The 56513-nt window shown below is 72.5% G+C and carries 50 protein-coding genes (2 of these 50 cut by a window edge); 26 read left to right on the top strand and 24 right to left on the bottom strand.

Annotated features, from left to right (window positions below):
• Positions 1 to 873 carry the 5' portion of a helix-turn-helix domain-containing protein gene (locus ABZ642_RS20170; RefSeq protein ID WP_360485476.1) on the bottom strand. Its footprint begins 156 nt before the window's first position, so only the first 873 of its 1029 coding nucleotides appear in the window; the start codon lies at positions 871 to 873; its stop codon lies off the left edge, out of view.
• 71 nt (positions 874 to 944) lie between these two features.
• Here ABZ642_RS20170 and ABZ642_RS20165 point away from each other — a divergent pair, with 71 nt between their 5' ends.
• A complete protein-coding gene (locus ABZ642_RS20165) occupies positions 945 to 2258 on the top strand; it encodes an MFS transporter (RefSeq protein ID WP_360485473.1) in 1314 nt (437 codons plus the stop codon).
• Positions 2259 to 2268: 10 nt separating this feature from the next.
• On the opposite strand, the gene ABZ642_RS20160 is transcribed toward ABZ642_RS20165, so the two are convergent.
• The 5 genes from ABZ642_RS20160 to ABZ642_RS20140 form a co-directional block, all read right to left on the bottom strand.
• Positions 2269 to 2883: a flavin reductase family protein gene (locus tag ABZ642_RS20160; RefSeq protein ID WP_360485470.1), complete on the bottom strand. Its 615-nt coding sequence runs from the start codon at positions 2881 to 2883 to the stop codon at positions 2269 to 2271.
• 84 nt (positions 2884 to 2967) lie between these two features.
• Positions 2968 to 3804 carry an enoyl-CoA hydratase-related protein gene (locus ABZ642_RS20155; protein ID WP_360485467.1) on the bottom strand — a complete coding sequence of 279 codons (837 nt, stop codon included), beginning with the start codon at positions 3802 to 3804 and terminating at the stop codon, positions 2968 to 2970.
• Positions 3805 to 3811: 7 nt separating this feature from the next.
• Positions 3812 to 6040: an acetate--CoA ligase family protein gene (locus tag ABZ642_RS20150; protein WP_360485464.1), complete on the bottom strand. Its 2229-nt coding sequence runs from the start codon at positions 6038 to 6040 to the stop codon at positions 3812 to 3814.
• A gap of 298 nt (positions 6041 to 6338) precedes the next feature.
• Positions 6339 to 7496 carry an NAD(P)/FAD-dependent oxidoreductase gene (locus tag ABZ642_RS20145; protein ID WP_360485461.1) on the bottom strand — a complete coding sequence of 386 codons (1158 nt, stop codon included), beginning with the start codon at positions 7494 to 7496 and terminating at the stop codon, positions 6339 to 6341.
• 313 nt (positions 7497 to 7809) lie between these two features.
• Positions 7810 to 9426, bottom strand: a complete 1617-nt coding sequence (locus ABZ642_RS20140) for a subtype B tannase (protein WP_360485966.1) — start codon at positions 9424 to 9426, stop codon at positions 7810 to 7812.
• Positions 9427 to 9639: 213 nt separating this feature from the next.
• Between ABZ642_RS20140 and ABZ642_RS20135 the strand changes: the two genes are divergently transcribed.
• The 3 genes from ABZ642_RS20135 (at position 9640) to ABZ642_RS20125 (ending at position 11762) form a co-directional block, all read left to right on the top strand.
• A complete protein-coding gene (locus ABZ642_RS20135) occupies positions 9640 to 10116 on the top strand; it encodes an OB-fold domain-containing protein (RefSeq protein WP_360485458.1) in 477 nt (158 codons plus the stop codon).
• 64 nt (positions 10117 to 10180) lie between these two features.
• Positions 10181 to 10786: a GNAT family protein gene (locus tag ABZ642_RS20130; RefSeq protein WP_360485455.1), complete on the top strand. Its 606-nt coding sequence runs from the start codon at positions 10181 to 10183 to the stop codon at positions 10784 to 10786.
• Positions 10787 to 10826: 40 nt separating this feature from the next.
• On the top strand, positions 10827 to 11762 hold the full coding sequence (locus ABZ642_RS20125) for a GNAT family N-acetyltransferase (RefSeq protein WP_360485452.1): 936 nt from the start codon (positions 10827 to 10829) through the stop codon (positions 11760 to 11762).
• 12 nt (positions 11763 to 11774) lie between these two features.
• Here ABZ642_RS20125 and ABZ642_RS20120 read toward each other — a convergent pair whose 3' ends face one another.
• A complete protein-coding gene (locus tag ABZ642_RS20120) occupies positions 11775 to 12446 on the bottom strand; it encodes a pyridoxal 5'-phosphate synthase (protein WP_360485449.1) in 672 nt (223 codons plus the stop codon).
• Between the two features lie 152 nt (positions 12447 to 12598).
• On the opposite strand from ABZ642_RS20120, the gene ABZ642_RS20115 reads away from it, so the two are divergent.
• Complete coding sequence (locus tag ABZ642_RS20115; RefSeq protein WP_360485446.1) at positions 12599 to 13066, top strand: hypothetical protein; 468 nt, start codon at positions 12599 to 12601, stop codon at positions 13064 to 13066.
• An 8-nt stretch (positions 13067 to 13074) separates the two neighbouring features.
• Here ABZ642_RS20115 and ABZ642_RS20110 read toward each other — a convergent pair whose 3' ends face one another.
• Positions 13075 to 14094 (bottom strand): expansin EXLX1 family cellulose-binding protein, encoded by a 1020-nt coding sequence (locus tag ABZ642_RS20110; RefSeq protein ID WP_360485443.1) that lies wholly within the window; start codon positions 14092 to 14094, stop codon positions 13075 to 13077.
• 145 nt (positions 14095 to 14239) lie between these two features.
• The gene (locus ABZ642_RS20105; RefSeq protein ID WP_360485441.1) at positions 14240 to 15409 is read right to left on the bottom strand and encodes an acetyl-CoA acetyltransferase; all 1170 of its coding nucleotides are present in this window, start codon (positions 15407 to 15409) and stop codon (positions 14240 to 14242) included.
• Between the two features lie 99 nt (positions 15410 to 15508).
• Here ABZ642_RS20105 and ABZ642_RS20100 point away from each other — a divergent pair, with 99 nt between their 5' ends.
• Positions 15509 to 16693, top strand: coding sequence for an acyl-CoA dehydrogenase family protein (locus ABZ642_RS20100; protein ID WP_360485438.1), 1185 nt, complete (start codon positions 15509 to 15511; stop codon positions 16691 to 16693).
• Entirely contained in the window at positions 16690 to 17154 is a 465-nt protein-coding gene (locus ABZ642_RS20095; RefSeq protein ID WP_360485435.1) for a nitroreductase family deazaflavin-dependent oxidoreductase, read from the top strand. The genes ABZ642_RS20100 and ABZ642_RS20095 overlap by 4 nt, the downstream gene beginning before the upstream one ends.
• A gap of 108 nt (positions 17155 to 17262) precedes the next feature.
• Here ABZ642_RS20095 and ABZ642_RS20090 read toward each other — a convergent pair whose 3' ends face one another.
• Positions 17263 to 17871 carry a LysE family translocator gene (locus tag ABZ642_RS20090; RefSeq protein ID WP_360485432.1) on the bottom strand — a complete coding sequence of 203 codons (609 nt, stop codon included), beginning with the start codon at positions 17869 to 17871 and terminating at the stop codon, positions 17263 to 17265.
• 82 nt (positions 17872 to 17953) lie between these two features.
• Here ABZ642_RS20090 and ABZ642_RS20085 point away from each other — a divergent pair, with 82 nt between their 5' ends.
• Complete coding sequence (locus ABZ642_RS20085; RefSeq protein WP_351957098.1) at positions 17954 to 18406, top strand: Lrp/AsnC family transcriptional regulator; 453 nt, start codon at positions 17954 to 17956, stop codon at positions 18404 to 18406.
• Positions 18407 to 18469: 63 nt separating this feature from the next.
• Here the strand turns inward: ABZ642_RS20085 and ABZ642_RS20080 are convergent, their stop codons facing one another.
• Positions 18470 to 19117, bottom strand: a complete 648-nt coding sequence (locus tag ABZ642_RS20080) for a TetR family transcriptional regulator (protein ID WP_360485429.1) — start codon at positions 19115 to 19117, stop codon at positions 18470 to 18472.
• Positions 19118 to 19262: 145 nt separating this feature from the next.
• On the opposite strand from ABZ642_RS20080, the gene ABZ642_RS20075 reads away from it, so the two are divergent.
• Positions 19263 to 19985 carry a VOC family protein gene (locus ABZ642_RS20075; protein ID WP_360485426.1) on the top strand — a complete coding sequence of 241 codons (723 nt, stop codon included), beginning with the start codon at positions 19263 to 19265 and terminating at the stop codon, positions 19983 to 19985.
• 199 nt (positions 19986 to 20184) lie between these two features.
• Positions 20185 to 22533 (top strand): serine/threonine-protein kinase, encoded by a 2349-nt coding sequence (locus ABZ642_RS20070; protein WP_360485423.1) that lies wholly within the window; start codon positions 20185 to 20187, stop codon positions 22531 to 22533.
• Between the two features lie 244 nt (positions 22534 to 22777).
• Here ABZ642_RS20070 and ABZ642_RS20065 read toward each other — a convergent pair whose 3' ends face one another.
• From ABZ642_RS20065 to ABZ642_RS20055, 3 genes are read right to left on the bottom strand one after another with little or no spacing between them, the layout of a single operon-like run.
• Positions 22778 to 23551, bottom strand: coding sequence for an enoyl-CoA hydratase/isomerase family protein (locus ABZ642_RS20065; protein WP_360485420.1), 774 nt, complete (start codon positions 23549 to 23551; stop codon positions 22778 to 22780).
• Positions 23548 to 23961 (bottom strand): OB-fold domain-containing protein, encoded by a 414-nt coding sequence (locus ABZ642_RS20060; protein WP_360485417.1) that lies wholly within the window; start codon positions 23959 to 23961, stop codon positions 23548 to 23550. The genes ABZ642_RS20065 and ABZ642_RS20060 overlap by 4 nt, the downstream gene beginning before the upstream one ends.
• A 1-nt stretch (position 23962) precedes the next feature.
• On the bottom strand, positions 23963 to 25117 hold the full coding sequence (locus ABZ642_RS20055; protein WP_360485414.1) for a lipid-transfer protein: 1155 nt from the start codon (positions 25115 to 25117) through the stop codon (positions 23963 to 23965).
• 108 nt (positions 25118 to 25225) lie between these two features.
• On the opposite strand from ABZ642_RS20055, the gene ABZ642_RS20050 reads away from it, so the two are divergent.
• Positions 25226 to 26803, top strand: coding sequence for a FadD3 family acyl-CoA ligase (locus ABZ642_RS20050; RefSeq protein ID WP_360485411.1), 1578 nt, complete (start codon positions 25226 to 25228; stop codon positions 26801 to 26803).
• Positions 26804 to 26938: 135 nt separating this feature from the next.
• Here the strand turns inward: ABZ642_RS20050 and ABZ642_RS20045 are convergent, their stop codons facing one another.
• Both ABZ642_RS20045 and ABZ642_RS20040 read right to left on the bottom strand, forming a co-directional pair.
• Positions 26939 to 27199, bottom strand: a complete 261-nt coding sequence (locus tag ABZ642_RS20045) for a hypothetical protein (RefSeq protein ID WP_360485408.1) — start codon at positions 27197 to 27199, stop codon at positions 26939 to 26941.
• A 222-nt stretch (positions 27200 to 27421) separates the two neighbouring features.
• Positions 27422 to 30376, bottom strand: a complete 2955-nt coding sequence (locus ABZ642_RS20040; RefSeq protein ID WP_360485405.1) for a BTAD domain-containing putative transcriptional regulator — start codon at positions 30374 to 30376, stop codon at positions 27422 to 27424.
• 300 nt (positions 30377 to 30676) lie between these two features.
• Between ABZ642_RS20040 and ABZ642_RS20035 the strand changes: the two genes are divergently transcribed.
• From ABZ642_RS20035 to ABZ642_RS20005, 7 genes are all read left to right on the top strand, one after another.
• Positions 30677 to 31912: an amidohydrolase family protein gene (locus ABZ642_RS20035; protein ID WP_360485402.1), complete on the top strand. Its 1236-nt coding sequence runs from the start codon at positions 30677 to 30679 to the stop codon at positions 31910 to 31912.
• On the top strand, positions 31909 to 32829 hold the full coding sequence (locus ABZ642_RS20030) for an LLM class F420-dependent oxidoreductase (RefSeq protein ID WP_360485399.1): 921 nt from the start codon (positions 31909 to 31911) through the stop codon (positions 32827 to 32829). Before ABZ642_RS20035 ends, ABZ642_RS20030 begins: the two co-directional genes overlap by 4 nt.
• Positions 32830 to 32842: 13 nt before the next feature.
• Entirely contained in the window at positions 32843 to 33613 is a 771-nt protein-coding gene (locus tag ABZ642_RS20025) for a glucose 1-dehydrogenase (RefSeq protein WP_360485396.1), read from the top strand.
• A 98-nt stretch (positions 33614 to 33711) separates the two neighbouring features.
• The gene (locus tag ABZ642_RS20020) at positions 33712 to 34830 is read left to right on the top strand and encodes an LLM class flavin-dependent oxidoreductase (RefSeq protein WP_360485393.1); all 1119 of its coding nucleotides are present in this window, start codon (positions 33712 to 33714) and stop codon (positions 34828 to 34830) included.
• A gap of 96 nt (positions 34831 to 34926) precedes the next feature.
• Positions 34927 to 36648 (top strand): D-aminoacylase, encoded by a 1722-nt coding sequence (locus ABZ642_RS20015; protein WP_360485390.1) that lies wholly within the window; start codon positions 34927 to 34929, stop codon positions 36646 to 36648.
• Positions 36645 to 38105: an aldehyde dehydrogenase family protein gene (locus tag ABZ642_RS20010; protein WP_360485388.1), complete on the top strand. Its 1461-nt coding sequence runs from the start codon at positions 36645 to 36647 to the stop codon at positions 38103 to 38105. The genes ABZ642_RS20015 and ABZ642_RS20010 overlap by 4 nt, the downstream gene beginning before the upstream one ends.
• 119 nt (positions 38106 to 38224) lie before the next feature.
• Complete coding sequence (locus ABZ642_RS20005) at positions 38225 to 39151, top strand: NAD(P)H-binding protein (protein WP_360485385.1); 927 nt, start codon at positions 38225 to 38227, stop codon at positions 39149 to 39151.
• 48 nt (positions 39152 to 39199) lie between these two features.
• Here ABZ642_RS20005 and ABZ642_RS20000 read toward each other — a convergent pair whose 3' ends face one another.
• Positions 39200 to 39595: a nitroreductase/quinone reductase family protein gene (locus ABZ642_RS20000; RefSeq protein ID WP_360485382.1), complete on the bottom strand. Its 396-nt coding sequence runs from the start codon at positions 39593 to 39595 to the stop codon at positions 39200 to 39202.
• A 141-nt stretch (positions 39596 to 39736) separates the two neighbouring features.
• Here ABZ642_RS20000 and ABZ642_RS19995 point away from each other — a divergent pair, with 141 nt between their 5' ends.
• The gene (locus tag ABZ642_RS19995) at positions 39737 to 40255 is read left to right on the top strand and encodes a hypothetical protein (protein ID WP_360485379.1); all 519 of its coding nucleotides are present in this window, start codon (positions 39737 to 39739) and stop codon (positions 40253 to 40255) included.
• A gap of 326 nt (positions 40256 to 40581) precedes the next feature.
• Here the strand turns inward: ABZ642_RS19995 and ABZ642_RS19990 are convergent, their stop codons facing one another.
• The 3 genes from ABZ642_RS19990 to ABZ642_RS19980 all read right to left on the bottom strand — a co-directional run bounded on the left by ABZ642_RS19990 (position 40582) and on the right by ABZ642_RS19980 (position 43825).
• On the bottom strand, positions 40582 to 41406 hold the full coding sequence (locus ABZ642_RS19990) for a hypothetical protein (protein WP_360485376.1): 825 nt from the start codon (positions 41404 to 41406) through the stop codon (positions 40582 to 40584).
• A 77-nt stretch (positions 41407 to 41483) separates the two neighbouring features.
• Entirely contained in the window at positions 41484 to 42131 is a 648-nt protein-coding gene (locus ABZ642_RS19985) for an RNA polymerase sigma factor (protein ID WP_360485373.1), read from the bottom strand.
• Between the two features lie 167 nt (positions 42132 to 42298).
• Entirely contained in the window at positions 42299 to 43825 is a 1527-nt protein-coding gene (locus ABZ642_RS19980) for a CehA/McbA family metallohydrolase (RefSeq protein ID WP_360485370.1), read from the bottom strand.
• Between the two features lie 178 nt (positions 43826 to 44003).
• Between ABZ642_RS19980 and ABZ642_RS19975 the strand changes: the two genes are divergently transcribed.
• The 3 genes from ABZ642_RS19975 to ABZ642_RS19965 all read left to right on the top strand — a co-directional run bounded on the left by ABZ642_RS19975 (position 44004) and on the right by ABZ642_RS19965 (position 48376).
• Entirely contained in the window at positions 44004 to 44849 is an 846-nt protein-coding gene (locus ABZ642_RS19975; protein WP_360485367.1) for an LLM class F420-dependent oxidoreductase, read from the top strand.
• 248 nt (positions 44850 to 45097) lie between these two features.
• On the top strand, positions 45098 to 47686 hold the full coding sequence (locus ABZ642_RS19970; RefSeq protein ID WP_360485364.1) for a bifunctional FO biosynthesis protein CofGH: 2589 nt from the start codon (positions 45098 to 45100) through the stop codon (positions 47684 to 47686).
• Between the two features lie 120 nt (positions 47687 to 47806).
• On the top strand, positions 47807 to 48376 hold the full coding sequence (locus ABZ642_RS19965; RefSeq protein ID WP_360485361.1) for a hypothetical protein: 570 nt from the start codon (positions 47807 to 47809) through the stop codon (positions 48374 to 48376).
• Between the two features lie 3 nt (positions 48377 to 48379).
• Here ABZ642_RS19965 and ABZ642_RS19960 read toward each other — a convergent pair whose 3' ends face one another.
• Complete coding sequence (locus ABZ642_RS19960) at positions 48380 to 49210, bottom strand: helix-turn-helix transcriptional regulator (RefSeq protein WP_360485358.1); 831 nt, start codon at positions 49208 to 49210, stop codon at positions 48380 to 48382.
• Positions 49211 to 49313: 103 nt separating this feature from the next.
• On the opposite strand from ABZ642_RS19960, the gene ABZ642_RS19955 reads away from it, so the two are divergent.
• A complete protein-coding gene (locus tag ABZ642_RS19955) occupies positions 49314 to 49910 on the top strand; it encodes an NAD(P)H-dependent oxidoreductase (protein ID WP_360485355.1) in 597 nt (198 codons plus the stop codon).
• On the opposite strand, the gene ABZ642_RS19950 is transcribed toward ABZ642_RS19955, so the two are convergent.
• Together ABZ642_RS19950 and ABZ642_RS19945 are read right to left on the bottom strand one after the other, a co-directional pair.
• Positions 49898 to 50398 (bottom strand): DUF2165 domain-containing protein, encoded by a 501-nt coding sequence (locus ABZ642_RS19950; protein WP_360485352.1) that lies wholly within the window; start codon positions 50396 to 50398, stop codon positions 49898 to 49900. The two genes, ABZ642_RS19955 and ABZ642_RS19950, sit on opposite strands and share 13 nt — an antisense overlap.
• Positions 50399 to 50538: 140 nt before the next feature.
• The gene (locus ABZ642_RS19945) at positions 50539 to 50973 is read right to left on the bottom strand and encodes a VOC family protein (RefSeq protein WP_360485349.1); all 435 of its coding nucleotides are present in this window, start codon (positions 50971 to 50973) and stop codon (positions 50539 to 50541) included.
• A 196-nt stretch (positions 50974 to 51169) separates the two neighbouring features.
• Here ABZ642_RS19945 and ABZ642_RS19940 point away from each other — a divergent pair, with 196 nt between their 5' ends.
• The 3 genes from ABZ642_RS19940 to ABZ642_RS19930 all read left to right on the top strand — a co-directional run bounded on the left by ABZ642_RS19940 (position 51170) and on the right by ABZ642_RS19930 (position 55063).
• A complete protein-coding gene (locus ABZ642_RS19940; RefSeq protein WP_360485346.1) occupies positions 51170 to 53572 on the top strand; it encodes a tetratricopeptide repeat protein in 2403 nt (800 codons plus the stop codon).
• Between the two features lie 78 nt (positions 53573 to 53650).
• Positions 53651 to 53800 carry a hypothetical protein gene (locus ABZ642_RS19935; RefSeq protein ID WP_360485344.1) on the top strand — a complete coding sequence of 50 codons (150 nt, stop codon included), beginning with the start codon at positions 53651 to 53653 and terminating at the stop codon, positions 53798 to 53800.
• Between the two features lie 144 nt (positions 53801 to 53944).
• A complete protein-coding gene (locus tag ABZ642_RS19930; protein ID WP_360485963.1) occupies positions 53945 to 55063 on the top strand; it encodes an ADP-ribosylglycohydrolase family protein in 1119 nt (372 codons plus the stop codon).
• A gap of 66 nt (positions 55064 to 55129) precedes the next feature.
• Here the strand turns inward: ABZ642_RS19930 and ABZ642_RS19925 are convergent, their stop codons facing one another.
• Positions 55130 to 56513, bottom strand: the 3' portion of a protein-coding gene (locus ABZ642_RS19925; protein WP_360485341.1) for a sodium:solute symporter family protein. It continues 191 nt past the right edge of the window; only the last 1384 of its 1575 coding nucleotides appear in the window; its start codon lies beyond the right edge, outside the window — the gene reads right to left on this strand; its stop codon occupies positions 55130 to 55132.

Genomic DNA, 56513 nt, shown 5'->3' with positions numbered 1-56513 from the left:
CATCGAGAGCTCGGTGGACTCCAGGAGGTGCCGGGCGCGTTCGACGCGCTGCTGGGTGAGCCACTGGCCGGGGCTGATGCCGGTCTCCTCGCGGAAGCGGCGCGTGAAGGTCCGTACCGACATGGCCTCCTGCTCGGCCATGTCCCGCAGCTGGAGGGGCTCGTGCAGCCGGGCGAGGGCCCAGGCGCGGGCGGCCGTGGTGCCGGCGACCTGCGGGTCGGGGACCGGGCGGTGGATGTACTGGGCCTGGCCGCCGTCCCGGTGCGGGGGCACGACCGTACGGCGGGCCACCTCGTTGGCGACGGCGGTGCCGTGGTCGCGGCGGACCATGTGCAGGCACAGGTCGATGCCGGCCGCCACTCCGGCGGAGGTCAGCACGTCCCCGTCGTCGATGAACAGGACGTCCGCGTCCACCTTGACCCGCGGGAACAGCCGCTGGAGATGGTCGGCTTCGGCCCAGTGCGTGGTCGCCGGGCGGCCGTCCAGGTAACCGGCGGCGGCCAGCACGTAGACGCCGGTGCAGATGGAGGCGAGCCGGGTGCCGGGGCGGACGCGGGCGAGGGCCGCGGCCAGTTCGGGGGTGAGGACGCCTTGCTCGAAGACCGGGCCCAGCTCGTACGATGCCGGGATGACCACCGTGTCCGCGGTGGCCAGCGCCTCCGGGCCGTTCGGCACGTGGACCGCGAAGTCGGCGTCGGTCTCGACCGGCCCCGGCGGCCGGACCGAGCAGGTCACGACCTCGTACAGGTGCCGTCCCCGCGCGTCCTTGGGCCGGCCGAAGATGCGGTGCGGGATGCCCAGCTCGAAGGGGAGCAGACCGTCCAGGGCGAGGACGACGACTCGGTGCGGGCGGAACCCGGGGCCACTGCTCATGGCCCGATCCTAGCGAATACTGTCCTCCGGGCCACTCGATGGAGTGAATCCGCTGGCCGAAGCTTTATGGCGTGACCCAGACAAGCGAAGCCGCATCCGCCCTCGCCGAGGACTCGAAGCCGACCCGCTCGCCGCGTATCAACCGTGCCTGGTTCGTCGCCGCCGTCACCTTCGTCACGATCATCGGCGCGGCGGCCTTCCGCTCCCTGCCCGGTCTGCTCATCGACCCCCTGCACCAGGAGTTCGGCTGGTCGCGCGGCACGATCGGCGCGGCCGTCTCCGTCAACCTCGCGCTGTACGGGCTCACCGCGCCGTTCGCGGCCGCTCTGATGGATCGTTTCGGCATCCGCCGGGTGGTGGCCGTGGCCTTGACCGTGATCGCGGTCGGCTCGGGCCTGACCGTGTGGATGACGGCGGCCTGGCAACTGCTGCTGTGCTGGGGTCTGCTGGTCGGCCTGGGCTCCGGCTCGATGGCCCTCGCCTTCGCCGCCACGGTCACCAACCGCTGGTTCACCACGCGGCGCGGCCTGGTCAGCGGCATCCTCACCGCCGGCTCCGCCTCCGGCCAGCTGATCTTCCTGCCGCTGCTGTCCTGGATGGTCGAGCGGTACGACTGGCGCCCGGCCGCCGTCACCGTCGCCCTCGCCGCCCTCGCGGTCGTGCCCTTCGTCTGGCTGCTGCTGCGCGACCACCCGGCCGACGTGGGCCTGAAGCCGTACGGCGCGGTGGACTTCGTACCGAAGCCGGCGCCGGTCACCGGAGCCGCGCGCCGGACGGTCGGGGTGCTGCTCTCCGCCGTCCGCACCGGGCCCTTCTGGCTGCTCGCCGGCACCTTCGCGATCTGCGGGGCCTCCACCAACGGCCTGGTCCAGACCCACTTCGTGCCCGCCGCCCACGACCACGGCCTGCCGGTCACCACCGCGGCCTCGCTGCTCGCGGTCATCGGCGTCTTCGACGTCGTCGGCACGATCGCCTCCGGCTGGTTCACCGACCGCTTCGAACCCCGCCGGCTGCTCGCCGTCTACTACGCCCTGCGCGGCCTCTCCTTGCTCTTCCTGCCGATGCTGCTGGGCCCCGCCATCCACCCCCCGATGATCTTCTTCATCGTCTTCTACGGCCTCGACTGGGTGGCCACCGTCCCGCCCACCCTGGCCCTGTGCCGGGAGTACTACGGCGAGGACAGCGCCATCGTCTTCGGCTGGGTCCTCGCCTCCCACCAGATCGGCGCGGCCCTCGTCGCCTTCCTCGGCGGTGTCGCCCGCGACGCCTTCGGCACCTACGACATGGTCTGGTACGCCTCCGGAGCGCTGTGCGCGGCGGCGGCCCTGATGGCCCTGGTGATCCGGCGCCGGCCGGCGGCCGTGGTGCCCGCCCTGGCCGTCTAGCGGGAGACCTCTAGCCGTCCGCTCCGAGCCCGGTGAACCGCCCCCGGTGGAACACCAGCGGTCCGTCGGGGGACTCGGCCGCGCCCAGCGCGTTCACCCGCCCCACCACGATCAGGTGGTCGCCGCCCGTGTGGACGGCGTGGATCGCGCAGTCGATCCAGGCGGCGGCGCCGGTCAGGCGGGGCGCGCCCGACACCGGGGCCGTGTCGTGGGCGACCCCCGCGAACTTGTCCGCGCCGCTCACCGCGAAGGCGCGGCACAGCTCGCCCTGGCCCGCGCCGAGGACGTTGACGCAGAAGACGCCCGCGCGGGCGATGCGCGGCCAGGTGGCCGACGTGCGGCCGACCATGAAACAGACCAGGGGCGGGTCGAGGGAGAGGGAGGAGAAGGACTGGCAGGCGAAACCGGCGGGGGCGGGTTCGCCCTCGGCTGCCGGTGCGGTGACAACGGTCACCCCGGTCGCGAAGTTACCCAGCACGCGCCGGAACTCCGCCGGGTCGACCGGCGCCCGCTCGTCGGCCCGCACGCACCGCAACTCCGGGCGCGGCAAGGCTTCCAGGGGCCCCGGCGCGGGGGCCGACCTGAGGTAGCGGACGGCGGCCGCGGCCGCCCCTGCGTGTCCCATCACACCTTCATTGAAGCTGACGGAGCGTCAGATGGGAAGTCCGGTGCCGGATGCCGTACGACCGCTTCGTGCCGGAGGCCGGCCTCACCGGCCCCGGAACTCCGGGCTTCTGCGCTCCACGAAGGCCCGCAGCCCCTCCTGGGCGTCCCGCGTCGTCATGTTGATCTCCTGGGCGGCGGACTCGGCCGCGAAGGCCGCTGCCCGGTCGCTGTCCAGGGACGCGTTGACCAGCTGCTTGGTCAGGGCGAGGGTGCGGGTCGGACCGGCGGCGAGCCGGGCGGCCCAGTCCCGCGCCGTCTTGGCCAACTCCTCGTCCGGCACCACCCGGTTGACCAGGCCGAGGCGCTCGGCCTCCGGGGCGGAGAGGGCGTCGCCGAAGAACATCAGCTCCTTGGCGCGGTGCGGGCCGACCAGGCGGGGCAGGAGATAGGCGCCGCCGCCGTCGGGGACCAGGGCGCGGCGGACGAACACCTCGATGAACCGGGCGGATTCGGCGGCCAGGACCAGGTCGCAGGCGAGCGCGAGATGGGCGCCCAGACCCGCGGCGGTGCCGTTGACCGCCGCGATCACCGGCTTCTCGCAGTCGAGGACGGCGGCGACCAGACGCTGGGCGCCGAGCCGGATGGTGCGGGCCACGTCGCCGGGGAGGCGCTCGGCCGGGGCGCCGCCGCGCAGGTCGGCGCCCGCGCAGAATCCCCGGCCGGTTCCGGTGATGACCACGGCCCGTACCGAGGGGTCCGCGGAGGCTTCGGAAAGCAGGTGGATGATGCGTTCCCGCTGGTCAGGGGTGATGGCGTTGAGGGCCTCGGGGCGGTTGAGGGTGATCTGTGCGACCTGATTGTCAGTGGCGTGCAGTACCAATGACTCAACGGAAATTTCCGGTTCGTCGCTCTTTGCGGTCTCACGGGGGGAATGGGGCATGTTCATTTCAGCGACACACCGCCAGCGCGTCCAGTGCCACCGCGCCCTGGCCCTCGGGCAGCACCATCAGCGGGTTGATGTCGAGCTCGGCGAGCTGGTCGCCGAGTTCCAGGGCCATCCGCTGGACCCGCAGGATCACCTCGACGAGCGCTTCGACGTCGGCCGGCGGCCGCCCCCGGACCCCGTCCAGCAGGGCCCGCCCGCGCAGTCCGGCGAGCATGTCCCGGGCCTGCTCCTCACCGAACGGCGGCACGCGTACGGCGGCGTCGTGCAGGACCTCGACCAGGACCCCGCCCAGCCCGACGGTCACCGTCGGCCCGAACAGGGCGTCGTGCGTGACCCCGACCACCATCTCCACGCCCCGCTCGACCATCTGGCAGACCAGCACCCCGTCGAGGGTGACGCCCTCGTAGCGGGCGATGTCGGTCAGCTCCCGGTAGGCGTCCCGGACCTGGCTGGCGGAGGTCAGCCCGACCTTCACCAGGCCCAGCTCGGTCTTGTGGGCGATCTGCGCGCCGGACGCCTTCATCACCACCGGGTATCCGACCAGCCCCGCCGCGCGCACGGCGGCGGCCGCGCTGGTCACCAGCTGCTCGCGCGGCACCCGTATGCCGTACGCGCGCAGCAGCTGCTTCGCCGCGTGCTCGCTCAGCTGCTGCCCCGGCTGCATCAGCGCGAGCGCCTTGCGGTACGAGGGCGAGGGCGTGCGCGGGGCCTCGTCGAAGGGGGAGTGGTAGGCGCGGACGAAGCGGTGGTGGTCGAGGTAGGCGCGGACGGCGGTGAGACAGTTGCCGGCCGTGCGGAAGGTGGCCACCCGGGAGGAGCCCAACAGGACCTCGCGGTAGGCGGGTTCGGTGCCGACCGGCGAGCCCCACACCACGCACACCAGCTTGTCGGTCGCCTCGGCCGCGTCGACCAGGTCCCGCACCAGCCGGTCGCTGAGCGGCGGGAAGGGGCCGGTGATCGGGCAGATCAGCACCCCGACCTCGGGGTCGGCGAGGATCGCGTCGATGATCTTCCGGCCGCGCCAGTCGCCCACCGGATGACCGCCGTTGTCGACCGGGTTGGCCACGCTCAGGTACTCCGGTATCCACTGGTGCAGCTCGGCCTGCCGTGCCTCGGACAGCACCGGCAGCTTCAGCCCCAGGCCGGAGGCCAGGTCGGCGACGTGCGCACCCGTGCCGCCCGAGATCGAGTAGACGACCACCCCGTCGGCGCGCGGCGCCCGCGCCCGCGCCAGCAGGGCGGCGGTGTCCTGGAGTTCGTCGAGGCCGTCGACGCGGATCACCCCGTACTGGCGCAGCGCCGCGTCGATCACGTCGTCCGCGCCGGTCAGCTTGCCGGTGTGGGAGGCCGCCGTGCGGGCGCCGGCCTCGGTGCGGCCGACCTTCACGGCGACCACCGGCACCTTACGGCGGGCCGCGCGGTCGGCGGCCAGCAGGAAGGCGCGGCCGTCCTTGAGGCCCTCGACATAGCAGGCGATGGCGCCGACCTCGGGGCGTTCGGCGAAGTAGGAGATGAAGTCGGCGGTCTCCAGGTCGGCCTCGTTGCCGGTGGGCGCCCAGTGCGAGAGGCGGATGCCGAGTTCCTGGGCGGCGAAGACGGGCCGGCCCTGGTGCCCCGACTGGGTGATCAGCGCGATCGCCGGTCCGTCCAGGTCGTCCCGGAACCGCTCGAAGGCGTTCAGGTTGGTGTTCGGGCCGAGCAGCCGCAGCCCGGAGCGGCGTACGGCGGCCGCGAGCCGGACCTGGGCCGCCGCTCCCTCCTCGCCGGTCTCGGCGAACCCGGAGGCGAAGGCGACGGCGAACTTCACCTTGGTCTCGGCCAGTTCCTCGATCACCGGAAGGGGGTCGGCGACCAGGAGTACGGCGAGGTCGACCTGCTCGGGCAGGTCGGCGACGGAAGAAGCGCAGGTGATGCCGAAGACCGACGGCCGGGTCGGATGCACCGGGTGCACCCGGGCCCCGACCCGCCGGGCCCAGTCGAGGATCTGCCGGGTGATACCGGTGTTGGGCCGTCCCTCGGTGTCCGAGGCGCCGATCACGGCGACGGACTCGGGCCGGAAGAACCTGTCCAGATCCGGTACGTCCGCGTACAGCGGCCGTCCGCTGACGTCCTGCTCGTCCGCGTCGGCCGTCCGGCCGTGGACGGCGGGCCCGGGTCGCTGCTCACCGCAGGCGAGGACCCGGGCCCGGCGGGAGTCGGTGGTGAGGGTGCCGTGGGTTGATCCAAGCATCGTTCCGCCCGCTCCTGTGTGACAGCACAATTAACTGACGCTGTGTCAGATTACTGAACTGACGCTGCGTCAGGAACTGGTCTGCACGCAAAGTTGAGGCCGAAAGGGCTCCTCGCCTCTCCCGTCACCGCCGGCCGGGGGCGGCCGCCACCCCCCTGTGGCACCCGCTCGCCCGGCCACACCGCAGCGCACCGCCGCGCGGGGAACCCCCATTGTCCCAGCGCCGCGGCGCGCGGGAGGCGGGAGATCCGGCCTTGTCCCCGAGGTGGACGGCGCAGGGCCTGTCCGGGGCGGCGGCCTATGCCGTCCGCTGTCGCTTGGCGACCGCCTTCGCGATCTTCTCCGCGTCGATGGCCATCTCCCGGAACATGCCGCTGATGGGGTTGGTGTAGCCGGTGAAGTAGAGGCCGGGGGCGTTCTTCGGGGCGCGGGGGCCGTGGGTGACCGGGTGGCCGCGGTCGTCGAGGACATCGAGGTGGCCGACCAGGTCCTCCAGGGCGCGCACGTATCCGGTCGCGGCGATCACCGTGTCGGGCGAGACGAGGGTGCCGTCGGCGAGGGTGACCTTGCCGTCCTCGAAGCCGGCCACGGCGGCCACGACCTCGACCCTGCCCTCCCGCACCGCGTCGACGAGACCGACGTCCAGGACCGGGATGGCGCCCTGCCCGACCCGGCTGTAGAGGCCGGTGTCGGGGCGGGGCAGGCCCTGGGCGGCCAGGTCGGGCACGCTGACCTTGGTCATCGTGCGGGCCAGCCGGTCGACGAGGGACACCGGGAGGCGCCGTACCAGGATCGAGTTGTACTGGGCGGCCCAGCCGGCGGTGGAGCGGCGCACGATGTGCGGGACCGTGCGGACGGCGAGCCGTACCCGGGAGGCGCCGCCCTCCACCAGGTCGACGGCGATCTCGGCGCCGGTGTTGCCGACGCCGACGACCAGTACGTCCTGGCCGGCGAAGGGTTCGGCGTTCCGGTACTCGCCGGCGTGCAGGAACCGGCCGCCGTAGGAGTCCAGGCCGGGCCAGTCGGGGATGCGCGGGGTGTGGTTGAAGCCGGTGGCGACCACCACCGCGGAGCCGGTCAGCTCCCGGCCGCCGGAGGCGTGCAGCAGCCAGCCGTCACCCTCGGGCGAGCGTTCCACCCGGGAGACATCGACACCGGTGACGATCTCCAGTTCGTGGTGCTCGGCGTACTTCTCCAGATAGCGCACCACGTCGTCGCGGGAGACCCAGCGGCCGAAGCGGCGCGGCACGGGCAGCCCGGGCAGCGCGGAGAGGCGGCGGGTGGTGTGCAGCCGGAGACGGTCGTAGTGCCGGCGCCAGGACGCGCCGACATCGTCGGACTTCTCCAGGACGACGGCGCGGACGCCCCGGGCTCGCAGCGCGTACGCGGCGGCGAGCCCTCCGGGGCCTGCGCCGATGACGTAGACGGGCGAAACGGTGGGGGGAAACACGGCCATGGGCGGGAGCGTAATCATGCGTCAGGTTGATGGGTCTCGGTCAAGACCGGAATTGGTTGCGGATTGATCACACCCGTAGGGGAAGTGGGTGGAACTTGTGACGTAGCCCACTTCATCTGAACGGAAACGAAAGAGAAGGGGCGCGAAAAGGCCCGCGCCGTCGGGCTCCGGTGCGCGGGAGCCCGACGGCGCGGGTGGGCGGTGTCCTTGGACAGACGGGAAAGAACACCGCGTTCGGGGAGGCTATCGCGGCCGCGAGGGACCTATCTCGATTGTGAGAGGTTCTTACTTCCGCGGTGGTTTTTCAGCCCCGCTAGCCCTTCTTGGCGTTGCTGTTTCCCTTGCCCTTGCTGAAACCCGTCACCTCGGCGATCCAGGTGATGAAGTCGCCCGGGTCGGTGTTGGCGCCATGGCCTTGGTCCCAGTAGTAGAGGTGGTTCACGTCGTCGCCGAGATTGTCCAGGCGGGCCGCCAGGTTCGCGGAGATGACGTGCGAGGTGTCGGTGTCATTGGTGCCGAGACGGATCCACCAGTGCTTCGAGCGCCTCTCGTTGACCTTTTCCACCAGGTGGAACATCGGGTTCATCAGGTTCAGCTTCTCGGGGACGTCGCTCGCGACCCGCTTGGTGCTGAGACCGGTGGAGTCATTCTTCGCGCCGTACGCCGTGAAGTGACGGCTTTCGGTCGTACCCGCTCCGAACTCATTGTTTTCGCCGGCCGACAGGTCGAAGGCGTCGAAGGCGGGGGTGGTCTTCTTGCGGGCGCCGACGTGCGTGAGGTAGCCGTCCCAGTCGAAGGTGGCCCTGCCGCCGGACCAGGTGATGAAGGTGTTGGCGGCCAGATAGGTCTCGCGGTCCGAGTCCGACAGGGCGGCGAGGTAGGTGGTGGCGGACGGCTCCAGGTACTGCTTGAGCAGGTACTCGTCGTAGTTGCGGGCGGTCAGCGGGCCGAAGCGGTCCAGACCGCGCAGCTTGAGGGCCGCCTGGTACTCGGCGAACTGGGACTGCAGTGCCTTCGAGACCGTCTGGTCGACGACCTTGCCGGTGGACTGGGTGGCGTTGGAGCCCCAGTTCCACTCGTAGGCGCCGTCGGCGTGCTCCAGGTCGGTGATCGGGCACCAGGCGGCGGTCGCGAAGATCGCGTCCGAGGCGTCGGCCGCGCCGATCTCCTTCAGGTACTTGTCGTAGATCGGGCTGTCGCCGGACGCGCCGAGCAGCGAGGACAGGGCGCCGCCGGCACTGGTGCCGGCCGACACGATCCGGTCGACGTCGCCGGGGACGAGGCCGCGGTTCGCCTTCACGTACCGGACGGCCGCCTTGAGGTCGACGATCGCGGCGGGAGCCGTCCCGTAGTACTCGCCGGCGGAGTTCTTGAGGGTACGGCCGCGGGCGCCGGGCTCCACGACGACGTAACCGGCGAGCAGCGCCAGCAGCTGGTTGGAGGCGGTGGCGCCGCCGGTGGCGTTGGTGTTGCCGTTCGCGTTGGAGGTGGTGGAGGCCGACGCGCTGGGCGCGGCACCGCCGGTGGGGGCGCCGCTCGGGGCGCCGCCGCCGGCGCTCATGCCGCCGGCGCCGACACCGGTGGCGTCCGCCACGGAGGAGGGCAGGTACCCGCCGACGGAGTTGGCGAACAGGATCGGCGCGTTCGTCGGGTCGACCGTCTCGCCGTCGATCTCGACCGGGGCGCTGACGACGAGCGACTGGTAGGTCTCGTCCACCGGGTTGGCGACATAGGTGATCGCCTTCCAGAAGTGGTAGGTCACCGAGTGGTCGTCGCCGTCCGTGTCCGTGACGGTCGTCGTCAGCTTCGTGTACGCGTCCGGGTCGAACTTCAGGGAGCCTGAGGAGCCCGACGAGGAGTCGCTCGACGCCTGTGCGCTGAGGGCGATGCCGCCGACTGCCGCGACACCGGCCGTGGCGCCGATGCCCATGACCACGGTCCTGCGCTTCACTGCCCTGTGCTTCACCTTGCTGCCTCTCGTGTGCCGGCTCCTTGACCTTGCGGATGCGAACGTAATTCGACGCCGACAAAATCGTCAACAATCTGCCGGGATTCATGGCGGACCCACAGCGCCATGGGAATCGCACAGCTTTTGCCCAGCGCGCTCTGGGCTCCCGCAGTCATCTGACATAACGTCAGATTCATGGATGCGACGAGTGCGACGAGTGCGACGAGTGCGACGAGTGCGCCGACTGCGCCGACCGAGACGACCGCCGACCGGGCCCGCCCGGCCGCCCGGCGGTACGACCTCCCCGAACCGGACGCCTTCACCCGCCCCTATTGGGAGGCGGCGGCCGAGGGCCGGCTCCTGCTCCGCCGCTGCCGCTCCTGCGGCCGGGCCCACCACTACCCCCGGGAGTTCTGCCCGCACTGCTGGAGCGAGGACGTCACCTGGGAGCCCGCGACCGGCCGCGCGGTCCTCTACACCTGGTCCGTCGTGCACCGCAACGACCTCCCGCCCTTCGGCGACCGCGTCCCCTACGTCGCCGCCGTGGTCGACCTGGCAGAGGGCCCGCGCATGATGACCGAGCTGGTGGACACGCCCGACCCGCGCGCCGGACTGGAGCTGGCGGTCGCCTTCCGGGCGGGCGTGCCGGTGTTCCGCGCCGCGACACGCTGAAACGGCGGCACACCGCACGGGTGGGGGCTGGGCCACCACCCGGCACAGAGGCTTCAATGACCCCATGGCCCAGATCGACGAACAGCCCGCCGCCCGCCGCCCCGACATCCCCCCGCACGGTCACGACCTGCGTCTCGACCACTGGAACCCGGACTCGCCGGCCCACACCGAGGCCTGGCTGCGCGGCCGTACCGACCTGGACTTCCTGCGCTGGAACACCCCCCTCCAGCCGGACATCGACCTCGCCGGGGCCCGTGCCGCCCTGCTGAGGCAGCGGGAGCAGGCGGCCGGCGGCGGCTGCGTGCCGTTCCGGATCGCGGACGCGCGGAGCGGTACGACCCTCGGACACATCGGCATCAACATGATCGACCGGGTGTCCCGCTCGGCCCGGGTCGGCTACTGGGTGCTTCCCGAGGCACGGGGCCGCCGGGTCGCCACCCACGCCCTGGCCCTGGCCGCCCGCTGGACCTTCACCGAACTGGGCCTCTACCGCCTGGAACTGGGGCACGCCCTCGGCCACGAGGCGTCCTGCCGGATAGCGCAGACGTGCGGCTTCCCCTACGAGGGGACCCTGCGGGGCGCGATGTTCGAGGCGGGCAGGCCGCACGCGTTCCGGGACGCCCACCTGCACGCCCGCCTCGCCTCGGACCCGGAGCCGTCCCTGGATTAATTCACGTGCGGGGTGCGGCGGCCGACCGCGACCATCGAGCATGGCCCCCGAGACACCCGCATCCGAAGCGTCCCTCGCGTCCGAAGCCTCCCCCGCGTCCGAAGCGCCCGGTGCGTCCGACTGGCACTTCACCTCCGACGTGGACGAATTCCTCGCCCACGCCGAGGACTTCCTCGCCTCCCGCCCGGACCTGCACACCGTCCATCTGACGGTGACCCAGCAGCTGCGGGGCAGCGGCCCGTCGGCGTACGGCGAACGGTCCCCGTTCCTCGGCTTCCTGACCCGCGGCGACGGCAGCGTGGGCGCGGCGCTGCTGCACACCCCGCCGTACGCCCTGCGCACCACCCGTCTCACGGCCGGGGAGTGCGAGGCGCTGGCCTCCCGGCTCCTCGCCCTCGGCCACCCGGTCACCGGATTCGGCGCCGAACGCGCCACGGCGGAGGCGTTCGTGGCGGCCTGGGAACGGCGGACCGGGACGCCCGGGAAGCTCCAGGATCTCGAACGGCTCTACCGGCTGGACGAGTTGATGGTTCCCACCCCGGTGCCGGAGGGCCGGGCGAGGGTGGCCGGGCCGTCGGACCGGGAGCTGCTGATCCGCTGGTTCGGCGGCTTCGTCGCCGACGCGGGCCTGCCGGGCGGCCGGGACGCCGGGGACTGGGCCGACTTCCGGCTCTCCTACGGAGGCATCACGCTCTGGGAGACCCCCGACGGCACCCCGGTGTCCATGGCCGGTGTGACCCCGACGGTCGCCGGGCAGGCCCGGATCGCGCCCGTCTACACCCCGCGCGAGCTGCGCGGCCGCGGCTACGCCGGCGCGGTGACGGCGGAGGTCAGCCGGGCGGCCCTGACCCGGGGAGTCGGCGAGGTGCTCCTCTTCACCGACCTGGCGAACCCGACGAGCAACGCGCTCTACCAGCGCATCGGCTACCGGCAGGTGGCCGACTGGGCGGTGTACGGCTTCGGGGAGCGGGCGTAGCGGGCCGGGCGCCTACGGCCACAGCAGTTGCCTGCGCCAAGTCCCGTCCTCCTCCTCGACGTAGCGGAGCCGGACGTGCCGCCGTTCCGGGTCGCCCTGGAAGAACTCGGCCTCCTCCGGGCGCAGTCGGTAGAGGGTCCAGGTGGGGGAGGGGGCGGCCGGGTCGGCGCGGGCCCGTTCCCAGGCGGCCTCCGACTCCTCGCGCAGCTCCTCCAGCGAGGACAGGATGCCGCTCTGCCTGCCGGTGAGCGCCGCCGCCAGGGCGCCCGTCGAGCGGGCGTGCAGGTCCGCCTGACCCTCCTCCGACGGGGCCGCGGTGACCGGCCCGCGGAGCCGGACCTGACGGCCCAGCACCGGCCAGTAGAAGGCCAGCGCCGCGTACGGGCGGGCGTCCAGCTGATGCCCCTTGCGGCTGATCAGGTGTGACGCGAAGGACCAGCCGTCCGCGTCCGCGCCGTGCAGCATCACGATCCGTACGTCCGCCCGACCCTCCTCGTCCGCCGTCGCCAGCGACATGGTGTGCGGCTCCGGCTGCCCGGCCGCCACCGCCTCCGCGAACCACGTCGTGAAGAGGGGGAGCGGGGCGTCGGGTGCCGACGCCGGGTCGAACGGCCGTAGCTGCGTGGTCTCGGGGGACCAGACCCGGAGCGACTTCAGGAGCGTGTGAAGATCCGTTGCTGCCATGTGCCGAGTATCACTCGGGGACCCCGGACAGCCGCACCAGCAGGACGTCGTACGGCGGCCCGGCGTGCCCGGAGGTGCTGAGGTGCCGGACTTCCGGGCACAACCGAGCAAATCCCTGCGAACACCTGTGCCCCGGCCCCACACTGTCCGGCATGAGGGGACCCAGGACCGTGCGAGTGGCCGTACGCCACGTACTCGGCGACGCCGGACGGCCCAGGGCGCGGACCGCCACCTGGGCCGCGCGTGACTTCCGGCTGGTCCGGCCGGCCGCGGGCCGGGACCGCGTCGAGCTGGAGTGCCCGGTCTGCTCGGCCGCGCTCCTCGCCGAGGTCCGCGACCACGCCCGTACCCGGCGCGTCCGCCTGACCTGGGGCGCGGTCTCCCTGGTGGCCCTGGCCCTGTTCGCCGTCTCGCTGGCCTGCGCCGTCCACGAGGGCGGCCGGAGCCTTCCGGCCGGGCAGTCGCCGCCGCTGCTCCTCCCGGTCAGCGTGGCCGCGGCCGTCGTGACCCTGATCGTCACGCCCGCCGCCTGGGCGATCGCCCGCAACCACGTGGGCGTCGCCCTCGTCGACGCCCCCGGTCCGCGCCGCGGCCACCGCATCGTGCCGGTGCGCGGCTGAGGCACCCCTCAGTGCCGGGCGAACTGGACGCCGGTCCGCTGGACCGTGTCCGGGCGTACGGGGAGCGCGGGCACGGTGAGCTGTTCCCCGTAGATGTCGGTGAGACGGAGCTCGCCGCCGCAGCCGGTGCCCTGTTCGGAGAGGAAGTAGTTGTACCCGGTGCGGGTCAGTGCCAGCCAGCCGCCGCCGGTGCGGACCTCCAGGCGGGCCAGCGGGTTGCGGTGGCCGATCGCCTGGATGCCGCACCAGTACTGGGTGGAGCCGGTCTTGTAGCGGATCGACACCGTGTCCGAGGTGGCCGGGCTCAGCAGGGTCCAGGTGATCGCGATCCGGCCCGCCGAGAGCGGCGCGAGCTTCGCGAACGCCTGGCGGCTGAGGTCGAGTTGGCCCACTGCGCAGGGCGCCGGGCACTCGTTGGTGATGCGTACGGTGAGGGACGTGCCGCTCGCCGTGCGGACCGAGACGTACGCCCCGCACGCCTTCGCCGTCTCGTAGTCCGCGGTGTTCATCGCCGCGGTCATGACGTCGTCGGTCGGGCCGTACGAGCAGGCGCCGTCGCCGTTGCCGACGTCGTAGGAGGTGGCGACCCCCTGGTAGGAGGCGCCGGGGCGGATCCGGCCGGCCGCGGGGGCCGTGGTGGTGGACGGGGTGCGGGCGGTGCCGGCCGCCGTGCGCCGGGCCGGGGTGGCCGACGGAGCCGCGGACGCCGTCGGCGTGGCCCGGGCGCCCGCGGTGGGCTTCGACGACGCGGAGGACCTCTTCGAGGGCGTCGACGAGGCCGTCCCCCTCGCCGCCGCACCTCCCTCGGCCTGCGGCGAGGAGGACGACGAGGCCGAGGCCGCGGACACCGCCCGGTCAGCGGTCCCCTGCCCGGCGCCGGCCGCGTCACCGGGACGGAAGGCCACGACCAGGGTCACGACCAGGGCGACGGCGGCCACGGCGGCCACCGCGAGCAGGGGGCCGCGGACCGGGCGCCACTCGAAGTTCTGGTCCGGACGCGGGCGTCTGCGATGTGAGGAGGAGGCCACGGAGCGATCCTTACGCGGTTCGGCGGTGCACGTCCTTCGAACGTCTGCTGCTGAACGTCGAAGCTTCCGGTACGCAGTCGCCGCTGGGGCCCGGAAGGTTGCCGCGGTCCGAAAGGACGCCGCTGTCCTCCCTCGCCCCCGGACGTCACCCCCGCCCCAGCACCACCGTTCCCGAGGAGCAGAACCAGCCTCCCGTCCCCGACGCCACCGCCAGCTCCGGCAGCTCCCCGGCCGCGCGGCGCACCTGCCGGGCACCGGCCTCGCCGCGCAGCTGCCGTACCGCCTCCACCAGCAGGAACAGCCCTCGCATGCCGGGGTGTTGGGCCGACAGTCCGCCGCCGTCCGTGTTCACCGGAAGCTCGCCGCCCTCGACCCGCAGCCGCCCCTTCTCCACGAACGCCCCGCCCTCGCCCTTCGCGCAGAAGCCCAGGTCCTCCAGGGTCACCAGCGTCATGTAGGTGAAGGCGTCGTAGATCTCCGCGAAGTCCACCTCCGAGGGCCGGACGCCCGCCCGCCGGAAGGCCAGTTCGCCGCTGACGGCCGCCGGGGACACCGTGAAGTCCGCCCACTCCGACATGGTCGCGTGCGAGACGCACTCGCCCGTGCCCAGCACCCAGACCGGCGCGGTACGGCAGTCCCGTACGTACTCCTCGGCCGCCAGCAGCACCGCCGCGCCGCCGTCGGAGCGGATGCAGCAGTGCAGCTTGGTGAAGGGGTCGGCGATCATGGGGCCGGACAGGACCTCGTCGACCGTGACCGGGGTGCGGAACATCGCCTCCGGGTTGAGTGCCGCGTTCGCCCGCGCCTGGACCGCCACCTGCGCCAACTGCTCGATCGTCGTGCCGTGTTCGATCATGTGCCGGCGGGCCGCCATCGCGTACTTGGCGATGAGCGTGTGGCCGTAGGGGACCTCGAACTGGAGCGGGCCCCCGGCGCCGAAGGAGAGGTTGCCGGTCCTGCGGCCCGCCTTGATGTCGGCGCGGGCCGTCGAGCCGTAGACCAGCAGGACCGCGTTGGCGTGGCCGGCCGCGATCGCGTCCGCCGCGTGCGCCGCCATGACCTCCCAGGTGGCGCCGCCGACCGAGGTGGAGTCGGCCCAGGTGGGGCGCAGGCCCAGGTACTCGGCCACCTCCACCGGGGCCAAGGTGCCGAGCCCCGCGGAGGCGAAGCCGTCGACCACCTCCCGGCCGAGGCCCGCGTCGACGAGCGCGCGGCGGGCCGCCTGGGCGTGCAGGGCGTAGGCGGTGGCGTCGTCCACGCGACCGCAGTCGGACAGGGCCACGCCGACCACGGCGACCTTGCGGAGTCCGGTCATGAATCTGACGGTACATCAGATCCGCTCGACTCCGCCCCTGTGCATCTGCATCCAGTACCCCTAGCATGACGGGCTGTCAGATCGTCAGGAGGTCCGGCCATGGACGCCCGCTTCACCGACGAGCAGGACGAGATCCGGCGCGCCCTGCGTGAACTGCTCCACAAGCGCTGCGGGACGGAGGACGTACGGACCGCCGTCGACCGGCCGCAGGGGCACGACCCCGCCCTGTGGACCGCCCTCGGCGAACAACTCGGCCTGCCCGGACTCGCCCTGCCCGAGGCGTACGGCGGCGCCGGCTGCTCCGTCACGGAAGTCGCCCTCGCGGCGGAGGAGCTGGGCCGCGCCCTCGCCCCCTCCCCGTTCCTCGCCACCGCCGTCCTCGCCGCCCCGCTGCTGCTCGCCCTCGGCACCGACGCCCAACGCGCCGAGCTGCTCCCGGGGATCGCCGACGGCCGGCTCACCGCCGCCCTCGCCGTCCCCGGCGCCCATCTGGGCACCGCCCTCGCGCTCACCGGACCCGGCGGCGGCGACTGGGCCGGCGGCGGACGGGCCGGCGGTGTCCAGGCGCGGTACCGGGGGAACCGGTGGCAGCTGTACGGGGAGGCCGACCAGGTGCTGGACGGACACAGTGCCGGACTGCTGCTGGTCCCGGCACACGCCGGCGGGTACGCCCGCTCGCGCGTCCTGCTCTTCCTGGTGTCGGGGGACGCCGACGGCGTCGTACGGACCCGGCGCACCACCCTCGACCCGACCCGCCCCCAGGCCAGGGTCCAGCTGCGCCAGGTGGCCGCGGAACCGCTGGGCGACGAGGACACCGACGTCCGGCCCGCCCTCGCCGCCCACGGCGACTTCGTGGCCGCCGTGCTCGCGAGCGAGGCGGTGGGGGCCGCGGACCGGGCGCTGGAGCGGACCGTGGAGTACGTCCGGCAGCGGGAGCAGTTCGGGCGGGCGATCGGGTCGTTCCAGGCCGTCAAGCACCGGCTGGCCGATGTGCACGTGGCGGTGCGGGCGGCCCGGTCGGCGGCCTACTACGCGGCCTGGGCGACGGCCCACGGGGAGCCGGCGGGCCAACTGGCCCTCGCCCAGGCGCTGGAGGCGCTGCGGACGGCCGCCGCGGAGGGGATCCAGCTGCACGGCGGGATCGGCTTCACCTGGGAGCACGAGGCGCACCTGTCCTTCAAACGGGCCGCCGGGGACGAGCTGCTCTTCGGGCCCGTGCACCGGCTGCGCGCGCGGGCCGCCGACGCGGCGGGGCTGTTCGGGGGACGGGGGGTGGCGGTGTGATCGGCGAACGCCTGGTGCGGAGGGCGGCGGCCAGCCGGGGGTTCCTGAAGGTCGCCCCGTATGTGGTCCCGGCCCTGGACCGGACCGTGCACCGGCTCAGCGGGGGCCGGGTACTGCTCAGCGCGCGGATGCTGCCGGGGGCGATCCTGACGTCCACCGGCGCGCGCAGCGGGCTGCCCCGGCGTACGCCGCTCGCGTGCATGCCCCAGGAGGACGGCTGGCTGCTCGTCGGCTCCAACTACGGCCGGACCGACCACCCCGCCTGGACCTACAACCTCCTCAAGCACCCCGACGTCGAGATCAGCTGGAAGGGCCGGGACGTACCGGTCACCGCCCGGCTGCTGACCGGAGCGGAACGGGCCGCCGCCTGGCGGCAACTCCTGGAGTTCTGGCCGCCGTACGCGACCTACCAGGAGCGGGTGGACAGGGAGCTACGGGTTTTCCGGCTCACCCCGTCGTAGCGGGCGCCGCGAGGCCGGCCAGGGCATGGCTCTCACGGCGGGTGCCGGACGGGATCGCCGGGGGGGCCTCTCACGGCGGGTGCCGTGTGGGATCGCCGGGAGCGGCTCTCACAGCGCGTGCTGTGCCAGCAGCAGGGCGCCGATGCCCAGCATCGCCGCCCCCGAGGTGCGGGTGACCGCCCGGGCCGCCCGCGGACGGGCCGACAGCAGGCGGCCGGCCAGGGTGCCGACGGCTAGGTAGACGGCGGCGCAGGCCGCCATGTGGAGGGCGCCGAGCACGGCCGTCTGGACGGCCACGGGGGCGTGTTCGCCCTTCGTCACCAGGAACTGGGGAAGCACCGAGAGGTAGAGCAGCAGGCCCTTGGGGTTGAGGCCGCTGATCGCCGCACCCCGCCAGAAGCTCAGCCCGGCCGTCGCCTCCTCCTTCTCCACCGGTACCGCCGGGCGCCGCAGCACGCTCCACCCCAGCCACACCAGGTACCCGGCTCCGGCCACCGTCAGCGCGGTGAGCAGCGTGGGCGAGCCCGCCACCAGCACCGCCAGCCCCGCGACCGCGAGCGCCGTGTGCAGCGCGTACCCGGCGACCAGGCCCGCCACCGCGCGCGGTACCGAGCGACCGCGCACCCCGGCGGCGATCACGAACGCCCAGTCGGCGCCCGGCACGCACACCAGCAGCAGGTCCACGGCGAGAAAGGAAATGAGGGGTCCGGTGTCCATGGCAGGGACATTAGGCGCGAACAGCCCGAAAGTGTTGTCGAAATTTGCTCGATACCAGCTGTTCCGGGGGAGAATCTTCCCCATGGACGACGTGGACCGGAAAATTCTTGCCGAGCTTCAGCAGGACGGGCGGCTGACCGTGACCGAGCTGGCCGGGCGGGTGCGGCTGAGTGTCTCGCCGTGCCACCGGCGGTTGCGCGAGCTGGAGCGGGCGGGGGCGATCAGCGGGTACCGGGCGGTGGTGGATCCGGCCGCCGTGGGGCTGACCTTCGAGGCGCTGGTCTTCGTGTCCATGCGGCAGGAGGACCGGGACACGGTCGCCGACTTCGAGCGGGCGCTCGCGGAGATCCCTCATGTGCTGGACGCGCAGCGGCTGTTCGGCGAGCCCGACTACCTGCTGCGGGTGGCCACCGCCGACCTCGCCGCCTTCCAGCGGCTCTACGACGAACGGCTCGCGACCCTCCCGGGCGTGCAGCGTCTCACCTCGACCCTGGTGATGAAGCACGTGGTCCGGGACCGGCCCCTCCCGGCATAGCGCGACAGGCGGTGGCCCACCTCCGGTGAACCACCGCCTGCCAGACAGGAACCAGGGCGCGGATTACTTCGTGGGCTTCTTACCGGTCACGCCCAGATGCACCAACAGGGCGAGGTTCGGCTTGAGTTCGGCCTGCTTCACGCCCCAGGACTGGAAGCCCTTCTGGTGCGAGGCGACCGCCGCGAGCATCGCGACCAGCGAACCGGCCACGGCCGCCGGGTTCACGTCCTTGTCGACCTTGCCCTTGGACTGCAACTCCGCGATGGAGTCGGTCAGGGAGTTGTTCACCGAGTTCAGGATCTTCATACGGATCTTGTAGAACCGTTTGTCCCCTTCGGCCGCGCCGAGGTCGACCACGCGCAGGATCGCGTCGTTCTTGCGCCAGAACTCCAGGAAACCGTCCACGAGTTCCTGCGCGGTCGCCCAGCCGGCCTTGCCGACCCAGGAGCGCCCCGCCAGCAGCTCGGTCAACTGGCCGCCCTCGGTGGCCATTTGCTCGGCGATCTCCAGGACGGCGCCCTCGACGTCCGGGAAGTACTGGTAGAAGGTCGCGGGCGAAGTACCCGCCTTCCGGGCGACATCGATGACCTTGACGTCCCGGTAAGGGGAGGAGCTGAGCATCTCGCTTAGGCAGTCGAGCAGCTTCTGCCGGGTCGCCTGCCCACGCCGACCGGCCACGCGGCCGTCGACGGTACGCACTTGTCCTGTCATGCCGTCAGCTTACCGAGGGGTGATCGGAGCGCGATTCGGCCGACTGCAAATGGGGTGCACGGGTGTATGGGGGGTGCGTGGGGGGTGCCACCCCAGGTGGTGCGGCTGGTCTGCGAGGTGCGGGCCGGGCGGTTACTTTGACGACATGGCCGAAAACAGGGCATCCGGATACACAGAGGGCGTTCCGTGCTGGGTGGACGTGCAGCTTCCCGACGTCGAGGCGGGCAAGCGGTTCTACGGCGGGCTCTTCGGATGGACCTTCGAGGACGCCGGACCGGGAGCCGTGTGGGCCCGGCTGGACGGCGCGGCCGTCGCCAGGCTGGCGCGGAAGCGGGACGGCCGGATGCCCACCGTCTGGACGGTGTACTTCGCGACCCCGGACGCCCGGAACCTCGCCCGGCGGATCGTGGCCGCCGGCGGCCAGATCGTGAACGACCCGGTCCCCGTCCGTGACCTCGGCACCGCCGCCCTGGTCGCCGACCCCCAGGGTGCCGTCTTCGGCCTCTGGCAGGCGGCGAGCCACCCCGGCTTCGGTGTCCGGCACGCCCCTGGCACCTTCGTCTGGGCGCAGCTCTACACCAGCGACACCGACGCGGCCAACGCCTTCTACGGCCACCTCTTCGCCGACGCCCTGTTCGGTGCCGACGTCGCCCCGGACTTCGGCCGTGCCCCGCTCTCCGACGTCTTCTATGCCGGGATGCCCCCGCAGTTCGTCGTCCACTTCCGCACCGGGGACGTGGCGGCCGCGGTCGGGGCCGTGCGGCAGCTGGGCGGCCGGGTCCAGGCACCGCCCTTCGACACGTCGTACGGAAAAGTGGCCGTCGTGACCGACAATCAGGGGGCGTCCTTCGCGCTGCTGCAACGCTGAGGCCGGAAACGGACGGCTCTCGGCGAAAAAATGTCTCACTTTGTCACGTGACACCCCGATTGGTCGCCGGGTTCGCAACCTGTGCCCGGGCCAGGAAGAATCGGGGTGCGTGCCGCCATGGCGGTGCGGTGGTGAGACGCTGCACGGGGTCGCGTACATATGTGGGTGGACGTGGCCCGTACGGGGAGGTGGCAGGCAAGTGGTGGATCAGCTGACGCAGCACGATCCGCGGCGGATCGGGCCGTTCGAGGTGCTGGGACGGCTGGGGGCCGGCGGCATGGGGCTGGTCTATCTCGCGCGCTCGGCGTCCGGCCGGCGCGTGGCGATCAAGACGGTCCGGACCGAGCTCGCCGAGGACCAGCTGTTCCGGGTCCGCTTCACCCGCGAGGTGGAGGCGGCCCGCGCGGTCTCCGGCTTCTACACGGCGGCCGTGGTCGACGCCGACCCGCGCGCGGCGGTGCCGTGGCTGGCGACCGCGTACGTTCCCGCGCCCTCCCTCGAGGAAATAGTGAACGACTGCGGGCCGCTCCCGGCCCAGGCGGTCCGCTGGCTCGCGGCGGGCGTCGCGGAGGCGCTCCAGTCCATCCACGGCGCCGGACTCGTGCACCGGGACCTGAAGCCGTCGAACGTCCTCGTCGTGGAGGACGGCCCCCGGGTCATCGACTTCGGTATCGCCTCCGGCGTCTCGAACACCCGTTTGACGATGACGAACGTCGCCGTCGGCACCCCCGCCTACATGTCCCCCGAGCAGGCCAAGGACTCCCGCAGCGTCACCGGCGCCAGTGACGTCTTCTCCCTCGGCTCCATGCTGGTCTTCGCCGCCACCGGCCACCCGCCCTTCCACGGCGCCAACCCGGTCGAGACCGTCTTCATGCTGCTGCGCGAGGGCCCGGACCTCGAAGGCCTCCCGGAGGAACTCCGCCCCCTCATCGAGTCCTGTATGCAGATGGAGGCCGTCGGGCGCCCCAACCCGGCCGACCTCCAGGCCCAGCTGGCCCCCCATCTCTTCGGCTCCGGCTCCGACGACAGCGGTACGGCGTCCGCGTGGCTGCCCGAGAAGGCGGTCGCGCTGATCGAGTCCCGCCGCGGCGGCCGCCCGGCCGTGAAACCCTCCGCCAACCCGTCCGGCGCCCGCAGCGGCGGCCGGCTCGCCGTCCCCCCGCCGCCCTCCTACGACCCCGTCGTCCCGGCCCCGGTCCCGGTCGGCGCCCCCGGTCCCGACGCCGGCCCGGTCCGGCTGGCCGGCGCCCCGGTGCCGATCGGCCCCGGCCCGCGGGTCGCCGACGCCCGCGCCGCCGCCGTCAAGGCGCCCCCGCCCGAGGCGGGCCTGGTGGCCAACTGGTCCCGGCCGCGCCCCGGCGTCAACGGCGCCGACCCCGCCGTACCGCCCGTGCCCGTCCAGCCCCCGGAGACCGCGTCCGGCTGGCGGCCCTGGCGGTTCCGGATGTCCAACGACGTCTGGGGCACCCCGGCCGTCGACGGCGACCTCGTCTACGTCACCTCCTTCGAGGTGCACGCCCTCGACGTCGCCACCGGCCGCCGCCGCTTCAAGACGAGGGACGTCGCCTGGTCCATGGCGGTGGCGGACGGCCGTATCCACGCCTCCGACGGCCCCACCCTGTTCGCGCTCGAAGCCCGCGAGGGCGGCGACCTGTGGCGGCTGTCCACCGACGCCTGGGTGTACGCCCTCAAGGCCGACCGCGGCACCCTCGTCACCGGCACCCGGGGCGGCGGCGTCCAGGCCTGGGAGGCCTCCAACGGGCAGAAACTCTGGGAACTGTCCGGCGCCCAGACCGACTTCGAGGCCCCCGAGTCCGGGCCCTCCCTGCACGAGGGCACGGTCTTCGTCTGGCAGGACGCCCGCCTGCGCGCGCTGGACGCCCGGACCGGCGACGAACGCTGGTCCTACCCCATCGGTGACGCGGCCTCCTGCGGCGGCGTCCCGGTCCGCCTCACCCACGCCCCCGACGGCTTCGTGTACGCCTCGGCGGGCAGCCGCGTCATCGCCCTCGACGCCGCGACGGGGCGGGTCCGCTGGCACTTCGAGGCGCCGGCGGTCTTCCTCTCCCCGCCCGCCTTCGTGCCCGGCCCCGCGGTCACCGGCGGCGGCGTCTACCTCGCCGACTACCTCGGGACCGTGTACGCCCTCGACGCCACCGACGGCCGCGACCGCTGGCGCATCGCGACGGAGGCCCGTGCGTCGATCGAGCCGGTGCTGGTGGCCGCCGGGCACGTGCACGTCGGCAGCGGCAAGGGGCTGTACACCCTGGACGCGGTCACCGGGACGCCCAAGTGGCGCTTCCAGGCGGGCGGCGACGTGGTGGGGGCACCGGCGGTGGCGGAGGGCCGGATCCACTTCGGCTCCACCGACCATCTCCTCTACACCCTGAAGGCCGACGACGGCCGGCTGCGCTGGAAGCTGGCGACCGGCGGGGAGATCACCGGGTCGCCGGTGGTGCGGGACGGGGTGGTGTACGCGTGCAGCAAGGACCGGTGCGTGTATGCCTTGGACGCCGAGAAGGGCACCGGTACGGCACGGACCGCGTGAGCGCCGTGGGGGTGGGTGCGGGGCGCAGGGCCGCTGCGGCGCCGTGGGGCGTTTCTCGCAGTTCCCCGCGCCCCTAATAGGCGCGCGATGCGCGACAGGCCACGATGCGCCCGCAGATGCCCGGCGGCGGTGCCCGGGACGGCCGTCGCACGGAAGGGGTGTGCACGGCGGCCGTCGCGCGGGGTGGGAGTCGGCTCCCACAGCGAACGCTACGCCCGACGGCCCACCGCCGCCACGCGGTGACTCAGCGGATACGGGGCGTGGTCCGGGCCCGGTTCCCGAACAGTTCGGCCTGCCGGTCGTCCGGCAGGTTCCCCAGCGCGATCAGGTGCGGCGCCTGCCCGTACCCCCGCTCCCGCGCCGCCTCCTTCGCCGCCCACAGCGCCCGCACGCTCCCCTGCACCCCTTCGGCCGGATACCCGGCGAGCACGGTCGCGCACCGCACGGCCGCCGCCAACGCCTCCCCCGGCGCGGTCACTTCGGACACCAGCCCCACCTCGTACGCCCGCCGGGCGGAGACGCGCTCGGCGTTGCCCATGAGGACCAGCCGGGCCACCTCCCCGTACGGCATGCGCTGCGCCATCAGCACCGACTCGTAGGCGCTGACCATGCCGTAGGAGGTGTGCGGGTCGAAGAAGGCGGCCGTCTCGTCGGCGATGACGAAGTCCGACTCCCCGAGGAGGTAGAAGGCGCCCCCGCAGGCCATTCCGGCCACGGCGGCGATCACCGGCTTCCACAGGTCGTTCGACTTCGGGCCGACGGCGATCAGCGGATCGTCCTGCATGTACGGCGAGGAGGGCTGCGGCACGACCGCGTCCCGGTCGAGCCCGGTGCTGAAGGCGCGGCCACCGGCCCCGGTGAGGACGACGGCCCGTACCGTGTCGTCGAAGCGCAACGCCCGCCAGGCGGCGGCGAGTTCGGCGGCGGTCTCCAGGTCGATGGCGTTGAGCTTCTCGGGGCGGTCCAGGGTGACGACGGCGACCCCGGTGTCCTTGTCCGTGTCGAGGCGCAGGCTCACGGCCGCTCCAGGACCCACTGCGGAAGACCGTCCGCGAACACCGCCTGAACCCGGGCGCCGATCCGGATCCGGTCGGGGGAGAAGGAGTCGAGCGGTGCCCCCGCCGCGCCGACCAGGTTTCCCACCAGGCGGATGCGCGGTGCGTCCGCCAGCTCCACGACCACGACGTTGTACGGGGCCTGGGCCGCGTACTCCGGGAGGAGCGGCGGGTGCGGGACGACGTACGACCAGATCCGCCCCCGGCCGCTCGTCGGCCGCCACTCGCTCGCGAAGGACTGGCAGTGCGGGCAGCACGGGCGGGGCGGGAAGCGGGGCTCGTGGCAGTCGGCGCAGGCCTGGACGCGGAGTTCGCCGCGTGCCGCGTACTCCCAGAAGGGGGCGCCGTCGGTGTCGATGGCCGGTCGCAGCATCTCAGCTCCGGTTGGTGAGGAGGAGGGCGGAGGTCGGCACGCCCTCGCCCGCGGTGACCAGGCAGGTGGCGGCGCCGGGGACCTGGGCGGTGCTGGTGCCGCGCAGCTGCTTGACGCCTTCGGTGATGAGGTTGAAGCCGTGGACGTAGGCCTCGCTGAGCCCGCCTCCGCCGGTGTTGACGGGCAGCCGCCCGCCGATCTCCAGCGCGCCGCCCTCGGTGAACGCCCCGCCCTCCCCACGCCCGCAGAAGCCGTACCCCTCCAGGGAGAGCGGGATCAGCGCGCTGAAGGCGTCGTAGATCTGGGCGACGTCGACGTCCTCCGGGGTGAAGTCGGCGTGCTTCCACAGGTGCCGGGCGGCGGTCCAGGCGGGCCCGGTGAGCGGGTCGTCGTTCCAGTAGTTGACCATGCCGTGGTGCTGGGCGGGGAGGCCCTGGGCGGCGGAGTGGACGTAGACGGGTCTGCGGGCGCAGTCGCGGGCGCGCTCCCTGCTGACCACCACGCACGCCAACGCCCCGTCGGTCTCCAGGCAGTTGTCGAAGAGGCAGAGCGGCTCGCTGATCCACCGGGAGGTCATGTACATCTCGCGGGTCAGGGGGCGGTCGTACATGACGGCGGCGGGGTTCTGGTTGGCGCGGTTGCGGCAGGCGAGGGCGACGTTGAAGAGGTGGTCGCGGGTGGCGCCGTACTCGTGCATGTAGCGGCGGGTGAGCATGGCTATCTCGTCGGCGGGCCGGAGCAGCCCGAAGGGCCGGGTCCACTGGGCCGGGGTGGGCAGCTGGACGGTGGTGTTGGTCCAGGGCCGGGGTCCGGAGCCGCGCTTCCGCGACCGCCAGGCGACGCCGACCGAGGCCTGCCCGGAGGCGATGGCCGCGGCGAGGTGGGCGACCGTGGCGCAGGAGCCCCCGCCCCCGTACCCCACCTTGCTGAAGAAGGTCAGGTCCCCGAACCCGACCGCCTTGGCCAGCTCCACCTCGTCGGTCTCCTCCATGGTGAAGGAGGCGAGGGCGTCGACCTCGCCGGGGGCGATCCCGGCGTCGTCGAGGGCGGCGAGGACGGCACGGCAGGCGAGGGTCCGCTCGTCCTCGTCGAGCCGCTTGGCGAAGGGGGTCTGTCCGATCCCGACGATGGCGGTGGCGTCCCGGATCCCGGCCATGTGCACACCTCCGCGCGCTGCTGAAGGGCTGCTGACAGTCCGTCAGGCTACAGCTAATCTGACGTACCGTCAGCTATGCGTTCTGTGCTCTCGCTTGGGGAGGCCGTTGTGCGCGGTGACATGGAGTGGGGGACCGTTCCGGGACTGGTGCGGTCGGCGGCCCGGCGGTACGCGGACACCGAGGCGGTGGTGGACGGCCGTACCCGGATCAGCTACGCCGAGTTGGGCGACCGGGTGGAACGCGCGGCGGCCGCCTGCCTGGCCGCCGGCGTCGGGGTCGGCGACCGGGTGGCCGTCTGGGCGCCCAACTCCCTGGACTGGATCGTCGCGGCGCTGGGCGCGGTGTCGGCGGGCGGGGTACTGGTCCCGCTGAACACCCGCTTCAAGGGCACCGAGGCGGCGGACGTGCTGCGGCGGAGCGGGGCGCGTCTGCTGTTCGTGACGGGGACGTTCCTGGGCACGTCGTACGTGGCCTCGCTCAGGCGGGCGGCCGGGGAGGGCGACTCCCCGGGCCCGCTGCCGGGGCTGCCGCTGCTGCGCGACGTGGTGGTGCTGTCCGACGACGCGCCGGCGGACTTCCGTACCTGGAAGGACTTCCTGGCGGCCGGGGAGGGCGTGACGGCCGGAGAGGTCGCCGCCCGCGCGGCCGGACTGGCCGGCGACTCGCTCTCCGACATCGTCTTCACCTCCGGTACGACGGGCCGTCCCAAGGGCGCGATGATCACGCATGCGCAGACCCTGCGGGCGTACGAGGTGTGGGCCGACCTGGCGGGCCTGCGCACGGACGACCGGTACCTGATCGTGAACCCGTTCTTCCACACGTTCGGCTACAAGGCCGGGGTGATCGCCTGCCTGATGCGGGGCGCGACGATGATCCCGCAGCCGGTGTTCGACGTGGAGACGGTGCTGGCGAACGTCGCGGCGGAACGGGTCTCGGTACTGCCCGGTCCCCCGACCCTCCACCAGTCGCTCCTCGATCACCCGGCGCGCGACACCCATGACCTCTCGGCGCTGCGCCTGGTGGTGACCGGAGCGGCGGTCGTGCCCCTGCTCCTCGTCGAGCGCCTGCGCGGCGAACTGGGCGTCGAGACGGTCCTCACCGCGTACGGCCTCTCGGAGGCGAGCGGCATCGTGACCATGTGCCGCCGGGGCGACGACCCAACGGTGATCGCGTCGACGTCGGGGCGGGCGATCCCCGGCACGGAGGTGAGAGTGGACGAGGCGGGGGAGGTCCTGGTCCGGGGCTTCAACGTGATGCGCGGCTACTACGAGGACGCGACCGCGACCGCGGAGACGCTGACGGCGGACGGCTGGCTGCGCACGGGCGACATCGGCGTCCTGGACGCGGCCGGGAACCTGCGGATCACCGACCGGCTGAAGGACATGTTCATCGTCGGCGGCTTCAACGCCTACCCGGCGGAGATCGAGCAACTGCTCGGCCTGCACCCGGATGTGGCGGACGTGGCGGTGATCGGCGTACCGGACGGGCGGCTGGGCGAGGTCGGCAGGGCGTTCGTGGTGCGCCGCCGGGGCTCGGCGCTGACCGGGGACGACCTGATCGCCTGGGCACGGCGGGAGATGGCGAACTACAAGGTGCCGAGAGCGGTGGAGTTCGTGCACGAGCTGCCGCGGAACGCGAGCGGGAAGGTGGTGAAGGGGGAGCTGCGGGGCCGCGGGGTCGCCTAGGCGGGGTCGCCTAGGCGGGCTTGCCTGGGCGGCTCCGCCGCGCCGCCCGTCGCGTCGAGCCGCCCCGGGACACACCTCGGCCGCGGCGGCTTCCCCTCCGCACCGCCGCGGCCGTCCCCGTCCAGGTGTGGTCTGTCAGGCCTTCTCGTCCGTCGCGTGGAAGTCGTCGGGCGAGTTCAGGGGCTCCGACGTGGCGTGGAAGTCCTTGCTGGCGATGTCGCCCTTGGCGGTGGCCGGGGCGGTCGCGGTGTCCGTGGCCGGCTTCGTGGCGGCGGCCGGAACGGCCGCCGGGTCGAAGTCCGGCTTCGGGTCGACGACGAGGGCGGCGGCGGCATCGGCCGGCTCGCTCGTGGCGTGGAAGTCGTCGGGCTTGACGGTTCCGGTGTTGTCGGCCATGGGTGACTCCTAGAGAACAGGATGGTTCGAGGTGGGAGATGCCCGCCCGGTCACTCCCCCGAGTGCCACCGGGCGGGCATCGCACGGCCGTTCACCATAGTGGTGCGGCCATCGCACCGAGCCGTCTGCCCCCCGACACGACGGTCCGGCACCACTGAGAGTGCCGGGCGGCGATAAACGAACGATGAACGCGGCCGCGGCTCGTACGGGTGTGGAGCGGCCCTAGCCCACGGGGGTGGACGCCAGCAGTCCCCGTACGTCCGCCGCCTCCGGTGACCCCGACGTCTCGAAGACCGACAGCGCCTCCTGCCAGCAGACCTTCGCGCGGTCGGTCTGGCCGATGCCGTGCAGACCGCGGCCCAGGGCGGTGAGGATGTTGGCGCGGCGCCACTCCCCGCCGATGCCGTGCAGTACGGCCAGCGCCTGTTCCGCGCAGGCCGCGGCCTGCGCGGGGCTGTGGTCGGCCAGGTGGAGTTCGGCGATCCGGAAGAGCGTCATGCCGTGCCACAGTTGCTGTCGCGCGTCCTGGAACATGCTCAGGGCGTCGGTGAGGGTCTCCAGGGCCAGCCGCGTCTCTCCCGCGCTGGTCAGCGCGAGCCCCAGCGCGTACTTGCCGTTGGCCAGGCGCAGGGCCATGCCGGTGTCGTCGCGTTCGTAGATGGTGACCCCCTGGCGGGCCAGGGAGACCGCGCTCTCGGTACGGCCGGTCGCCAGGTGGACCCGCGACAGATTGCACAGGGCGCTGGCCTCACCCGGCGTGTTCCGGTCGGCCCGGAAGGCGGTCAGGGCCCGCGTGAGGTGCTGCTCGGCCTCGTCGTGCCGCCCGTTGTAGAGGGCGATGATGCCCTGCTGGTTGGGTGCCTGGGCACACACGACGGGATCCCCGGCGGCGAGTCCGAGCCGGAGTGCCTCGCCCGCCTCCCGGTCCGACTCCGTGAACTGGCCGGAGACGCCGAGGAGATGGCTGTGCATGAGGCGGGCGCGGCCCTCGGCGTAGGCGTCGCCGTGCTGCTGGGCGGCCGAGATCACCGCGCCGGCCGCCCGGACGTACTGACGGGCGCCGATCCCGGACTCCCCGAGGTCGACGGCCGCGACGAGGAGGTCGGCCGCCCGGCGCAGCCTGGCCGCCGTACCGGCCTGCTGCACGGCCGCCAGCAGGCCGCTCGCCTCGGTGAACAGCCAGTCCAGCGCCTTGTCCCGGTCGGTGAAGGAGAGGCCCGGGTAGGTGCTTCGGATCAGGTGGTCCAGGACGCGTTCCCCGGGCCGCTCGATCGCGTACACCCCCGCCGCCGTCGCCAGGTAGAAGTCCAGGAGGCGGGACATCGCCGCGTCTCGTTCGCCGGGGGGCTGTTCGTCGCGTTCCGCGCACGCACGCGCGTAGAGGCGGACCAGGTCGTGGAAGCGGTAGCGGCCGGGGGCCGCCGACTCCACGAGAGACGTGTCGACCAGGGCCTCCAGGAGGTCCTCGGCGTCCTCCGCCGGGAGGTCCAGCACCGCCGCGGCCGCCGCCAGCGAGATGTCCGGGCCGTCGGCCAGGCCCAGCAGCCGGAAGGCGCGGGCCTGGGCCGGTTCCAGCTGGCCGTAGCCGAGTTCGAAGGTCGCCTTCACCGCCAGGTCGCCGGCCTGGAGTTCGTCCAGGCGGCGGCGCTCGTCGGCGAGCTTCGCCGCCAGCACCGAGACCGTCCAGGTGCGGCGGGCCGCGAGACGGGACGCCGCGATCCGGATCGCGAGCGGGAGGAAGCCGCACGCCGCGACCACGTCCAGCGCCGCCTCGCGCTCGGCGGCCACCCGTTCCGCGCCGACGATCCTCGTGAAGAGCTGGAGCGCCTCGTCGGGGGACATCACGTCCAGGTCCACCAGATGCGCCCCGGCCAGGTCGACCATCCGCACCCGGGCCGTCACCAGCGCCGCGCAGCCCTCGGTGCCCGGCAGCAGCGGACGTACCTGGGCCGCGTCCTTCGCGTTGTCCAGCAGGACGAGGACCCGGCGGCCGTCCAGGACCGAGCGGTACAGCGCCGCACGGTCCTCCAGCGAGTCGGGGATGGCCGAGTCCGGCGTGCCCAGGGCGCGGAGGAAGGATCCCAGGACCGTCTCCGGCTCGGCCGCCCGCGGACCCGCGCCCTGCAGGTCGACGTAGAGCTGGCCGTCCGGGAAGGCCGATCGGGCATGGTGGGCCACGTGGACGGCCAGGGTGGTCTTCCCCACCCCTCCGATGCCCGCCAGCGCCGACACGGCCATCACCCGGCCCTCCGCCGATGCCAGCACCTCGCCGAGTTCGGTGACGAAGGCGGCACGGCCCGTGAAGTCCGGCACGGTGGCCGGGAGCTGGGCGGGGCGGACCGGGCCGGCGGGGGGTTCCGAAGCCGGGGCCGACGGTTCCGCCAGGGCCGGGTCGGCCTGGAGGATGCGCTGCTGCAGGTCGCGCAGGCCCGGGCGCGGGTCGACGCCGAGTTCCTCGGCCAGCAGGCGGCGGGTGTCGGCGTACACGGCGAGAGCCTCGGCCTGCCGGCCGCTGCGGTACAGGGCCAGCATCAGCAGCTCGCGCAGCCGCTCGCGCAGCGGATGGGCCGCGGTCAGTGCCGTCAGCTCCGACACGGCCTCCGCGTGGCAGCCCTGCTCCAGGTCCATGTCCAGGCGGGACTCCAGGAGTTGCAGCCGCCACTCGTCCAGGCGGACCCGGTGCGCGTCGGCGTACGGGCCGGGGACGCCGGCCAGCGCCTCGCCGTCCCACCGGGACAGGGCCCGGTTCAGCAGGCCCCGGGCATGGCCCAGCTCCCCGGCGCTCCGCGCCTTCTCGGCATCCGCCGCCAGGTCCTGCACCACCGCCAGGTCCAGGGCGCCCTCGCCGAGGCCGCGCACCGCGTAGCCGCCGGACTCGCTGACCAGGACGCCCGGGTCCAGGACCTTCCGCAGCCGGGACGCGTACGTCCGGACCGCCGCCAGCGCCTGCGACGGCGGCTCGGGGCCCCACAGCGCGTCGATCAGCTCGGCCGCGGTCGCCGTGCGGCCCTCGCGCAGCAACAGGGCGGCGAGCAGCGCACGTTGCTGGGGGGAGCCGGTGTTGAGCGGCTGCCCCTCGCGCCAGGCGCGCACCGGACCGAGCACACTGAAGCGCAACGCCGCCTCCGCCGAGGAGGAGGGGCGCCGCTGCTCCGGTACCCGCGGTCCACCGTCCATGTCCGTCCCCCTAGACATCCCGATCCACCCCGTCAGTCTGCCTTGTTCACGGGAGCCGCGTCAGCCTGGCGAGACCCCGATCACAGGCCGACACGCGGTGGTCCACATGGCCTTCACATCGAAGTGGCCCCGTTGAGCAGGCCAAGTGCGCGGCGGAACGATTCCGCCGGCGGCTCCGGACCTTTCGGATCGGGTGGCCCGGAGGCCGCCTTCGGTCGGCCGGGCACGCCGTCCCGCCTGCCTGACGAACCGTCATCACACTAGCTGACGGTTCGTCAGATCGGCGCTACCGTGAGCGCCATGGACACCCAGGACGGCACCTTTCCGCTGATCATCTCCGTCGACGACCACACCGTGGAGCCGCCGGACGTCTGGCAGTCCCGCCTCCCGAAGAAGTACCTGGACACCGGGCCGCGGATAGTCCGCGCCCCGCTGAGGGAGATGAGCTTCCTCGGCGGCCGGTTCAAGCCCGTCATGGGCAGGCCCGGGGAGGACGGCCCCACGGGCGACTGGTGGATCTACGAGGACCTGCACCGCCCTCTCACCCGCCTCGACACCGCCGTCGGCTACAGCCGGGACGAGATCAAGCTGGAGGTGATCACGTACGAGCAGATGCGGGCGGGTTCGTACGACGTCCCGCAGCGGCTCGCCGACATGGACGTCAACCACGTCCAGTCCGCCCTCTGCTTCCCGACCTTCCCGCGCTTCTGCGGGCAGACCTTCACCGAGGCCAAGGACCGCGAACTGGCCCTGCTCTGCGTCCAGGCCTACAACGACTGGATGGTGGAGGAGTGGTGCGGCCCGGCGGCGCGGGGCCGGCTGATACCCCTGATCCTCATCCCCCTGTGGGACGCCGAACTGGCGGCCGCGGAGGTCCGCCGCAACGCCGCCCGGGGCGTCCGCGCCGTCGCCTTCTCCGAGATCCCCCCGCACCTCGGGCTGCCCTCCGTCCACACCGACGACTGGGACCCCTTCCTCGCCGCCTGCGACGAGACCGGCACGGTCGTCGCCATGCACATCGGCTCCAGCAGCAGGATGCCCTCCACCTCCGCCGACGCCCCGCCGGCCGTCGGCTCCACGATCACCTTCGCCAACTGCTGCTTCTCGATGGTCGACTGGCTGATGAGCGGCAAGTTCGAGCGTTTCCCGAACCTGAAGGTGATGTACGCGGAGGGCCAGATCGGCTGGATCCCCTACATCCTGGAACGCGCCGACGTCGTCTGGGAGGAGAACCGCGCCTGGGGCGGCGTCGCCGACAAGGTCACCCGCCCGCCCTCCGAACTCTTCGCCGGGCATGTCTTCGGCTGCTTCTTCGACGACGCCTTCGGCCTGAGGAACCTCGACGCCATCGGCCTCGGCAACGTCCTCTACGAGACCGACTACCCGCACTCCGACTCCACCTGGCCGAAGTCGCGCGAGGTCGGCGAGGCCCAGATGGGCCACCTCGCCCCGGACGTGATCGAACGCATCGTCCGCGGCAACGCGATCGAGCTGCTGGGCCTCACCCCGGAGGGCCTCTGGGGCGGTACGAGGTGACCGACTACGGCATCCAGCTCCCCGTCCAGTCCCAGTCCACGATCTACGCCGAGGAGTGGGAGGCGGGCGCGGGCGCCGCCGACCTGGTCGAGATCGCCCGCGCGGTGGACCGGGCCGGCTTCGCCTACCTCGCCGTCTGCGACCACGTGGCGATCCCGCACCGGCTCGCCGCCGCCATGAGCACGGTCTGGTACGACCCGGTCGCCACCCTCGCCCACCTGGCCGCCGTCACCGAGCGGGTACGGCTGCTCAGCCACGTCGCCGTCGTCGGGCTGCGGCACCCCCTGCTCTCCGCCAAGCAGTACGCGACCCTCGACCACCTCTCCGGCGGCCGGCTGATCCTCGGGGTCGGGGCGGGGCACGTGCGGGAGGAGTTCGAGGCGCTGGGGGTGGACTTCGGGCAGCGGGGCGCGGTCCTCGACGAGGCGATCGACGCGCTGCGGGCCGCCCTCGGCCCGGACGAGTTCCCCTCCCACCACGGGAAGTTCTACGACTTCGAGGGGCTCGGGCAGCGGCCCCGGCCCGCGCAGCGCCGGGTGCCGGTGTGGGTCGGCGGCTCGTCACCGGCCGCCGTACGACGGGCCGCGCTCAAGGGTGACGGCTGGCTGCCGCAGGGCGACCCGAGGGACCGGCTGCCCGCCCAGATCGCCCGGCTGCGGCGGCTGCGCGAGGAGGCCGGTGTGCGGGAGCCGCTGGTCATCGGCGCGATCGCCGAGCCGCTGTACGTCGGCACACCGCGGTGGGAGGTGGGCCGCCGCACCCTCAGCGGCACCCCGGAGGCCCTCGCCGAGTCGCTGCGGGCCTACGGCGCGATGGGCGTGCACCAGGTCCAGGTGCGGTTCCGCAGCCGGAGCCGGACCGAACTCATCGACCAGATAGGCATGTTCGGGGCGGATGTCGCGCCCCGGCTGAGCTGAGGAGCGGGTGGCCATGGGCAAGCTGGACGGGCGGGTCGTCATCGTCACCGGGGCGGCGCGCGGACAGGGCGAGCAGGAGGCGCGGCTCTTCGTCGAGGAGGGCGCGAGCGTGGTCGTGGCGGATGTGCTGGACGACCCGGGCGAGGCGCTCGCCAAGGAGATCGGGGCGCGCTACGTCCACCTGGACGTGGGTGTGGAGGAGGAGTGGCAGGCCGCCGTCGCCGCCACGAAGCAGGCGTACGGCCGGCTCGACGGGCTGGTGAACAACGCGGGCATCCTGCGCTTCAACGCGCTCGTGGACACGCCCCTCGACGAGTTCATGCAGGTCGTGCAGGTCAACCAGGTCGGCTGCTTCCTGGGCATGAAGACGGTGGCGCCGGAGCTGGCCGACGGCGGGACCATCGTCAACACGGCGTCCTACACGGCGCTGACGGGGATGGCCGCGGTCGGGACGTACGCCGCGACCAAGCACGCGGTGCTCGGGCTCACCCGGGTCGCCGCGCTGGAACTGGCCGACCGGCGGATACGTGTCAACGCGATCTGCCCCGGTGCCATCGACACCGCGATGTCCAACCCGGCGCGGCTGGACCCCACCGCCGACCCGGAGGAGATGAGCCGGGCCCTGGACGAGCTGTACCGCAAGCTGGTGCCGCTGGGCCGGATCGGGCGGGCGGAGGAGGTGGCCAGGCTGGCGCTCTTCCTGACCTCGGACGACTCCTCGTACATCACCGGGCAGCCGTTCGTGATCGACGGGGGCTGGCTGGCCGGGGTCTCGGTAATCTGACGGCTCATCAGCTATTGACGGTGACGGCGGCCGGTGCGACAGTCGGCCGACGAACGGTATCTGACGGAACGTCAGAAAACATGGGACGGTGAACCGCCTTGGAATTCGGGCTCTTTGTACAGGGATACGTGGGCAAGCGAGCCGAGACCGACCCGCTGGCCGAGCACAAGGCACTGATGGAGGAGACCGAGTACGTCATCCAGGCGGACAGGTCCGGCTTCAAGTACGCCTGGGCCTCCGAGCACCACTTCCTCGACGAGTACTCGCACCTGTCGGCGAACGACGTCTTCCTGGGATACCTGGCGCACGCGACCGACCGCATCCACCTCGGCTCCGGCATCTTCAACCCGCTCGCCCAGGTCAACCACCCGGTGAAGGTCGCCGAGAAGGTCGCCATGCTCGACCACCTCACCGGCAACCGCTTCGAGTTCGGCAGCGGGCGCGGAGCCGGGTCGCACGAGATCCTCGGGTTCCTGCCCGGCATCACCGACATGAACTACACCAAGGAGATCTGGGAAGAGACCATCGCCGAGTTCCCCAAGATGTGGCTCCAGGACGAGTACGCCGGCTTCCAGGGCAAGCACTGGCAGCTGCCGCCGCGCAAGGTCCTGCCGAAGCCGTACGGCAAGTCCCACCCGGCGATGTGGTACGCGGCCGGGTCGCCGCCGTCGTACGCCATGGCGGCCAGGAAGGGGCTCGGCGTCCTCGGCTTCAGCATCCAGAAGGTCTCCGACATGGAGTGGGTACTGGAGCAGTACAAGACCGCGATCGTGAACGCGGAGCCGGTCGGTGACTTCGTCAACGACAACGTGATGGTGACGACGACGGCGATCTGCGCGCCGACCCACGACGAGGCGATCCGGATCGCCGCGTCGGGCGGGCTGCACTACCTCCCCTCGCTGGTGTTCCGGTACCACGACACCTTCCCGCGGCCCGAGGGCTTCCCGGTGTGGCCGGAGACGCTGCCGGAGTACACGCCCGAGTTCGTGGAGCTGCTCGTCGAGGAGGAGCTGCTGATCTGCGGGGATCCGGACGAGGTGCTGCGGCAGTGCAAGCGGTGGGAGCAGGCCGGGGCGGACCAGTTGAGCTTCGGGCTGCCGGTGGGGGTGCCGAAGGAGGAGACGCTGCAGACGATCCGGCTGATCGGGGAGCACGTGATTCCGAAGATCGACACGGATCCCGTTCACCGGACTTCGCGGTTCCGCGAGGCTGCCTGAGGTTGTACGGCGGCTGCGGGTGCGTGGGGGCTGGTCGCGCAGTTCCCCGCGCCCCCTCACGTAGGACAACGCCCCGCAGTTTCAAAGGGAGCCCCCATGCTTGATCACCTCATCAAGGGCGCGACCGTCGTCGACGGGACGGGTGCACCCGCCTTCACCGCCGACGTCGGCATACGCGACGGCCGTATCGCCGTCGTCGGAACCGTCACCGAGGAGTCCCGCACCACCGAGGACGCCACCGGGCTCGTCCTCGCCCCCGGGTTCGTCGACCCCCACACCCACTACGACGCGCAGCTCTTCTGGGACCCGTACGCGACGCCCTCCCTCAACCACGGGGTCACGACGGTCGCCGCCGGCAACTGCGGCTTCACCCTCGCGCCCCTGAAACCGGGGGACGCCGACTACACGCGCCGGATGATGTCCAAGGTCGAGGGGATGTCGCTGGTCGCGCTGGAGGAGGGGGCGCCCTGGAGCTGGCGTGGCTTCGGGGAGTACCTGGACGCGCTCGAGGGGCGGATCGCCGTCAACGCCGGGTTCATGGTCGGGCACTGTGCCCTGCGCCGGTACGTGATGGGGCCGGACGCGGTCGGCGGGCAGCCCAGCGAGGAGCAACTCGCCGAGATCGTACGGCTGTTGCACGAGGCCATGGACGCGGGCGCCTGGGGCTTCTCCACCACCCAGTCCAGCACGCACTCGGACGGGGACGGACAGCCGGTCGCCTCCCGGCACGCCCGCCCGGAGGAACTGCTGGCCCTCTCGCGGGCCGTCGGCGAGCACGAGGGAACGCAGATCGAGGCGATCGTCGCCGGCTGCCTCGACCAGTTCAGCGACGCCGAGATCGAGCTGTTCGCCGAGATGAGCGCGGCGGCCGGGCGGCCCCTGAACTGGAACGTGCTGACCGTCGACGCCGCCGTGCCCGAGCGGGTGCCCCGGCAGCTCCAGGCGAGCGAGCGGGCCCGGAAGGCGGGCGGCCGGGTCGTGGCGCTGACCATGCCCATCCTCACCCCGATGAACATGTCCCTGGGCACCTTCTGCGCGCTGAACCTGATCCCCGGGTGGGGGCCCATCCTCGGGCTGCCGGTCCCGGAGCGGATCGAGAAGCTCCGGGACCCGGACGTCCGCGCCCAGATGCTGGAGCGCGCCCACTCCAAGGAGGCCGGAGTCTTCCGGCGGCTCGCGAACTTCGGCCGGTACGTCATCGGCGACACCTACAGCGCGGCCAACGCCGGGCTGTCGGGCCGGGTGGTCGAGGACATCGCGGCGGAGCGCGGGCAGGACCCCTTCCACTGCCTGGTCGAGATCTGCGCGGCCGACGGACTCCGTACGGTCCTGTGGCCCATGCCCACCGACAACGACCCCGCCTCCTGGGCGCTGCGCGCCGAGACCTGGCAGCACGAGGACGTGCTGCTCGGCGGGTCCGACGCGGGGGCGCATCTGGACCGGATGTGCGGGGCGCCGTACACGACCCGGTTCCTCGGCGACTGTCTGCGCGGCCGCAAGCTGCTCGGCCTGGAACAGGCGGTGAAGATGCTGACCGACGATCCCGCCCGGCTCTTCGGGCTGCGGGAGCGGGGCCGGATCGCGGCGGGCTGGCACGCGGACCTCGTGCTCTTCGACCCGGAGCGGATCGCCGCCGGACCGGCCACCCTGCTGTACGACCTGCCGGGAGACAGCCCCCGCCTGGACTCGAAGGCGATCGGGGTACGGGCGGTCTGGGTGAACGGGGTCGAGGCCATCCGCGACGACGTGGTCAGCGGGGCGGTACCCGGGAAGGTGCTGCGCTCCGGGCGGGACACCAGGACGGTGAGCACCCGGTGAGCGGCGCGGCGGACGGGCAGCGGCTGTTCGTCGGGGGGCGCTGGGTGGACCCCGACGGCGGGCACTACGCGGTCGTCGACCCGGCGACCGAGGGAACCGTCGGCTGGGCCCCCGAGGCCTCCGGGGAGCAGGTCCTGGCCGCCTGCGCGGCCGCCCGGGAGGCCTTCGACGGCTGGTCACGGACACCGGCGGCGGACCGGGCGGCGGTCCTCGGCCGGGCCGCCGACATCATCCGCGGCCGGCTCAGGGAGCACGCCGACCTGGCGCGGGCGGAGACCGGCGCGACCACCGGGACCGCCCGGGCGATGCAGGTGGGGGTGGCGGCGGCCCGGTTCCGCAGGTACGCCACCGTCGAGCCCGCCGAGTGGGCGATCCCGCCGCAGATCAACGAGGCCGGCCCGATGGGCAGGGCCGGGGTGATGGGCGCGCTGGCCGTGCGCCAGCCGGTGGGCGTGGTCAGCTGCATCACGTCGTACAACAACCCCTGGGCGAACCCGGCGGGCAAGGTCGCGCCCGCGCTGGCCATGGGCAACACGGTGGTGGTGAAACCGGCCCCGCAGGACCCGCTCTCCGTCTACCGCATGGCGGAGGCGCTGGAGGCGGCGGGCGCCCCGCCGGGCGTGGTGAACGTCGTCTCCGGCCGCTCGGCCGGCGTCGGCGAGACCGCCGTGGCCTCGCCCGACGTCGACATGGTGAGCTTCACCGGGTCCACGGCCGTCGGGCAGCGCATCGCCGAGGTGTGCGGGCGGCACATGAAACGGCAGCTGATGGAGCTGGGCGGGAAGGGCGCGGCGGTCGTCTTCGCCGACGCGGACGTCGGCTCGGCGGTGGCGGGCATCGGCACCACCTTCTCCTTCTACAGCGGACAGATCTGCACGGCACCCACCCGGGTGCTGGTGCAGCGGCCGCTGTACGACCGGCTGGTGGAGCAACTCGCCTCCTACGCCAGCCGGTTGACGGTGGGCGACCCGGCGGCACCGGACACGGTGGTCGGACCGCTGATCACGGCCGAACACCGGGCGCGGGTCGAGTCGTACGTCGAACTCGCCGGGAAGGAGGGCGCGACGGTGGTGACGGGCGGCGAACGACCGCCCCTGGAGAGAGGGTTCTACCTCAGGCCCGCGGTGCTCGCCGACTGCCGCAACGACATGCGGGCCGCCCGCGAGGAGATCTTCGGCCCGGTCGCCGCCGTCATCCCCTTCGACGAGGAGGAAGAGGGCGTCGCCCTCGCCAACGACTCCGACTACGGCCTCATCGACTACGTCTGGTCGGGGGACGTGGCCCGCGCCTTCCGGGTGGCGCGGCGGCTCAGGGCGGGGGGCGTCGGGATCAACACCGTCGGCCGGAACATGGAGGCCCCCTTCGGCGGGTTCAAGAAGAGCGGGGTGGGCCGGGACGTCGGCTCGTACGCCCTGCACGCCTACAGCGAGGTGCAGGCGATCGTCTGGCCGGGGTGAGGGGACCGCGCCGGCGACGGCCGCTACTCCTGCCGTGTGGTCCGCGCGGCGGGGCGAGCCGGGAGGCGGCCGGCGTGCCGTAGAAAGGCGGGGCGGGTTGCCGACTGCGGGAGGACGTCTTGCCGAGTACTGATCCGATCCTGGTCACCGGTGCCGCCGGCGGCGTCGGAGGTGTGGGCGGGAGGGTCCTCACGGAGCTGCGCCGGCACGGGTTGCCGGTCCGGGCCCTCGTCCACCACGACGACGACCGTGCCACCGCGCTGCGGGCCGTCGACGGCGTCGAGGTGGTCGTCGGTGACCTCACGCGTGGGGCGGACGTGGTGGCGGCCCTGGAGGGGTGCCGCAGGGCCTACTTCGGGATGAGCCCGTCGCCCGACTACCTGGAGGCCACGGCGACCGTGGCGGCGGCGGCCCTTGCGGGCGGGCACCTCGAACTGCTGGTGCACATGTCACAGATGACCGTCTCCCAGATGAGCCTCACCAGCAGCGCGGAGTCGCACCAGCAGCGACTGCACTGGCTCTGCGAACACGTCCTCAACTGGTCCGGACTGCCGGTCGTCCATGTCCGGCCGACGGTGTTCATGGAGAACCCGCTCTTCGGCATGCTCGCCGTGGCCTCCGTCCGCCGTGACGACACCATCCGCCTCCCCTTCGGCACCGCACGCACCTCGCCGGTGGCCGCCGGCGACGTGGCCGCGGTGGTCGCCCGGCTGCTGCTCGACCCTTCGCCGCGGGCCGGCCGGGTCTACGAACTGACCGGCGCCGCCTCCCGGGACATGACCGCGATCGCCGCCGAGATCTCCGAGGCGCTGGGACGCACCGTGACGTACGTCGACGTGCCGTACGACGAATGGCTCGAGCACGACCTCAAGCCGCTGGGACTGACGCCGCATCTCTTCGACCACATCGCCACGATGGCCCGGCTGCACGGGGAGAACCGCTACGACCGGGCGACCGACGACGTGACGGAACTCCTCGGCCGCCCGCCGTCGGGCTTCGACAGCCTGCTCGAAGCCGTGCCGGGACGGCGCGCGGGGCAGGGGTAGCCGCCGGGGCGGCAGGAGCGTGGGCCCGGCGGCCGGCACCGGTGACGCTCAGCCGTCCAGGTCCACCCGTACCGTCAGCAGGTTCGTCCCGAGCAGCCGTACGGCCGCGCTGTTGCCCCGGGGCAGCGTGCGCAGGCGGGCCACCGGGTCGTCGTCGGGCATGAGATGGGCCGTCCCCGCGTGCCACTTCCCCCTGATGCGGACCCGCACCCGGGGGTCGGCCTTGATGTTGCGGACGTACTGCGAGTGCTCGCCGAACTCCGACACCAGCCAGAAGGCCCCGCCGACCCGCCGGCCGCCCAGCGGTGTACGGCGGGGCAGCCCCGAGCTGCGCCCGGTGGTCTCCAGCAGGGTCTGGAAGGGCATCAGGCGCGTGAGCGGGTTGGCGACATGACGCTGGAAGGCGGTGGTGGCGCGGAATCGGGTGTCGGTGGGGCGGGACATGGTCCGTGCGACTCCTCAAGGTTGCTGCCGTTGCCTCCATCGTCCCCGACACGCACCCGAGGTGCTCGCGGCACCGGGAAACCGCGTGGTCGCCGGTGCCGTCTCTCATGCCGACAGCAGGCACTTTCGTTGGAGGCACCGATGGCCGTGGTCGGCCTGTTCTGGATCACCGAGGACGCCGTGTACCTGGGGGCCGAGCCCGTCGGTACGGCGTCCGGGGTACGACTGACGGAGGACGGAGTCGAAGCCCTCGGGATCGACCACGGCACGTACTGGAGCTGGAGCGAGGTGCGGCGGATCGACGTCCTTGACGTGCCCGTGCGGTCGGCCGGCCGGCGCCTGGTGTCCATGGCCCTCGGCTCGCTGCTCGTGGCGGTGACCGGCGACGGCGAGTTTCCGCCCGCGTACACCGTGCGCGTGGAGACCGCCGAGGACGCCGTCGAGGTGAGCGTGATGTCAGCCGTCGTCGGCGGGATCTACCAGCCTGTCGAGTACGAACTCTCCCGTACGCTCCTGGACCGGCTCGCCGACGGCCGCGCGACCGTCGGCGACCTGTCGGCATGGCGCCGAGACCACGCGGCCGACGGCACCCCGCCCCGCGAGGAACGCGAGGCGCTGCTGCGCAAGTGGGCCGACGGCTGGCTCTCGACCTCCGGGTGAGGTGCGGGCGCTCGCCCGGCCGGGTGAGGTGCCAACGAGGGCTGTTCGCTTGCCCTTCGGTGCCGTACTCCGCGACGTACGCGTTCTACAAGGCGACCGCGTGACCTGGTCGCTGGTCGCCGAGATCGCCCCGGACCGTCAGCGGCCGCGTCCCCAGCGCCTACCTGACCGACGATCTTCACGAGAGTCGTCCGCCCGTGACCGGATCGAGTGTTCCGAAGCCCATGCACACCAGCCCACTTGACCTCCAGCTCTCACGATGAACACCACTCGGTGCTGCCCCGGCGCATCGCCGGGGCAGCACCGAGGCCGGTCGAAAGGCCGACCTACTGCTCGTCGGTGAACTGCGGGTCCTTCTTCTGGTTGTAAACCTCCGCGCCGGATGCGTTGTAGGCATGGACGTAGGGGCTGGGGCCCGCGTAGTGCGGGCTGGGGTCGTCGGTGGAGAGAGCCGCCGCGTAGACGAACGCGCCACCTGCCATGACCGCCGGGTACTGCTTCGGGTTGTCGCCGTAGCTGATGGTGATCTTGGTGATGTCGGATGTGTAGTGTCCGGCGCCCAGCATGAGGTACTGCCCCTTGCCGGCGGGCGCGCTGGTGGAGTCGAAGTACTCGATCATGTGACCGGTGCCCCACAGGCGATTGTTGATGAACGTGGGCGGGGAGTCCTGGCTGTTGCCCTTGTCGCCCTTTGACTCGCATTGCACGTACTGACCGGCCGAGTCGACGGCGACGACCACGCCGTCCCAGTCCTGCGAGGCGATGGGTGCGCGGACCGCGGCCACCGCGTGGTATCGCGATGCGTCCGAGCCCAGGCAGGAGGCCAGGATCTTGGCGACGGTCCCGGCGTCGATCGGGGTCGTCGTCCCGCTGGTGATGGAGAACGCGTCCGGGGTGGAACTCGCGCGAGCCGAGGACGACGCCGAGCCGGCTCCGGCCGACGGGGAGCCGTGCGTTGTGTTCGGACTCGGTGACGCGGCGGCGTTCGTCGGGTTTCCGGCGGGGTCGGCGAGAAGCGGCTTGGCGTCCCCTGTCCCGGTGAAGACGGCCACCACGGCGACGCTCATCGCCGCGACGACGGTGGCGACGCCCAGCGGCACTCCCCACCTGCTCCGCACCGAATCACGGTTGTTCTCTGGGCCGATCTTCATCAGTAGCTCCTCTCGGGTCCGCCGATGGTTCGGCAGATCACGATCGGAAGGAGCCGCAGGAATGCCCGGCGTGTGATTCATCGTGCGACCTCTTCCGCGTTGACGGGATTGTTCGAACTGAACGTCGCTGGAGCCGCGGCTCCGTCAACGAGGTCGGCTCCCAGCCTCCGCCGCGCCCGGTGCAGTCTTGACTTCACGGTTCCGACCGCCACCCCCAGCGCTGCCGCAGCCGCCTGCTGATCCAGGCCCGACCACACGCAGAGCTCGACGACTTCGCGTTCGTGGCGCGGCAGCCGAGCCAACGCCCGGTGGATTTCCGACATGCGACGCTCGTCGTCGACCAGGCCGGCGACGCGATCCGCGTGGTCGCCCACCGGCTCGTCATGCGAGACGAGCCGGCGCAGCAACGCCTCGGCCCGCCTCAGCCGCCGCCTGGTGTTCGACAGCAGGCGGTCGGCGATGCCCAGCAGCCACGGCAAGGCCGAGTCGCGGTCCAGCACCGTCTCCGATCGCCGACGCCAGGCGTGCAAGAACACGGTCGACGTGAGGTCTTCGGCTTCGGACCAGTCGGCCGTGCGCCGGAACAGGTGGTTGTAGACGGTCTTTCCATGACGGTCGAACATCCGACCGAACGCCTCCCGGTCGCCGTCGACGGCCCTCGCCCACAGCTCTCGGTCGGATATCCCTCCGACCGGTACGGCGGGAGCAGCATCGTTCAGTTCCATGCTCTCTACGTGTCCGGCAACCGGCCGAAGGTTCCCGCTGAGCCGGCTCCGCTTTGACGGACGGATCCGGCCCTGCTGTGAAGACATGTCTTCAGCCGATATGTCATCACTCGAGTCAGGTTCTGGGTGACGGCGTGGATCAGGTCCCGCGCGTACGTCGCTCGCCGTTACCCGCCGGCTCCCTGACGCCCCAGGAAGATCGGGTTCGTCAGGGCCGCCAGGGCGCCGGGTACCGGGCCCGCCGCCGTCTCGTGGCGCAACTCCGCGCGGACGTACGCCGCGTACTGCGGGGTCGTCCGCCACTCGACCACGCCCGAGCCGGTCACCGGGAGCGGGTCGCTGGTCAGCAGGACGCCCTCGTCGGTGACGAAGCGGACCGTGCAGCGCGGCACCCCGGAGGCCTCCAGGCGGACGGTCACCGGGGTGTCGGGGGCGACGGCGAGGCGTTCGCCGATGCCGGCCTGCTCGCCGCGCCCGCCCGTCGCCGTGAAGGTCAGCGTCACGTTCTTCGACTCGGCGACGTAGGAGCGGCCCGCGCGCAGGCCCTCCTGGACGGCCTCGCGGGTCAGGTCGTCGGCGAGGACGACGGTCTGGGGCATGCCGACGGCGTCCGGGTCGCGGTGCGCGTCGCTGTTGCCCATCGCCGGCAGCCACTCCTTGCCGTCGCGCACCGAGGCGACCAGCGTGGCGTCCCAGGCGGACAGGGCCACCTCGTCGTCGGGGGTGTAGGGGCCGTTCCACACCTCGACCGCGTCCGCGTCCCCGAACCCGAACTTCCAGGCGCAGCCCACACACGTGGCGTGCGGATGCGCCGGTACGACCAGACCGCCGGCCTTGTGGATCTGGTGCGCGAACTTCCCGAACCGGTGGTCGCGGGCCCGGTAGCGCCAGTCGACGAAGGTCCCGGGGTCGGTGCCGAGGGCGACGACGTGGCCGTTGCGGGTGGTGATCTCCTCGCCGAGCATGATCAGCAGGTCGTCGCCGGCCTGGTCCGCCCAGTGCGCGTGCGAGGAGTGCGTGTTGTGGTCCGAGGAGTTGATGAAGTCCAGGCCGGCGGCACGGGCCAGCGCCGCGATCTCGGCCGGGGTGCGGCGGCCGTCGGAGTACCAGGAGTGCAGGTGGCAGTCGCCCCGGTACCAGTCCCGGCCCCGGCCCTTGGCACGGGACGGCGGGTACACGGGACGGACGGAGGTGCCGGGCTCGCCGTACGTCAGCGTGATCGTCAGTTCGTAGGTCAGGCCCTGCGGGGCCACCGTGTAGGGGCCGAGGGCGACGTACCAGGTGCCGGCGTGGACCGGGCCGGGAAGGTAGCCGGGGGTCGCGTCGTCGGCGCGGACGAAGAACTCCGTGCGCGCCCCGCCCGACCAGCCCCGGAAGCCCTTGCCGCCCAGTTCGGTGCCGTGCTGGTCGAAGACGCCGATGTCGAGCGCGTTGCCCGCGGTGCCGGCCGGGACGCTCGGCCGGTCGTAGGTGTAGGAGACCTTGATCTCGCGGACGCCGGCCGGGACCTCGACCGGGACGTACACGAAGTCCGGGCAGCCGGGCGGCAGTGTGCCGCGTACCGTCTTCGTCTCCTGGGTCCCCTGGCCCTGACCGTCCGCCGCTGCGAAGCTCACGGTTCCCAACGTAAGGGCTGCCGCCGCCCCCGTCACGAACAGGGCGCGTCTGCCGATGCCGTGCGTGTCCTCAGCCATGCCGGTGACTCTCCTCCTCCGACGTGAACTCCCGTGGAAGGAAAGGGAATCCACCGGCATCCTTATGTCATGTGCATAGCTGCGTGGCCAGCTGTGTGCAGGGGTGTGTGAAAGACGGGGCGTGTGATGCCGACCAGTCGGTATGGACATATCGCGCCACCCCCGGTACAGATGGCCCATGCGTATAGCCGTCACGATCTTCCTCACCGACGAGACCATCACCCCCGTCCGGCTCGCCCGTGAGCTGGAGGCACGCGGATTCGCCGGGCTGTACCTGCCCGAGCACACGCACATCCCGGTCGAACGAACCACCCCGTACCCGGCCGGCGGCGACCTGCCCCGCGAGTACGGCCGTACCCTCGACCCCTTCGTCGCCCTCGGCCAGGCCGCGGCCGTCACCGAGCGCCTCGGCCTGGGCACCGGCATCACCCTGGTCGCCCAGCACGACCCGATCGACCTCGCCAAGCAGATCGCCACCCTCGACCACCTGTCCGGCGGCCGCTTCACGCTCGGCGTCGGCTTCGGCTGGAACGTCGAGGAGGCCGCGGACCACCGCGTGGCCTGGCGGACGCGCAGGGAGCTGTCCCGGGACCGGATGGCGTTGATGCGGGCGCTGTGGGCGGACGAACCGACCGCCTACGAAGGGGAGTTCGGGAGCGTCCGGGCGTCGTCCGCGTATCCCAAGCCCGTCCAGAAGCCGCGCGGGCCGGTCGCCGGTCCACGCACGCTGATCGGCGGGGCGGCGGGGCCGAAGCTGTTCGCTCATATCGCGGAGTACGCGGACGGGTGGATGCCGATCGGGGGGCGCGGACTGTCGGAGTCGATGCCGGTCCTGCGGGGCGTGTGGGCCGACGCGGGGCGGGATGCGGCCGCGCTCCAGGTCGTCCCGTACGCAGTCTTCCCGACCCCTGGGAAGCTCGCGCACTACGCGGAACTGGGCATCGAGGAGGTCGTGGTGCAGTTGCCTCCGGCGGGGGAGGCCGAAGTACTGGGGGCCTTGGACGGTTACGCGGAGTACCTCTGAGCGGGTTGTGCGGACTTGTCTGCCGGGGCGGGGTGGTGGGCGGCTGCGGGTCGGGGGGTGGTTGCTCGCGCAGTTCCCCGCGCCCCTGGAAGAGGGGGCGCCGCAGCGAGCGCCTCTTCAGGGGCGCGGGGAACCGCGCGACCAGCCACAACGCGCCCGCACCCGGCCATGCACCGCGGCCCGGTCGCAGCCCAGCCCCGGAACCCCCGTCCCGGCTGTACCGGCGGAGCCCTACGTATGCTCAAAGAATGACGACTTCCGCGACTCCCGGAACCGGCGGCCCCACCGAGAACTCCATGCGTCGCGCCCTCAAACGCGCCCGGGACGGCGTCGCCCTCGACGTCTCCGAGGCCGCCGTGCTGCTCCAGGCGCGCGGCGCGGCACTCGACGACCTCGCCGCGTCGGCCGCCCGGGTGCGCGACGCCGGTCTGGAACAGGCGGGCCGCCCGGGCGTCATCACGTACTCGAAGAGCGTCTTCATCCCCCTCACCCGCCTGTGCCGCGACAAGTGCCACTACTGCACGTTCGTCACCGTCCCCGGCAAGCTCCGCCGGGCCGGGCACGGGATGTTCATGTCCCCGGACGAGGTCCTCGACGTGGCCCGCAAGGGCGCGGCCCTCGGCTGCAAGGAAGCCCTGATCACCCTCGGCGACAAGCCGGAGGACCGCTGGCCGGAGGCGCGCGAGTGGCTCGACGCGCACGGTTACGACGACACGATCGCCTACGTCCGGGCCATCTCCATCCGGATCCTGGAGGAGACCGGCCTGCTGCCGCACCTCAACCCGGGCGTGCTGTCCTGGACCGACTTCCAGCGGCTGAAGCCGGTCGCCCCGTCCATGGGCATGATGCTGGAGACGACGGCGACCCGCCTGTGGTCCGAGCCCGGCGGCCCGCACCACGGCTCACCCGACAAGGAACCCGCCGTCCGGCTGCGGGTCCTGGAGGATGCGGGCCGTTCCTCGGTGCCGTTCACCTCGGGGATCCTGATCGGCATCGGCGAGACCTACGAGGAGCGGGCCGAGTCCCTCTTCGCGCTGCGCCGCGTGGCCCGCTCGTACCACGGCGTCCAGGAACTGATCATCCAGAACTTCCGCGCCAAGCCGGACACGGCGATGCGCGGGATGCCGGACGCCGAGCTGGACGAACTGGTCGCGGCGGTCGCGGTGGCCCGGCTCGTCATGGGTCCGGCCGGCAACATCCAGGCGCCGCCCAACCTCGTGGACAGCGAGTACGAGCGCCTGATCGCGGCCGGTATCGACGACTGGGGCGGGGTCTCCCCGCTCACCATCGACCACGTCAACCCGGAACGCCCCTGGCCGCAGATCGAGGAACTGGCGGCGAAATCGGCGGCCGCCGGCTTCGAGTTGCGGGAACGTCTCTGCGTGTACCCGGAGTTCGTCCGCCGCGGCGAGCCCTGGCTGGACCCGCGGCTGCGCCCGCACGTGGCCGCGCTGGCGGACCCGGAGACCGGCCTGGCGGTCCCGGACGCGGTGGTCGAGGGTCACCCGTGGCAGGAACCGGAGGAGGTCTTCGTCGCGACCGGCCGCACCGACCTGCACACCACCATCGACACCGAGGGCCGTACCGGCGACCGCCGTGACGACTTCGACGAGGTGTACGGCGACTGGGGTGCCCTGCGCGAGGCGGCCGCCCCCGGCATGGCGCCCGAGCGCATCGACACGGACGTCCGCCAGGCCCTGGCGACCGCGGCCGACGACCCCACGAAGCTGACCGACGCCGAGGCCCTCGCCCTGTTCCACGCGGACGGCCCGGCGCTGGACGCGCTGACCAGGATCGCCGACGACGTCCGCAGGGCGGCGGTCGGCGACGACGTCACCTACATCGTCACCCGCAACATCAACTTCACCAACGTCTGCTACACCGGCTGCCGGTTCTGCGCCTTCGCCCAGCGCCGCACGGACGCCGACGCCTACACCCTCTCCCTGGACCAGGTCGCCGACCGGGCCCAGCAGGCGTGGGACGTCGGCGCGGTCGAGGTCTGCATGCAGGGCGGCATCCACCCGGACCTGCCCGGCACGGCGTACTTCGACATCGCGAAGGCGGTGAAGGAGCGGGTCCCCGGCATGCACGTGCACGCCTTCTCGCCGATGGAGGTGGTGAACGGCGCGACGCGCACCGGCATGTCGATCCGGGAGTGGCTGACCGCGGCGAAGGAGGCGGGCCTGGACACCATCCCCGGGACGGCCGCCGAGATCCTGGACGACGAGGTGCGGTGGGTCCTGACCAAGGGCAAGCTGCCCACCGCCACCTGGATCGAGGTCGTCACGACCGCCCACGAGGTGGGCATCCGCTCCTCGTCCACGATGATGTACGGCCATGTCGACCAGCCCCGGCACTGGCTGGGCCACCTGCGCACCCTGGCCCGCATCCAGCAGCGGACCGGCGGCTTCACGGAGTTCGTGACCCTGCCCTTCATCCACACCAACGCCCCCGTCTACCTGGCGGGCATCTCGCGGCCGGGCCCGACCATGCGCGACAACCGCGCGGTGACCGCGATGGCCCGTCTCCTCCTCCACCCCTACATCCCGAACATCCAGACAAGCTGGGTGAAACTGGGCGCGGAGGGTGCGGCGGAGATGCTCCGCTCGGGCGCGAACGACCTGGGCGGCACGCTGATGGAGGAGACGATCTCGCGGATGGCGGGCTCGTCGTACGGCTCGTACAAGTCGGTACGGGACCTGATCGCCGTGGCCGAGGCGGCGGGCCGCCCGGCGAGGCCGCGCACGACGCTGTACGGCGAGGTGTCGCAGGAGCGCCGACGGGCGGCGGAGGCGTCGGACGGGCACCTGCCCGAGCTGCTGCCGGTGCTGGACTGACTGGACTGAGCGGGCCGGGAGCGGAGGGGGAGCGGACCGGGCGGGTGGGCAGCGCGCAGTACGATGATCCGACCCCTGTGCGAATACGTGGGGCCCTCATAACGGAGGAGATGCGTACCCGTGGCTGCCCGACTGCTGCCCTCCTGGGTCTGGGTCACCGGTCTGACGGCGGGGGCGACGGTGGCCGTCGTCCTCGTCGCCGTACAGGCCGACAAGGGGCCGCACCCCACGGCCGCGGCGGTCCGCCCGTCGGCGAGCGCGTCGGCGGGCGCCCACCCCTCCGCGTCCCCGAAGCCCACGAAGGCCCCCGCGGTACCGGCGGCCTCCGGCACCGGTCGCCGGGTCGTCTACTCGCTCGGCGCCAAGCGGGTGTGGACGGTCGGCGCGAGCGACAAGGCGACCCGCACGTTCACGGTGTGGCCGGGGACGGTGAGCCCCGACCCCGGCACGTACACGATCTCCAAGACCCTGGCGTCCACGACCGGCTCGGACGGCGTCCAGATCGAGCACATCCTCTACTTCGCCGCGAAGTCGGGCCTGTCGATCGCCTTCTCCAACGCGGTCGACGGCTCCTCCCCGCCGCCCGCCGCCGGCAAGCAGACCAGCGGCATCCGCATGCACAAGGCGGACGGCGCGGCCCTGTGGACGTTCGGCACGGAACCGAACACCAAGGTGACGGTGGTCAAGTAGCCGTCAGGAGATGGCACGGAGTCTCGGAGACCTGCGGAGCCGCTCGACGGCAGCGGCCGTCTCCTCGTCGGCGGGCAGGAGTACGACCAACTGCTGCGCGTCCTCGGGGATGTCCAGTGTCTGGCGCCGGAGCCGAAGCTCGGTTCCCGAAGGGTGCCGGAGCCGCAGGACGCCACGGGCCGGAACCACGTGCCGGTTCATCCGGCGGACGAAGTCGGCCCCGGCGACGGGCGCGAGTTCGGCCGTGAACCACTCGCTGTTCTCGACGGACGGCCCGAGCCACAGGTCGAAGGCCTGCTCGTCGGCGACGGCGTCCCAGTCGGCGAAGAGGTCCCGGGCGCGGGGGTCGGTGAACACGTACCGGGTGAGGTTGGGGATCTCGGCGTCCAGGAGCCCGGTCCCGTTCAGCACCGCCTCGTAGGCGCCGGTGCGGGCGAGGATGTCGCCGAGCCGGTTGGTGACCAGGGCGAGACCCGGTTCGAGGAGGCGGAGGGTCTCCAGGACCGCCGGCCGCACCTCGCGCCGCGGCGGCGCCGGCCGCGGGTGCGTGACGCACTCACCGGCGGTGATCTTCGTGAGATAGCGCAGATGGGCACGCTCGGCGGGATCGAGACTGAGAGCATCGGCGAGGGCGTTGACGACGGCCACCGACGGATTGCGGTCCCGGCCCTGCTCGATGCGCGTCAGATACTCGACGCTGATACCGGCCCGGTGGGCGAGGTCGAGCCGCCGCAGCCCCGGCGACCGACGGCGGCCGCGCTCCGGCAGCCCGAGCGCCTCCGGCTGGATGCTGTCCCGCTTGGCCCGGACGAAATCCCCCAGTGGTGTCCCCATACCGTCGAGGATAGGCAGGACGGAGGGCGCTCAGCGTGGCTCTGCGGGGGCCAGCCTGAGCACGGTCTGGCTGGGCCGGCGGCGCGGCCGCAGGCTGAGGGCCATGGAGAACAACACGCACAGGCTCGTGATTCTGGTGGGCAGCGTCCGGGAGGGCCGGTTCGGCCCGGTGGTCGCGGAGTGGGTGGCCGAACAGGCGGCCGCGCACGGCGGCTTCGAGGTGGAGATCGTCGACCTGGCCGCATACGACATTCCGTTGGAGCTGCCGGCGCAGTCCCCGAAACACGCGGGTGACGCCTACCCCCGCCCGGCCGGGATGAGGGACCTGACGGCCGCCCTGGCGTCGGCGGACGCGTTCATCATCGTCACCCCCGAGTACAACCACAGTTACCCGGCGTCGCTGAAGGCGGCCATCGACTGGCACTTCACCCAGTGGACGGCGAAGCCGGTCGCGTTCGTCAGCTACGGCGGCGCGGCGGGCGGCCGCCATGCCGTGCTGCACCTGGAGAACGTGCTCACGGAGTTGCACGCGGTGACCGTCCGGGACGGCCTGGCCTTCCCGAACTACTTCACCGCGTGGCAGGACGGCCGCCCGGTGGACGCCGGGACGGCGGCCTACACCAAGACCCTGCTGGATCAACTGGCGTGGTGGACGGCCACCCTGCGCGCGGGCCGCGAGGCGGCGCCCTATCCCTCCTGATCCGAAGGACTCAGCTGTACGACGACGAGCGCGATCCCGGTGAGCACCAGTACCCGGGTCGCCGCGTCGAGCCCGTTCCAGGTCTTGGACTGCCACATGGAGAACCACTCCCCGCCGATGGCGATGAACCCGGCGCCGAAGAGCAGCACGAGCATCAGCAGACCGTAGGTGGACAGGCGCCGCGCACGGCCGTTGTCGCGCCGGAACCACAGCGCGGTCCCGGCGACGAGCACGAGCGCGGCGACGGTCTCCCACACGATGATGGCGACGTAAGCGGTGTTCTGCAGCCCTCTGCTGGTGATGGCCCGCCACATCAGGTCGTCGTCCTTGAACGTCGTGTCCATGGCCAGCACATGCTGGACGAACGCCTGGTTGGTGCCGAAGTCGGTGATGTTCCCCAGGGCGACGAGGGCGATGTAGAGAGCGACGGTGCCGGTGAGAAGGGCAGCGGCGAGCGAGAGCGCACGAGGCGCGTGGGAGGTGGACATGTCACCGTCCTTCCCGCTCCTCGCCGTTCACACCCCTTCCGGACCGCCTGCCTGGAAGGAGGCGTACAACACCACTCACCGCAGGTCCGGGCCCGCGTCGAGCACGTCTTCGCCCGGTTGCACAACCTCGCCCTCACGGCTCAGTCGATACAGAACTCGTTGCCCTCGATGTCCAGCATCGGGATGCACGACTCGTTGGTGCCATCGGCAAGCAGCGTTCGCACGTGTACCGCGCCGAGCGGGACCAGTCGTGCGCATTCGGCCTCAAGCGCGGCAAGGCGCTCCTTGCCCACGAGGCCGGTGCCGACCCGCACGTCAAGATGCACCCGGTTCTTGACGACCTTCCCCTCGGGAACACGCTGGAAGTACAGTCGCGGGCCCACCCCCGAGGGATCACTGCAGGCGAACCATGAATCCCGCTGCTCAGGTGGCAACGAGCCCTGGTACTCGTCCCAAGTGGCGAACCCCTCCGGTGGCGGCGGTATGACGTACCCCAACACCTCGCACCAGAAGCGAGCCAGGCGCTCGGGTTCCGCGCAGTCAAAGGTGACTTGGAACTTCTTGATCGCTGCCATCGGCGCAACATACCAGGGGGACTCCGCGCGCACCGGTGATCCCCAGGACCCGGTCCTGACCAACCCCCCTAGGTCCTGGCCATCCCGGATGATGCGGACTCGCCGGGCGCGGTCGAGTGTTTCCGCGACATGGTGGCCGCCTGGCCGCTGGAGCCTCTGCCAGACTTTGCGTGGAGCGGCTGCGGGGGTGGTGCGGATGGGGTCGACACGGCCGTCGATGCAGGAGCTGATCGGGCGGCGCCGGAGAGCCGGGTTCGTCGGACGGGTCGACGAGCGGGCCGCGTTCCGGCGGAACCTCGACCTGCCGCCCGAGGACGAGCGGCATCGCTTCCTCTTCCATGTGCACGGTGACGCCGGTGTCGGGAAGACGCGTCTGGTGAAGGAGTTGGAGCAGATCGCCCGGGAGGCCGGGGCGCTGACCGTGTACGTCGACGAGGGCGTGGCCGGTGTGCCCGAGACGATGACGGCGACGGCACGTCAGTTCGCGGCCCAGGGACGGCGGTTCAAGGAGCTGGAGCGGCTGCTGGCCGCGCACCGGGAGCGGCGGCACGAGGCGGAGACCGCTCTGGTGATGGGCGGACCCGAGGACCGGGAGCCGCCGTCGGCGGGGAGCCTGGCGGTGGCGCGGGCGGCGCAGGTGGGGCTGGGAATGGTCCCGGTGGCCGGTGCCTTCGCCGCCGCCCTGGACACGGACCGCCTCGCCCAGGGCGCCGACCGGCTCCGGGCCCGCTTCCGCAGCCAGGAGGACGCCCAACTGGTGCTGTCCCCGGAGCGGGTGCTGACCCCGGTACTGCTGAGCGAACTGGCCGGCGCGGCCGACACCGCCCCCTGGATCGTCCTCCTCCTCGACACCTACGAGCGCACCGGCCCGTTCCTCGACCCCTGGCTGCACGACGTGATGACCACCGACCGGTACGGCGCCCTCCCCGCCAACGTCGTCGTGGTCACCTCCGGCCAGCACCCGTTCGACACAGCCCGCTGGGGCAGCTTCGCGGACTTCAGGACGGACCTGCCGCTCGGCCCGTTCACGGAGGCGGAGGCCCGGGGGCTGCTCGCGGACAAGGGGGTGCGGGACGAGCCCGTGGTCGCCGAGGTACTGCGCCTGACGGGCGGGCTTCCGGTGCTCGTCTCCACCCTGGCCGAGTCCGGGCCCGTCGGCCCCGGGGACGTGGGGGATCCGAGCGCCACGGCGGTCGACCGGTTCCTGAAATGGGAGCGGGACCCCGCCCGGAGAGCCGCCGCGCTGGCGGGCGCGCTGCCCCGGCAGCTGGACGAGGACGTGTTCCGGACGGTCGTGGGCGGTTCCGAGGACCGGGCGGGCACGCTCTTCGCCTGGCTGAGGACCATGCCGTTCGTCAGCGAGCGCGGGGGGCGGGTCCAGTACCACGACGTCGTACGGGCGCCGATGCTCCGGCTCCAGCGTCTGCGCTCACCCCAGGGCTGGGCGGAGCGGCACACCCGGCTAGCCGAGGCGTACGGACGGCGGCGCGCGGAGGCCGAAGCCGGTCTGCGGTCCGAGGAGCTGTGGGCGGACGAGGGGTGGCGGGAGCTGCGGCTCGACGAGTCCTACCACCTGCTGTGCGCAAGACCCCGAGCCGCGCTCCCGGCCGCCCTCGCCGACCTCGTCACGGCCTGCGCCCACGGCGAGGACGTCGTACGGCCCTGGGTGCGGCTCCTGGCCGAGGCGGGCCGGGACGCCGACGCCGAGGCGGCACGGACCCGCGGCGGCGAACTGTCGCGGGCGCTCGCCGGGGACGGGCTCGCCGAACTCCTCCTGCTGCTCCTCGACCGCGCCCGGGGCGACGAGCCGTGGCGGGCGACGGCCTGGGCGCTCCGGGCCGACGCGCTCGTGCGGGACGGCGCGAACGAGCGGGCCATGGAGGACTACGATCGCGCCCTCGCCCTGGACCCGGCCCTGGTGCGGGCCCACCGAGGCAGAGCCGTCACCCGGGGCGGGGCGGGCGACTACGAGGGCGCGCTCGCCGACCTCGACCGGCTGCTCGAACTGGAGCCGGACAACCCGTGGAACGTCATTCTGCGCGGTGAGCACCACCGGTTGGCCCGCCACCACGACGCAGCGGTGGCGGACCTGAGCGAGGGAATCAGACGCGACCCCACCAGCGAGTTCGCCCTGGCCTCCCGCGGCGCCGCCCACGAACGTCACGGCGACCTCGACGCGGCCCTGGCCGACTTCGACCGCGCGCTGGGACTCAAGCCGGACTACGCCTGGGCCCTCGCCCGCCGCGCCCGCGTCTGGCGCGGCCTCGGCGACCAGGCCCGCCGCCTCGCCGACCTCGACCGTGCCCTGGCCCTGCAGCCCGACTGGGCCTGGGGCCGCTGCGAACGCGGCGACGCCCTGCGCGTCAACGGCCGCGACGAGGAGGCCCTGGCCGACTACGACCGCGCCCTCGAACTCGATCCCGGTTACGCGTCGGCGTACGCGAGCCGAGGCGTGTCCCTGTCCAACCTGGGCCGCCACGAGGAGGCCCTGACCGACCTGGACCGCGCCCTCGCGCTGAACCCCGACTACCCCTGGGCCCGGGAACAGCGGGAGTACGCCCTGTCGCGACGGGCCGGCGGAGACGAAGGACGCCCATGAGGCGGCGCCGAACGCCAGCCGCGCACCGTCGCGCCCGCTCGGCTCCCGGCGCTGACCCAGCACCTCGTCGAGGCCGCCATGAACGCGCTCCAGGCCCGGACCGTCGCGCCCCTGCAAACCTTCGTGGCCTCCTGGGCCGTGTTCGTGGCGATCGAACGGCACCCGGCGCGCGCCGCCCGCCTGCGTGAAGGCGGGAACCGGTACGGCTGCCCCTTCTTCCCCGCCTGACCACCCCTTACCTGGCCGAAAGCTGCCCACTGGGGACCACACAACCCACACTTCGCATACCTAACTGCGCCCTGAACGGACCGTTCCCGGTCGATTACAGTGCTGGCTGTCGTACGTACGGACGGTGCCCGTGAGGAGGTCATGGTGGGTGCGACAGTGGGCGCCGTCTGGGGTCGTGCCGAGCAGCAGGACTTCCGGAGCAGGGTGCGGGGGACTCTCCTCGGGTCCGCCGTGGGGGACGCGCTCGGCGGCCCCGTCGACGGGCTGACGCTGGAGGAGATACGGGCTGCCTACGGGCCGGAGGGGCTGGTCGATCTCGGGTTCGGGTACGGGCGGCGCGGGACGGTGACCCATCACACCCAGCTGACCCTCTTCACCGTGGACGGCTTGATAAGAGCCCAGGTGAGACGGGATACCGGCGCCTGGCATCCGCCCACCGACCTGCATCGCGCCTATCTGCGGTGGGCGGCCACCCAGCGGGACTGGGGGCCGGACGAGCGGCGCAAGGAGGACGGGTGGCTCGCCAGAGAGGAGTGGCTGTACGCCCGGCGGGAGCCGACGCGGTCGCTGCTCATCGGGCTCGGGGACGAGAACATGGGGACCCTGGAGTCGCCGAAGAACCCCGATGACATGGGGCCGGAGGCCGTCGCCCGGTCCGCGCCGTTCGGGCTGCTCGTCGGCTGGGAGCCGCAGCTCGTCATCCAGCTGGCCGTGGAGTGCGCGGCGCAGACCCACGGGCATCCGACCGCCTGTCTGTCGGCCGGTGCCTACGCCGTGATCGTGCACGCGCTGGCCCGCGGGGAGTCGCTGGACGGGTCGGTCCAGCGGGCGCTGGCGCTGCTCGCCGCAAGACCTGGGCACCAGCCCGTCTCGGACGCGTTGCAGCACGCGCTCGGCGCCGTACGGCAGGGGATGCCCTCCCCGGCCCGGGTCGAGGAGCTGACCGGGGACGGGGCGGCGGACGGGACGCTCGCCGCGGCCGTGTACTGCGCGCTCGTGGGTGAGGACGTACGGCACGGGCTCAGCCTCGCCGTCAACCAGGCCGGCCCCTCGGCCGTCGCCGGCGCCCTCACCGGCGGTCTGCTCGGCGCCCTGCACGGCGAGACGGCCCTCCCGCCGGCCTGGGTGGCCGAACTGGAGGGCCGTCCTACGATCCTCGAACTCGCCGACGACTTCGCGATGGAGATGACCCAGGGGCCGGCCCTGCACAGCCCGGCGGGCGCGGCCCCCGGCTGGCTGGCCCGCTACCCGCGAGGCGCCTGAGCCGGTCGGCCCGGGGCGCCTGAGCCGGTCGGCCCGGGGACCGCAGGCCGGGCCGGCGACCGTCGGTCAGTCCCGCAGGACCTCCCCGCCGCCCGCCGGAGCCTGGGCCTGGGCCGGTACCGGGGCCGTCGCCGCCGCGCTGTCCCCGTCCGTGTTCACCGTCTCGATGATCGCGAGGCGTTCCGGGGTGTCCTCCGGCTTCAGGTAGCCGATGAGGATGTACAGGACCAGGGACACCGCCAACGGCACGGACACCTGGTACTGGAGCGGTACGCCGCCGTCGACGTTCCAGTTGATCGGGTAGTTGACCAGCCAGAAGGCCAGCAGGCCCGCCGCCCAGCTGGTGAGCGCGGCCGTCGGGCCGGAGCGGCGGAACGGACGGAGCAGACCCAGCATCATGGGGATCGCGATCGGGCCCATCAGACCGGCCACCCACTTGATGACCACGGTGATGATGTCCTTGAACGTGGGCGAGTTGACCTGGGTGGCCACCGCCATGGACAGACCGAGGAAGACCACCGTCGTCACCCGGGCCGCGATCAGGCCGGAGCGCTCGCTCCAGGACCGTGCCCGCGACGACAGCACCGGCGCCACGTCACGGGTGAAGACGGCCGCGATCGCGTTGGCGTCCGAGGAGCACATCGCCATCGTGTGGGAGAAGAAGCCGACGACGACCAGGCCCAGCAGACCGTGGGGGAGGAGCTGTTCGGTCATCAGGCCGTAGGAGTCGGAGCCGTCCGGCTTCTGGGCGTGGACCAGGAGGGGAGACATCCACATGGGGAAGAACAGGACCACCGGCCAGATCAGCCAGAGCGCCGCGGAGAGGCGGGCACTGCGCTCGGCCTCCTTGGGACCGGCCGTCGCCATGTAGCGCTGGGCCTGGTTGAGCATGCCGCCGTTGTACTCGAAGAGCTTGATGAAGAGGAAGGCGAGCAGGAAGACCGTGCCGTAGGGGCCGACCAGCGGCTTGCCGTGGCCGTGCAGGGCCGGCTGGTCGAAGGCGTCGAAGAAGCCGATGCCCTTGTCGTTCAGCTTCAGGACGACGGCGACGAACATCGAGACGCCGGCCAGCAACTGGATGATGAACTGGCCCAGTTCGGTCAGCGCGTCCGCCCACAGGCCGCCGATCGTGCAGTAGACCGCGGTGATCGCGCCGGTGATGAGGATGCCCTGGTTGAGGGAGACCCCCGTGAACACCGACAACAGGGTCGCGATCGCGGCCCACTTGGCGGCCACGTCCACGATCTTCAGCAGCATGCCGGACCAGGCCAGCGCCTGCTGCGTGGACAGGTTGTAGCGGTTCTTCAGGTATTCGAGCGGCGACGCCACGTGGAGGCGGGAGCGGAGCCGGTTGACGCGCGGCGCGAAGAGTTTCGAGCCGATCGCGATGCCCAGCGCGATCGGGAAGGACCAGGTGACGAACGACGTCACGCCGTAGGTGTAGGCGATG

This window comes from Streptomyces sp. NPDC007157, from assembly GCF_040634235.1.
Classification (GTDB): Bacteria; Actinomycetota; Actinomycetes; order Streptomycetales; family Streptomycetaceae; genus Streptomyces.
Note: the sequence above shows the minus strand (reverse complement) of the source record. Positions and strands in the feature narration are given on the sequence as shown.

Coding starts and splice junctions, on each gene's coding strand:
- ABZ642_RS20160 (WP_360485470.1), bottom strand. CDS start 2,883: ATGGGACACGCAGGGGCGGCCGCGGCCGCCGTCCGCTACCTCAGGTCG.
- ABZ642_RS20155 (WP_360485467.1), bottom strand. CDS start 3,804: ATGCCCCATTCCCCCCGTGAGACCGCAAAGAGCGACGAACCGGAAATT.
- ABZ642_RS20150 (WP_360485464.1), bottom strand. CDS start 6,040: ATGCTTGGATCAACCCACGGCACCCTCACCACCGACTCCCGCCGGGCC.
- ABZ642_RS20145 (WP_360485461.1), bottom strand. CDS start 7,496: ATGGCCGTGTTTCCCCCCACCGTTTCGCCCGTCTACGTCATCGGCGCA.
- ABZ642_RS20140 (WP_360485966.1), bottom strand. CDS start 9,426: ATGGGCATCGGCGCCACGGCCGGTGTCGCGGCAGTCGGCGGCATCGCC.
- ABZ642_RS20135 (WP_360485458.1), top strand. CDS start 9,640: ATGGATGCGACGAGTGCGACGAGTGCGACGAGTGCGACGAGTGCGCCG.
- ABZ642_RS20130 (WP_360485455.1), top strand. CDS start 10,181: ATGGCCCAGATCGACGAACAGCCCGCCGCCCGCCGCCCCGACATCCCC.
- ABZ642_RS20125 (WP_360485452.1), top strand. CDS start 10,827: ATGGCCCCCGAGACACCCGCATCCGAAGCGTCCCTCGCGTCCGAAGCC.
- ABZ642_RS20120 (WP_360485449.1), bottom strand. CDS start 12,446: ATGGCAGCAACGGATCTTCACACGCTCCTGAAGTCGCTCCGGGTCTGG.
- ABZ642_RS20115 (WP_360485446.1), top strand. CDS start 12,599: ATGAGGGGACCCAGGACCGTGCGAGTGGCCGTACGCCACGTACTCGGC.
- ABZ642_RS20105 (WP_360485441.1), bottom strand. CDS start 15,409: ATGACCGGACTCCGCAAGGTCGCCGTGGTCGGCGTGGCCCTGTCCGAC.
- ABZ642_RS20100 (WP_360485438.1), top strand. CDS start 15,509: ATGGACGCCCGCTTCACCGACGAGCAGGACGAGATCCGGCGCGCCCTG.
- ABZ642_RS20090 (WP_360485432.1), bottom strand. CDS start 17,871: ATGGACACCGGACCCCTCATTTCCTTTCTCGCCGTGGACCTGCTGCTG.
- ABZ642_RS20085 (WP_351957098.1), top strand. CDS start 17,954: ATGGACGACGTGGACCGGAAAATTCTTGCCGAGCTTCAGCAGGACGGG.
- ABZ642_RS20080 (WP_360485429.1), bottom strand. CDS start 19,117: ATGACAGGACAAGTGCGTACCGTCGACGGCCGCGTGGCCGGTCGGCGT.
- ABZ642_RS20075 (WP_360485426.1), top strand. CDS start 19,263: ATGGCCGAAAACAGGGCATCCGGATACACAGAGGGCGTTCCGTGCTGG.
- ABZ642_RS20060 (WP_360485417.1), bottom strand. CDS start 23,961: ATGCTGCGACCGGCCATCGACACCGACGGCGCCCCCTTCTGGGAGTAC.
- ABZ642_RS20055 (WP_360485414.1), bottom strand. CDS start 25,117: ATGGCCGGGATCCGGGACGCCACCGCCATCGTCGGGATCGGACAGACC.
- ABZ642_RS20045 (WP_360485408.1), bottom strand. CDS start 27,199: ATGGCCGACAACACCGGAACCGTCAAGCCCGACGACTTCCACGCCACG.
- ABZ642_RS20040 (WP_360485405.1), bottom strand. CDS start 30,376: ATGGACGGTGGACCGCGGGTACCGGAGCAGCGGCGCCCCTCCTCCTCG.
- ABZ642_RS20035 (WP_360485402.1), top strand. CDS start 30,677: ATGGACACCCAGGACGGCACCTTTCCGCTGATCATCTCCGTCGACGAC.
- ABZ642_RS20025 (WP_360485396.1), top strand. CDS start 32,843: ATGGGCAAGCTGGACGGGCGGGTCGTCATCGTCACCGGGGCGGCGCGC.
- ABZ642_RS20015 (WP_360485390.1), top strand. CDS start 34,927: ATGCTTGATCACCTCATCAAGGGCGCGACCGTCGTCGACGGGACGGGT.
- ABZ642_RS20000 (WP_360485382.1), bottom strand. CDS start 39,595: ATGTCCCGCCCCACCGACACCCGATTCCGCGCCACCACCGCCTTCCAG.
- ABZ642_RS19995 (WP_360485379.1), top strand. CDS start 39,737: ATGGCCGTGGTCGGCCTGTTCTGGATCACCGAGGACGCCGTGTACCTG.
- ABZ642_RS19990 (WP_360485376.1), bottom strand. CDS start 41,406: ATGAAGATCGGCCCAGAGAACAACCGTGATTCGGTGCGGAGCAGGTGG.
- ABZ642_RS19985 (WP_360485373.1), bottom strand. CDS start 42,131: ATGGAACTGAACGATGCTGCTCCCGCCGTACCGGTCGGAGGGATATCC.
- ABZ642_RS19980 (WP_360485370.1), bottom strand. CDS start 43,825: ATGGCTGAGGACACGCACGGCATCGGCAGACGCGCCCTGTTCGTGACG.
- ABZ642_RS19975 (WP_360485367.1), top strand. CDS start 44,004: ATGCGTATAGCCGTCACGATCTTCCTCACCGACGAGACCATCACCCCC.
- ABZ642_RS19970 (WP_360485364.1), top strand. CDS start 45,098: ATGACGACTTCCGCGACTCCCGGAACCGGCGGCCCCACCGAGAACTCC.
- ABZ642_RS19960 (WP_360485358.1), bottom strand. CDS start 49,210: ATGGGGACACCACTGGGGGATTTCGTCCGGGCCAAGCGGGACAGCATC.
- ABZ642_RS19955 (WP_360485355.1), top strand. CDS start 49,314: ATGGAGAACAACACGCACAGGCTCGTGATTCTGGTGGGCAGCGTCCGG.
- ABZ642_RS19950 (WP_360485352.1), bottom strand. CDS start 50,398: ATGTCCACCTCCCACGCGCCTCGTGCGCTCTCGCTCGCCGCTGCCCTT.
- ABZ642_RS19945 (WP_360485349.1), bottom strand. CDS start 50,973: ATGGCAGCGATCAAGAAGTTCCAAGTCACCTTTGACTGCGCGGAACCC.
- ABZ642_RS19940 (WP_360485346.1), top strand. CDS start 51,170: ATGGGGTCGACACGGCCGTCGATGCAGGAGCTGATCGGGCGGCGCCGG.
- ABZ642_RS19935 (WP_360485344.1), top strand. CDS start 53,651: ATGAACGCGCTCCAGGCCCGGACCGTCGCGCCCCTGCAAACCTTCGTG.